Annotated in this window: 53 protein-coding genes (1 of these 53 cut by a window edge); 33 read left to right on the top strand and 20 right to left on the bottom strand. The window is 70.3% G+C overall.

The window, feature by feature from the left end:
• The 3 genes from DXK32_RS15070 to DXK32_RS15060 all read right to left on the bottom strand — a co-directional run.
• Positions 1-580, bottom strand: partial view of a GntR family transcriptional regulator gene (locus DXK32_RS15070; RefSeq protein ID WP_114859254.1) — the 5' portion only. Its footprint begins 98 nt before the window's first position; only the first 580 of its 678 coding nucleotides appear in the window; its start codon is at positions 578-580; its stop codon lies beyond the left edge, outside the window.
• A gap of 124 nt (positions 581-704) precedes the next feature.
• Positions 705-1,433, bottom strand: a complete 729-nt coding sequence (locus DXK32_RS15065) for an amino acid ABC transporter ATP-binding protein (protein ID WP_114859253.1) — start codon at positions 1,431-1,433, stop codon at positions 705-707.
• Positions 1,434-1,496: 63 nt separating this feature from the next.
• On the bottom strand, positions 1,497-4,451 hold the full coding sequence (locus tag DXK32_RS15060) for an FAD-dependent oxidoreductase (RefSeq protein ID WP_114859252.1): 2,955 nt from the start codon (positions 4,449-4,451) through the stop codon (positions 1,497-1,499).
• 139 nt (positions 4,452-4,590) lie between these two features.
• Here DXK32_RS15060 and dapA point away from each other — a divergent pair, with 139 nt between their 5' ends.
• From dapA to DXK32_RS15005, 11 genes are all read left to right on the top strand, one after another.
• On the top strand, positions 4,591-5,484 hold the full coding sequence (dapA, locus tag DXK32_RS15055) for a 4-hydroxy-tetrahydrodipicolinate synthase (protein WP_114859251.1): 894 nt from the start codon (positions 4,591-4,593) through the stop codon (positions 5,482-5,484).
• A gap of 34 nt (positions 5,485-5,518) precedes the next feature.
• Entirely contained in the window at positions 5,519-6,361 is an 843-nt protein-coding gene (locus DXK32_RS15050) for an ABC transporter substrate-binding protein (protein ID WP_114859250.1), read from the top strand.
• 72 nt (positions 6,362-6,433) lie between these two features.
• Entirely contained in the window at positions 6,434-7,129 is a 696-nt protein-coding gene (locus DXK32_RS15045; protein WP_114859249.1) for an amino acid ABC transporter permease, read from the top strand.
• A gap of 10 nt (positions 7,130-7,139) precedes the next feature.
• Entirely contained in the window at positions 7,140-7,823 is a 684-nt protein-coding gene (locus tag DXK32_RS15040) for a GntR family transcriptional regulator (protein WP_114859248.1), read from the top strand.
• Positions 7,824-7,968: 145 nt separating this feature from the next.
• Positions 7,969-9,393, top strand: a complete 1,425-nt coding sequence (hydA, locus tag DXK32_RS15035) for a dihydropyrimidinase (protein WP_094305874.1) — start codon at positions 7,969-7,971, stop codon at positions 9,391-9,393.
• Between the two features lie 116 nt (positions 9,394-9,509).
• Positions 9,510-9,926 carry a DUF3830 family protein gene (locus tag DXK32_RS15030; RefSeq protein ID WP_114859247.1) on the top strand — a complete coding sequence of 139 codons (417 nt, stop codon included), beginning with the start codon at positions 9,510-9,512 and terminating at the stop codon, positions 9,924-9,926.
• 217 nt (positions 9,927-10,143) lie between these two features.
• Positions 10,144-10,719, top strand: coding sequence for an RNA polymerase sigma factor (locus DXK32_RS15025; protein ID WP_114859246.1), 576 nt, complete (start codon positions 10,144-10,146; stop codon positions 10,717-10,719).
• Positions 10,716-11,753: a FecR family protein gene (locus DXK32_RS15020; RefSeq protein ID WP_247877167.1), complete on the top strand. Its 1,038-nt coding sequence runs from the start codon at positions 10,716-10,718 to the stop codon at positions 11,751-11,753. The genes DXK32_RS15025 and DXK32_RS15020 overlap by 4 nt, the downstream gene beginning before the upstream one ends.
• A gap of 202 nt (positions 11,754-11,955) precedes the next feature.
• Positions 11,956-14,433, top strand: coding sequence for a TonB-dependent siderophore receptor (locus DXK32_RS15015; RefSeq protein WP_247877166.1), 2,478 nt, complete (start codon positions 11,956-11,958; stop codon positions 14,431-14,433).
• The gene (locus tag DXK32_RS15010; RefSeq protein ID WP_114859243.1) at positions 14,430-14,720 is read left to right on the top strand and encodes a hypothetical protein; all 291 of its coding nucleotides are present in this window, start codon (positions 14,430-14,432) and stop codon (positions 14,718-14,720) included. The genes DXK32_RS15015 and DXK32_RS15010 overlap by 4 nt, the downstream gene beginning before the upstream one ends.
• The gene (locus DXK32_RS15005) at positions 14,717-16,261 is read left to right on the top strand and encodes a PepSY-associated TM helix domain-containing protein (protein WP_114859242.1); all 1,545 of its coding nucleotides are present in this window, start codon (positions 14,717-14,719) and stop codon (positions 16,259-16,261) included. The genes DXK32_RS15010 and DXK32_RS15005 overlap by 4 nt, the downstream gene beginning before the upstream one ends.
• 40 nt (positions 16,262-16,301) lie before the next feature.
• On the opposite strand, the gene DXK32_RS15000 is transcribed toward DXK32_RS15005, so the two are convergent.
• Complete coding sequence (locus DXK32_RS15000; RefSeq protein ID WP_114859241.1) at positions 16,302-16,508, bottom strand: hypothetical protein; 207 nt, start codon at positions 16,506-16,508, stop codon at positions 16,302-16,304.
• A gap of 315 nt (positions 16,509-16,823) precedes the next feature.
• Here DXK32_RS15000 and DXK32_RS14995 point away from each other — a divergent pair, with 315 nt between their 5' ends.
• Positions 16,824-17,180, top strand: coding sequence for a helix-turn-helix domain-containing protein (locus DXK32_RS14995; protein WP_162801185.1), 357 nt, complete (start codon positions 16,824-16,826; stop codon positions 17,178-17,180).
• A gap of 61 nt (positions 17,181-17,241) precedes the next feature.
• On the opposite strand, the gene DXK32_RS14990 is transcribed toward DXK32_RS14995, so the two are convergent.
• Positions 17,242-18,540: a plasmid replication protein gene (locus tag DXK32_RS14990; RefSeq protein WP_114859239.1), complete on the bottom strand. Its 1,299-nt coding sequence runs from the start codon at positions 18,538-18,540 to the stop codon at positions 17,242-17,244.
• 750 nt (positions 18,541-19,290) lie between these two features.
• On the opposite strand from DXK32_RS14990, the gene DXK32_RS14985 reads away from it, so the two are divergent.
• From DXK32_RS14985 to DXK32_RS14950, 8 genes are all read left to right on the top strand, one after another.
• Complete coding sequence (locus tag DXK32_RS14985) at positions 19,291-20,130, top strand: helix-turn-helix domain-containing protein (protein WP_114859238.1); 840 nt, start codon at positions 19,291-19,293, stop codon at positions 20,128-20,130.
• Positions 20,131-20,140: 10 nt separating this feature from the next.
• Positions 20,141-20,725 carry a hypothetical protein gene (locus DXK32_RS14980; protein ID WP_114859237.1) on the top strand — a complete coding sequence of 195 codons (585 nt, stop codon included), beginning with the start codon at positions 20,141-20,143 and terminating at the stop codon, positions 20,723-20,725.
• A 98-nt stretch (positions 20,726-20,823) separates the two neighbouring features.
• On the top strand, positions 20,824-21,843 hold the full coding sequence (locus DXK32_RS14975; protein ID WP_114859236.1) for an AAA family ATPase: 1,020 nt from the start codon (positions 20,824-20,826) through the stop codon (positions 21,841-21,843).
• Positions 21,833-22,705: a ParB/RepB/Spo0J family partition protein gene (locus DXK32_RS14970; protein WP_114859235.1), complete on the top strand. Its 873-nt coding sequence runs from the start codon at positions 21,833-21,835 to the stop codon at positions 22,703-22,705. Before DXK32_RS14975 ends, DXK32_RS14970 begins: the two co-directional genes overlap by 11 nt.
• A gap of 317 nt (positions 22,706-23,022) precedes the next feature.
• Complete coding sequence (locus tag DXK32_RS14965) at positions 23,023-23,475, top strand: c-type cytochrome (protein WP_114859234.1); 453 nt, start codon at positions 23,023-23,025, stop codon at positions 23,473-23,475.
• Positions 23,476-23,491: 16 nt separating this feature from the next.
• Positions 23,492-24,844 (top strand): cbb3-type cytochrome c oxidase subunit I, encoded by a 1,353-nt coding sequence (locus tag DXK32_RS14960; protein ID WP_114859233.1) that lies wholly within the window; start codon positions 23,492-23,494, stop codon positions 24,842-24,844.
• A 67-nt stretch (positions 24,845-24,911) separates the two neighbouring features.
• Positions 24,912-25,724: a CbbQ/NirQ/NorQ/GpvN family protein gene (locus DXK32_RS14955; RefSeq protein ID WP_114859232.1), complete on the top strand. Its 813-nt coding sequence runs from the start codon at positions 24,912-24,914 to the stop codon at positions 25,722-25,724.
• Between the two features lie 21 nt (positions 25,725-25,745).
• On the top strand, positions 25,746-27,656 hold the full coding sequence (locus tag DXK32_RS14950; RefSeq protein WP_114859231.1) for a nitric oxide reductase activation protein NorD: 1,911 nt from the start codon (positions 25,746-25,748) through the stop codon (positions 27,654-27,656).
• 48 nt (positions 27,657-27,704) lie between these two features.
• Here the strand turns inward: DXK32_RS14950 and DXK32_RS14945 are convergent, their stop codons facing one another.
• From DXK32_RS14945 to DXK32_RS14875, 15 genes are all read right to left on the bottom strand, one after another.
• Positions 27,705-28,376, bottom strand: a complete 672-nt coding sequence (locus DXK32_RS14945) for a DUF6064 family protein (RefSeq protein ID WP_114859230.1) — start codon at positions 28,374-28,376, stop codon at positions 27,705-27,707.
• Positions 28,376-29,290 (bottom strand): aldo/keto reductase, encoded by a 915-nt coding sequence (locus tag DXK32_RS14940; RefSeq protein WP_114859229.1) that lies wholly within the window; start codon positions 29,288-29,290, stop codon positions 28,376-28,378. The genes DXK32_RS14945 and DXK32_RS14940 overlap by 1 nt, the downstream gene beginning before the upstream one ends.
• A gap of 157 nt (positions 29,291-29,447) precedes the next feature.
• Positions 29,448-30,305, bottom strand: a complete 858-nt coding sequence (gene tauD, locus DXK32_RS14935) for a taurine dioxygenase (protein WP_114859228.1) — start codon at positions 30,303-30,305, stop codon at positions 29,448-29,450.
• Between the two features lie 36 nt (positions 30,306-30,341).
• Complete coding sequence (gene betC, locus DXK32_RS14930) at positions 30,342-31,886, bottom strand: choline-sulfatase (protein WP_114859227.1); 1,545 nt, start codon at positions 31,884-31,886, stop codon at positions 30,342-30,344.
• A gap of 28 nt (positions 31,887-31,914) precedes the next feature.
• Positions 31,915-32,769: an ABC transporter permease subunit gene (locus DXK32_RS14925; protein ID WP_114859226.1), complete on the bottom strand. Its 855-nt coding sequence runs from the start codon at positions 32,767-32,769 to the stop codon at positions 31,915-31,917.
• The gene (locus tag DXK32_RS14920; protein ID WP_114859225.1) at positions 32,766-33,569 is read right to left on the bottom strand and encodes a taurine ABC transporter ATP-binding protein; all 804 of its coding nucleotides are present in this window, start codon (positions 33,567-33,569) and stop codon (positions 32,766-32,768) included. The genes DXK32_RS14925 and DXK32_RS14920 overlap by 4 nt, the downstream gene beginning before the upstream one ends.
• A gap of 25 nt (positions 33,570-33,594) precedes the next feature.
• On the bottom strand, positions 33,595-34,596 hold the full coding sequence (gene tauA / locus DXK32_RS14915; RefSeq protein ID WP_114859224.1) for a taurine ABC transporter substrate-binding protein: 1,002 nt from the start codon (positions 34,594-34,596) through the stop codon (positions 33,595-33,597).
• A 214-nt stretch (positions 34,597-34,810) separates the two neighbouring features.
• The gene (locus DXK32_RS14910; RefSeq protein WP_114859223.1) at positions 34,811-36,313 is read right to left on the bottom strand and encodes a tripartite tricarboxylate transporter permease; all 1,503 of its coding nucleotides are present in this window, start codon (positions 36,311-36,313) and stop codon (positions 34,811-34,813) included.
• A 20-nt stretch (positions 36,314-36,333) separates the two neighbouring features.
• The gene (locus tag DXK32_RS14905) at positions 36,334-36,813 is read right to left on the bottom strand and encodes a tripartite tricarboxylate transporter TctB family protein (RefSeq protein WP_114859222.1); all 480 of its coding nucleotides are present in this window, start codon (positions 36,811-36,813) and stop codon (positions 36,334-36,336) included.
• Positions 36,788-37,738, bottom strand: a complete 951-nt coding sequence (locus DXK32_RS14900; protein ID WP_247877165.1) for an NAD(P)-dependent oxidoreductase — start codon at positions 37,736-37,738, stop codon at positions 36,788-36,790. Before DXK32_RS14900 ends, DXK32_RS14905 begins: the two co-directional genes overlap by 26 nt.
• Before the next feature lie 5 nt (positions 37,739-37,743).
• Positions 37,744-38,526, bottom strand: coding sequence for an RraA family protein (locus DXK32_RS14895; protein WP_114859221.1), 783 nt, complete (start codon positions 38,524-38,526; stop codon positions 37,744-37,746).
• A gap of 9 nt (positions 38,527-38,535) precedes the next feature.
• Complete coding sequence (locus DXK32_RS14890; protein ID WP_114859220.1) at positions 38,536-39,552, bottom strand: Bug family tripartite tricarboxylate transporter substrate binding protein; 1,017 nt, start codon at positions 39,550-39,552, stop codon at positions 38,536-38,538.
• A gap of 19 nt (positions 39,553-39,571) precedes the next feature.
• A complete protein-coding gene (locus DXK32_RS14885; protein WP_114859219.1) occupies positions 39,572-40,183 on the bottom strand; it encodes a peroxidase-related enzyme in 612 nt (203 codons plus the stop codon).
• Positions 40,184-40,200: 17 nt separating this feature from the next.
• Positions 40,201-40,875, bottom strand: a complete 675-nt coding sequence (locus DXK32_RS14880) for a 4-carboxy-4-hydroxy-2-oxoadipate aldolase/oxaloacetate decarboxylase (protein ID WP_114859218.1) — start codon at positions 40,873-40,875, stop codon at positions 40,201-40,203.
• A gap of 24 nt (positions 40,876-40,899) precedes the next feature.
• Positions 40,900-42,093 (bottom strand): mandelate racemase/muconate lactonizing enzyme family protein, encoded by a 1,194-nt coding sequence (locus tag DXK32_RS14875; protein ID WP_114859217.1) that lies wholly within the window; start codon positions 42,091-42,093, stop codon positions 40,900-40,902.
• A 272-nt stretch (positions 42,094-42,365) separates the two neighbouring features.
• On the opposite strand from DXK32_RS14875, the gene DXK32_RS14870 reads away from it, so the two are divergent.
• The 13 genes from DXK32_RS14870 to DXK32_RS14815 all read left to right on the top strand — a co-directional run.
• A complete protein-coding gene (locus DXK32_RS14870) occupies positions 42,366-43,343 on the top strand; it encodes an ABC transporter permease (protein ID WP_114859216.1) in 978 nt (325 codons plus the stop codon).
• Positions 43,340-44,170: an ABC transporter permease gene (locus tag DXK32_RS14865; RefSeq protein ID WP_247877164.1), complete on the top strand. Its 831-nt coding sequence runs from the start codon at positions 43,340-43,342 to the stop codon at positions 44,168-44,170. Before DXK32_RS14870 ends, DXK32_RS14865 begins: the two co-directional genes overlap by 4 nt.
• Positions 44,167-45,027: an ABC transporter ATP-binding protein gene (locus tag DXK32_RS32665; protein WP_205215720.1), complete on the top strand. Its 861-nt coding sequence runs from the start codon at positions 44,167-44,169 to the stop codon at positions 45,025-45,027. Before DXK32_RS14865 ends, DXK32_RS32665 begins: the two co-directional genes overlap by 4 nt.
• On the top strand, positions 45,021-46,037 hold the full coding sequence (locus tag DXK32_RS32660; RefSeq protein ID WP_247877163.1) for an ABC transporter ATP-binding protein: 1,017 nt from the start codon (positions 45,021-45,023) through the stop codon (positions 46,035-46,037). Before DXK32_RS32665 ends, DXK32_RS32660 begins: the two co-directional genes overlap by 7 nt.
• Complete coding sequence (locus DXK32_RS14855) at positions 46,034-47,638, top strand: ABC transporter substrate-binding protein (protein WP_114859214.1); 1,605 nt, start codon at positions 46,034-46,036, stop codon at positions 47,636-47,638. The genes DXK32_RS32660 and DXK32_RS14855 overlap by 4 nt, the downstream gene beginning before the upstream one ends.
• Positions 47,635-48,753, top strand: a complete 1,119-nt coding sequence (locus DXK32_RS14850; RefSeq protein ID WP_114859213.1) for a ketopantoate reductase family protein — start codon at positions 47,635-47,637, stop codon at positions 48,751-48,753. Before DXK32_RS14855 ends, DXK32_RS14850 begins: the two co-directional genes overlap by 4 nt.
• Positions 48,754-48,769: 16 nt before the next feature.
• Positions 48,770-49,495 carry an RraA family protein gene (locus DXK32_RS14845; protein ID WP_247877162.1) on the top strand — a complete coding sequence of 242 codons (726 nt, stop codon included), beginning with the start codon at positions 48,770-48,772 and terminating at the stop codon, positions 49,493-49,495.
• 247 nt (positions 49,496-49,742) lie between these two features.
• On the top strand, positions 49,743-51,350 hold the full coding sequence (locus DXK32_RS14840) for an ABC transporter substrate-binding protein (RefSeq protein WP_114859211.1): 1,608 nt from the start codon (positions 49,743-49,745) through the stop codon (positions 51,348-51,350).
• A gap of 11 nt (positions 51,351-51,361) precedes the next feature.
• Complete coding sequence (locus tag DXK32_RS14835) at positions 51,362-52,792, top strand: amidase (protein ID WP_114859210.1); 1,431 nt, start codon at positions 51,362-51,364, stop codon at positions 52,790-52,792.
• Positions 52,793-52,799: 7 nt separating this feature from the next.
• On the top strand, positions 52,800-53,795 hold the full coding sequence (locus DXK32_RS14830; protein WP_247877161.1) for an ABC transporter permease: 996 nt from the start codon (positions 52,800-52,802) through the stop codon (positions 53,793-53,795).
• The gene (locus tag DXK32_RS14825) at positions 53,792-54,748 is read left to right on the top strand and encodes an ABC transporter permease (RefSeq protein ID WP_114859208.1); all 957 of its coding nucleotides are present in this window, start codon (positions 53,792-53,794) and stop codon (positions 54,746-54,748) included. Before DXK32_RS14830 ends, DXK32_RS14825 begins: the two co-directional genes overlap by 4 nt.
• Positions 54,745-55,740, top strand: a complete 996-nt coding sequence (locus DXK32_RS14820) for an ABC transporter ATP-binding protein (RefSeq protein ID WP_114859207.1) — start codon at positions 54,745-54,747, stop codon at positions 55,738-55,740. Before DXK32_RS14825 ends, DXK32_RS14820 begins: the two co-directional genes overlap by 4 nt.
• A 115-nt stretch (positions 55,741-55,855) precedes the next feature.
• On the top strand, positions 55,856-56,707 hold an 852-nt coding region (locus tag DXK32_RS14815), incomplete at its 3' end, for an oligopeptide/dipeptide ABC transporter ATP-binding protein (RefSeq protein WP_247877160.1).

The raw sequence follows: 56,707 nt of genomic DNA, 5'->3' as shown, positions 1-56,707 counted from the left end.
CGGCGATGACGTCGAGATGCTCGTCGCAGTCCGGACGGATGCGCGACGGCAGGCCGGACAGTTCGAACAGGCGGGTGGTGACCCGCAGGTCGCGGATGATCTGCGCCAGCACCGCGTTGCCGGACGCCTCGGCGATCAGGGTGTGCAGCTCCTCGTCGGCCGCCCAATGGTCCTCGAAGCGGATCTTGGGCTCGTCGCGCAGCCGCAGCATCTCGGCCTTGATCGCCTGCAGGCGGGCCGGGTCGATCCGCGACGCGGCGGCGGCGATCGCCTCCCCCTCCAGGATCTCGCGCAGGCGCATGCTCTGGAAATACTCGCGGTTGGAGACCTCGCGCACCCGGTAGGGGCGGTTGAACTCCTTGCGGATCAGCCCCTCGCTGGCCAGCCGGACCAGCGCCTCGCGGATCGGCGTGCGCGAGATGCTGAGCGCGGTGGCCAGCCGGTCCTCGACGATCACCTCGCCGCTGGGGATGCGGCGGTCGAGGATCATTTCCAGGATCGTCCGGTAGGCCATGCTCGCCAGATTCACGCCGGCGGTTGCCGGGCTCGCGGTTTTCGGGCCGTCCATGTCCGTGCTCATACCAAGTCCTGCCACCTGACGCTGATTTCTCTCTAACAAAGCAGACGAATCGTTGTCCTGCAAAGCTTCTCGACGATCCGTCCGGATGGCGGGATGCGGCGCTGTGCCCTTCTCAGTGATGGTCTCAGTGCTGGAGGATCTTGGCGAGGAACTGGGTGGCGCGCTCCGAGCGCTGGGTTTCGAAGAACTCGGCCTTGGTGCAGTCCTCGATAATGCTGCCATGGTCCATGAAGATCACCCGGTGGGCGACCTTGCGGGCGAAGCCCATCTCGTGGGTGACGCAGATCATCGTCATGCCCTCGTTGGCCAGCTCGACCATGACGTCGAGCACCTCGTTGATCATCTCCGGGTCGAGCGCGGAGGTCGGCTCGTCGAACAGGATGGCGATCGGGTCCATCGCCAGCGCGCGGGCGATGGCAACGCGCTGCTGCTGTCCGCCGGAGAGCTGGCCGGGGAATTTGTGCGCCTGATTGCCCAGCCCGACCCGCGCCAGCAGCGCCTCGCCCTTGGCCTCGGCCTCCGCCGTCGCGCGGCCCAGCACCTTGCGCTGCGACAGGGTCAGGTTCTGCATGATGGTCAAATGGGGGAACAGCTCGAAATTCTGGAACACCATGCCGACGCGGGCGCGCAGCGCCGTCATGTTGGTGCCCCGCCCGCCGACGTCGATGCCGTCCACCTGGATGCGGCCGGACTGGAAGGGCTCCAGCCCGTTGACGCACTTGATCAGCGTCGACTTGCCCGAGCCGGAGGGGCCGCAGACCACCACGACCTCCCCCTTCCGCACGGTGGTCGTGCAGTTCTTCAGGACCTGGAAGGTGCCATAGTGCTTGCTGACGTTCTCGATGGCGATCATGCGGCTTCTCTTGCGGATGGGCGGCGCCGCTGCGGCGCCGGGCGTTGAATTGGGAAGGGGCGGTCAGCGGAACCGGTCGAGCAGGAAGGGCGTCGGGTCGATGTCGGTGCGGCCGTCCAGCAGCAGGTCGGCGGTCATGCGGGCGACGACCGGGGCCAGCGTGTAGCCGTTCGACGTCACCGTGTTGAAGAATCCGGGCAATCCCGGCACCGGGCCGATGATCGGCGCGCCGTCGATGTTGATGTTCATCGCCGCCCAGGCGCGCACCACATGCAGCCCGGCGATCTGCGGCAGGACATGGCGGGCGACCCACAGGTTGCCCTCGATGCTGGAGCGCGACACCGTGTTGAAGCGGCGCGCCGGGTCGAAGACGGCGGTCCAGGCGCCGCCGATGATCAGCCCGCCGGTGGCCGCCTGCTTCAGGCTGAGATGGCGGTCGGCGTGGGCGACGAGCTGGCTGACCAGCTTGGGCGCCGGCTCGGTGACGATCATCTGCAAGGGCGCGCTGTGCACCGGCACGTCGATGCCGACCAGCCGCCCGGTCTCGCGCGCCCAGGGGCCGCTGGCGTTGATGATCCGCTTGGCGCGGATGCGGCAGCGCGGAGTCTCCACCCGCCAGCCGCCGCCCTCGACCGCCGGAGCCGCGGCGATGCCGGTGACGTTGACCCCGCGCAGGAAGCGGGCGCCCTGGCGGCGCGCCTGCTCCAGCACGGCGTAGGTGGCGCGCAGCGGGTTGATCTTGCCCTCCTGCGGGGCGTATTCGGCGCCGACCAGATCGTGCGACAGGGCGGGGGCGAGACGGCGCAGTTCGGCGGCGTCGATGATGGCGTTCTCGACGCCGTAGCGCCGCTCCAGCGCCGCCTTGGCGCGCAGGAAGTCCATCCCGGCCGGGCTGTCGGCGACCATCAGGCCGCCGGTGACGGCCAGCTCGAAATCGACGCCGCAGGCGCGCTCCAGGTCGCGCCACAGCGCGATGGAGCGCGGGCCGAGCGCCAGAGTCGCCGCCGCCGGACCGCCGCCCGCCTCGGCCTTGGCGCCGAAGTCGAAGGACAGCAGCTGGACGTGCAGGCTGCCGGCGTTGGCCCCCGACGCCTGCAGGTTGGTGTCGCCGCGCTCGACCACCAGCACGTCGCGGCCGGCCTGGGTCAGGTAGTAGGCGAGGCAGGCGCCGACCACGCCGCCGCCGACGATCAGGATCTCGGCCTCCTGGTCGGGCAGCGGGCCGTCTTCCAGCGGGCGGGCGAGGTTGGGGGTGATGGCGCGCTGGTGACCGCCCCATTCCGGCTTCTCGAAGGCGAAGGCGCCGGCCGGGGTCGGCTTGGCCGGCAGGCGCGGCGCCAGATACTGCTCGGCGGCGCGCGGCCGGCCGGTGGCCTGCTCCAGCAGCAGGGCGGCGGTCGCGGCGCAGTAGCGGCCCTGGCAGCGGCCCATGCCGAGCCGGGTGTTGCGCTTCAGCGCGGCGAGGCTGTCATGGCCGGCGGCGATCTCGGCGCGGACCTGACCGAAGGTGACCTCCTCGCAGCGGCACAGCATCGCCTCGTCGGGCACGGCGTCGAGGCGCGGCGGCGGCGCCCGGTAGATCGACCACAGCGCGGCCTGGAAGGCCTCGGCCCGCCGCAGCTCGCTCCGCGCCCGCCGGCCCTGCTCCGGGTCGCTGTCGGGGAAGCCGAGCTGGGCGGCGACGGCGATCCCGGCGAGGGTTCCGCGCGCCTGCGCCACCTTCGACCCGCCGAGATCGACGCCGTCGCCGACCGCGAAGACGCCGGGCAGGCTGGTGGCGCCGTCCTCCGCCGTCTCGGTGGCGAGGTAGCCGAGATGGCGGTCGACCAGCCGATGGGCGCAGCCGAGCGCGCGGGCGATTTCGGTCGAGGGGATGAAGCCGTAGCCCAGGCACAGCGCGTCGGCGGGGACGGCGACCGCCTCGCCCAGCCGGGGGGCGCCGTCGGCACCGAGCGGGGCGTAGCGCACCTGCTCCAGACGCTCCCCACCCTCCGCCGCGACGACCCCGTGCGACCACAGCACCGGCACCCCGGCGCGGCGCAGCCGCAGCAGATAGCGGGCGCCGTCGCCGATCAGGCCGGGGGCCGAGCGCACCGCCGTCCACAGGGCGCGCCACTGGGCGGGCGACGGGCGCGGCGCGCTTTCCAGGACGGCGGCCACCGTGACGCCACCCTCCACCAGCTCGCAGGCCAGTTGCAGGTTCAGCGGACCGTTGCCGGCGATCACCACCCGCTTTCCGGGCGCCACCCGGTAGGCACGCGCCAGGGTCTGCCCGGCCCCGGTGGTCATCACGCCGGGCAGCGTCCAATCCGCGAAGGGCGCCGGCCGCTCATAGGCGCCGCTGGCGATCACCAGCCGGCGCGGCCGGTAGACGGTCTCGCGCCCGGCGACGACGGCGACCACCTCGTCGGGGGCGTGGGCGCCCCACACCGTCGCCTCCTGGACGATCGTCGCGCCGGCCAGCCGCGCCGCGTCGACCAGGGCGCGGCCGGCGCGGAACTGGCGGTCGGTCGGCCGGTCGGCGCGGTGCGACGGGGCGAGCGGCTTGAAATACTGGCCGCCGCTCTGCGGCCGCTCGTCGAGCACGACCACCTCGGCGCCGCGCCGCGCCGCCGCTTCCGCCGCCGCCAGACCGGCCGGGCCGGCGCCGAGCACCAGCAGGTCGGGCGTCCGTTCCTCCGGGGCAGCACCCTGCGGCGGCGGCACCAGCGGGGCCAGTGGATCGGCGGCGGTGCCGGCCGGCGGCTGCGAACGGACGACCTGCCCCTCGGCCACCTTGGTCAGGCAGGCGCGCTGGCTCGCCTTGCCGTCCACCGTCACCAGACATTCGAAGCAGGCGCCCATCCCGCAATAGAGGCCGCGCCGCCCGCCGTCGCGGGTGTGGCGGTAGGCGGCGATGCCGTGCGCCGCCAGGGCGGCCGCCACGGTCTCCCCGGCCAGCGCGGGAATCCGCTCGCCGTCATAGGTGATCTCGATGGGGGCGCCGTCGCGGCGGACGCTGGGATGGTCGAGGCGCATGGGCGGGCGGCTGTGTCCGGATTGCGGTGGAAAGCGGCATTTCGAGGGTGCGTCAAAATGCGCTGGATTCCTGTATACAGATAGTATACGAGTAGTATTTAGGCAAGTTCAAAAATTAGGCAGGAGCTTGGGGGAACCCATGACGGCATTGCGCGGCACCTACACGGTTCTCATCACCCCCTTCACCGCCGACGGTGGTGCTGTGGACGTTCCGGCCCTCAAGAAGCTGGTGAACTGGCAGATCGAGCAGGGCATCCACGGGCTGATCCCGCTCGGCAGCACCGGCGAGTTCCTGTCGATGACCCCCGAGGAGCGGGCCCAGGTCATCGAGATCTGCGTGCAGGAATCGGCGGGCCGCGTGCCCGTTCTGATCGGCACCGGCGCCGAATGGACCCGCGACGCCGTCGCCCACGCCAAGGAAGCCGAGCGGATGGGCGCCGACGGGATCATGGTGATCCCGCCCTATTACAGCTCCCCGACCCCCGACGAGCTGTTCGAGCATTACCGCCGCATCGGCGAGGCGATCTCGCTGCCGGTGATGATCTACAACAACCCGGCGACCGCCAACGTCGACCTCACCCCGCCGATCGTGGCGCGGCTGAGCGAGATCGACAACGTGCTCTACATCAAGGAATCGACGCTGGAGGTGACGCGGGTCCGCGACATCATCGAGCTGTGCGGCGACCGCATGACGGTGTTCGCCGGCATCCTCGGCTACGAATCCTTCTGGCTCGGCGCCCAGGGCTGGGTCGCCGTCTGCTCCAACCTGATCCCGCGGGATTCGGCCCGGCTGTTCGAGCTGGTCGCCGACCACAACGACAAGGATCAGGCGCTGGCGCTCTACAAGAAGATGCTGCCGATCGTCCGCTGGGTCGGCGGCCACCGCTACGTCGCCGCGTCGAAGACCGGGCTGGGCATGATGGGCCTTCCCGTCGGCGACCCGCGCGCGCCGCGCCTGCCGCTGCCGGCGGGCGACGCCGAGGCCCTGCGCGCCGATCTGGCGGCTTACGGGCTGATCAACTCCCTCGCCTGATCACTTCGCCTGAACACGAGAGAAGGTGACCACGATGACCATTCGTACGCTGCTGATCGCCGCCGGCCTGACCCTGCTCGCGCTGCCGGCCGCCGCCCAAACCGCCGCCCAAACAGCCGGCTGCAAGCCGGCGGTCGCCGATTCCGAGCTGGTCAAGCCCGGCACGCTGGTGATGTCGACCAACCCGACCCTGCCGCCGATGCAGTTCGTCGATTCCAACGGCCAGCTGAAGGGCATGCGCATCACGCTCGGCAACGAGATCGCCAAGCGGCTCTGCCTGACCCCGGAATATGTCCGCATCGAGTTCTCGGCGATGATCCCCGGTCTCCAGGCCGGCCGCTGGGACCTCATCAACACCGGCATCTTCTGGACCGAGGAGCGGGCCAAGATGATGCCGATGATCAACTATGAATCCCAGGCGATCAGCGTCTCGGTGTCCAAGGGCAACCCGCTGAAGATCACCAAGCCGGAGGATCTGTCGGGCCGCCCGGTCGGCGTCGAGCTGGGCGGCTTCGAGGAGCGCAAGCTGCGCGAGCTCGACAAGACGATTGTCGCCAAGGGTCTGAAGCCGATCGAGATCAAGACCTTCGACAACTTCGCCACGGCCTATCAGGCGCTGCGCGCCGGCCAGACCGAGGCGTCGGTGGCCATCGACCCGACGGCGGCCGAATACAGCAAGCGCGGCGACTTCGACCGCGCCCTGCACGGCCTGTTCCCCACCCCGGTCGCCCTGGCGATGAAGAGCAAGGCGCTGAGCGAGGCGGTGGTCGCCGTCCTCAACGACATGCAGAAGGACGGCTCCTACAAGGCCCTGATGGAGGAGTACGGCCTGCTGCCCAACGACGGCGCCTTCAAGGTCAACGGCCCCGGCATGTGAGTGGGTGCGGGCGGCGGCGGGGCGCGTCCCGGCCGCCGTCCGCGCGGCGGATAAGAACGAGAGGTTGATGGAATGACCAGCGGCTGGAACTGGGACGGCTTCTTCGACTACCTGTTCAACGGGTATCTGCTCAGCGGAGCGATCACGACCCTGTGGCTGACGCTGGCGGGCATCGCCGGCGGTCTGGTGGTCGGCTGCCTGCTGGCGCTGCTGCGGCTGTCGCCCTACCGCTGGGTGTCGGCGGCGGCGCAGGCCTACATCTGGGTGTTCCGCGGCACGCCGCTGCTGGTCCAGCTCATCATCATCTACACCGGCCTGCCGCAGATCGGCATCAAGCTGTCGGTGACGGAATCCGCGCTGATCGGCCTGATCCTCAACGAGGCCGCCTATCTGGCCGAGATCATCCGCGGCGGCATCCTCGGCGTCGCCGCCGGGCAGAGCAACGCCGGCCGTGCGCTCGGCCTGAACTCGGCCCAGGTGATGGTCTACATCGTGCTGCCGCAGGCCGTTCGCATCATCATCCCGGCGCTCGGCAACAGCGTGAACGGGCTGTTGAAGACGACCTCGGTCACCTCCGTCATCTCGATGGAGGAGCTGCTGCGCAGCACCCAGCTTCTCATCCAGGAACGCTTCATGGTGCTGGAGCTGTTCACGGTGGCCGCCCTCTACTACCTGCTGATGACCTCGCTGTGGGACATCGTCCAGCGCCGCATCGAGCGCCATTTCGGCCGCGCCTACCGCAACGTCGCCATCGTCGACGGCCAGTGAGGCCCCGCTCATGACCCCTCCCCCGGCCGACCCGCTGTTCCCCAGGCCCGCCAACCTCGGCGACCAGACCTACGGGCATCTGCGCGAGCTGATCCTCAGCCGCCAGATCCCCGGCGGCGCCGAGGTCCCGGAGGGGCGGCTGGCCGAGCGGCTGAGCGTGTCGCGCACGCCGATGCGCGAGGCGCTGGTCCGGCTGGTCGGCGAGGGGCTGCTGGAGCGCACCAGCGAGCGCAGCTACCGCGTCCGCGTCGTCTCGGCCCGCGAGTTCTTCGAGTGCATGCAGATGCGCGAGCTGCTGGAGTGCCACGCCATCGCGACGGCGGTGCCGCTGGTCGGCGACGCCGACCTCGCCGAGCTGCGGCGCGGGCTCGAATCGCTGGACGGCAGCGAGGACGACATGCAGCACTGGCTCTACGACAACCACTTCCATAGCTTCTTCGCCCGCGTCAGCGGCAACGCGACGCTGGCCGAGACCATCACGCGGATGCGCGTCGTCGCCCGCCTGTTCCGCATCTCCAGCGCCTTCCACCGCAAGGGCGAGATCGACACGGAGCACCGCGCGGTGCTGGAGGCGGTCGAGCGGCGCGACGCCGATGCCGCCAAGGCCGCCATGCTGGCGCATCTGCGCAACCTCCAGGACGACGCCCGCCACGCCATCGCCGCCGAGGCCAATCCGGGCGGCTATTTTTTGTAGCACCGACACGCCAATGAATTGGCGTGTCGTAGTGCGTTCAAACGCCACGCAGGCTTTTCCGCGCCCATGTGGGCGCGCCGCCGCAGTCGCGACGGTATAAACCAGCAACCGCAAAACCCGTCCTTCGGGACCGAGGGAGAGTTCCATGCCGCAGTTCGACACCGTGATCCGCCATGGCACGCTGGCCACCGCGTCCGACGTGTTCGCCGCCGACCTCGGCGTGATCGGCGGCCGCATCGCCGCCATCGGCACCGGGCTCGGGCCGGGCGCCCGCGAAATCGACGCGACCGGCAAGCTGGTGATGCCCGGCGGCGTCGACGGCCATTGCCACCTCGACCAGCCGACCAGCGACGGCTCGCAGTCGGCCGACGATTTCGAGACGGGCACGCGCTCGGCGGCCTGCGGCGGCACCACGACGGTCATCCCCTTCGCCTGCCAGTTCAAGGGCCAGTCGCTGCGCGACGCGGTGACCGACTACCACCGGCGGGCCGACGGCAAGGCGGTGATCGACTACGCCTTCCACCTCATCGTCAGCGACCCGACCGACCAGCTCCTCGGCCAGGACCTGCCGGCGCTGATCCATGACGGCTACACGTCGTTCAAGATCTACATGACCTACGACGACATGAAGCTGAACGACCGGCAGGTGCTGGAGCTGCTGAGCGTCGCCCGGCGCGACGGCGCCATGGCGATGATTCACGCCGAGAACGCCGACTTCATCGGCTGGCTGACCGACAAGCTGCTCGCCGCCGGCCACACCGCGCCGCGCTACCACGCCGATTCCCGGCCGATGCTGGTGGAGCGCGAGGCGACCCACCGCGCCATCGCCATGGCCGAGCTGGCCGACGTGCCGATTCTGATCGTCCATGTCTCGGGCCGCGAGGCGATCGAGCAGATCCACTGGGCGCAGGGCCGCGGCATGCGCATCTACGCCGAGACCTGCCCACAATACATGGTGCTGACCGAGCACGACCTGCACGGCCACGGCATGGAAGGGGCCAAGTGCATCTGCAGCCCGCCGCCGCGCGACAAGGCCAACCAGGCGGCGGTCTGGGACGCGCTGGCCGGCGGCACCTTCCACATCGTGTCGTCCGACCACGCGCCGTTCCGCTACCAGGACCCCAAGGGCAAGATGCTGCACGGCGCCAACACGCCCTTCAACTGGATCCCCAACGGCGTGCCGGGAATCGAGACGCGGCTGCCCATCCTGTTCTCGGAAGGCGTCAAGAAGGGCCGCATCAGCCTCCAGCGCTTCGTCGAGCTGTCCTCGACCAACCCGGCCAAGATGTACGGCCTGCACCCGCGCAAGGGCAGCCTCGCCATCGGCGCCGACGCCGACATCGTGATCTACGACCCGGACCGCAAGGTCACCATCACCAACGCCATGCTGCACCACAACGTCGACTACACCCCCTACGAGGGGCTGGAGGTGACCGGCTGGCCGGAGACTGTGCTGTCGCGCGGCGAGGTCGTGGTGGAGGGCGGCGCCTGCGTGGCGCAGCCCGGCCGCGGCGCCTTCCTGCGCTGCGACACGCCGGATCTGGCGCGCCCGAAGGTGGCGGCGGTCTGAGAAAGCACATTCTCCCCACGAAGCACTTTTCCCCCACCCTGAACCCTCCCCCGCCGGGCCGGAGAGGGTTAGGGTGGGGCCTTATAAGAACCCAGGACAACGAGGACCGCCACACCATGGACGCCCTGACCATCACCGCCGGCCCCTTCACCTTCGGCGCCCGCTTCGAGTCGGCGGCGGCGCCGAAGACCTGCGCCAAGTTCCGCAGCCTGCTCCCCTACGAGGGCCAGATCGTTCATGTCCGCTGGAGCGGCGAAGGCGTGTGGATTCCGCTGGGCGACACCGATTTCGGCCTCGGCTACGAGAACCACACCAGCCACCCGGCGCCGGGCCAGATCATCCTCTATCCGGGCGGCATCAGCGAGACCGAGATCCTGCTGGCCTACGGCGGCGTGCAGTTCTCCAGCAAGATGGGCCAGCTCGCCGGCAACCACTTCATCACCATCACCGACGGGCTGGAGAATCTGGCCGAACTCGGCAAGCGCACCCTGTGGCAGGGCGCGCAGCCCATCCGCTTCGAGCTGGCCCGCTGACCTACAGGGAACCGCCGTGCCCCGGTGCGCGGCGGTTCCACAGGCGGAACATATCATTGCGAATGATACGCATTCTAAGTATATTGCCGCCGCCATGAGCCGGTCATGGCGCGGCCACGCCGCTTTTCCGTGGAGCAACGGGGCGACGCCATGCCCGATCCGCATCGCAGGCCCGATCCGCACCGCGTGAAGGCGCCGGTTCCCCGTCCGGTGGTGCATGGCTGACACCGTCAAGCCGTCGCTCGACACGGTTTTCATGGGGCACCGGGGCACGCTGGTCCGTCTGCTCTCCCGCATGGTCGGCAGCGCCGCCACCGCCGAGGATCTGGCCCACGAGGCCTATCTCAAGGTGAGGGCGGCGGAACGCGACCGGCCGGTGGACCATCCCCTGCCCTTCCTGTTCCAGACGGCGCGCAATCTGGCCTTCGACCATCTGCGGCGGGAGCGCCGGCTCGCCGGGGTGGTGGTGCAGGACGTGACCGCCGAGGGGATGGAGGAGATCGCCGCCCCCCTGCCCTCTCCGGAAACCCAGGCCGGCGACCGCCAGCGGCTGGCCCGGATGAACGCCGCGCTGGCGTCCCTGTCGGAGCGGCAGCGCCGCATTCTTCTGCTGAACCGGATGGAGGGGCTGTCCCACGCGCAGATCGCCGAGCGGCTCGACGTCTCGGTCAGCACCGTGCAGAAGGACCTGAAGGCCGCCCTGCTGGCCTGCCTGGAGGTGTTCGCCCGGCTCGACCGGGAAGGATTGAGGGTTTCCGCCGGCCCGAACGTCTTACAAAGAGACAAACCGTGACGGCACCACCCGCGACGCCCATGCCTCCCTCCACGCCTGACGGCACCGACCCCTCCTTACCGCTGGAACAGGCGCTCGACTGGTTCCTCCGTCTGCAGGCGGAGGACGCGGGAGAGGAATGCCGGCGGGCCTGCGCCGACTGGTGCGCCGCCGACCCCCGCAACGCCCGCGCCTGGGCCCTGGCGCAGGACATGTGGGCCTCGCCCCTCCTCAGCGAAGCGCTGGCGGTCACGGCGGCTTCGGCCACCGCCGTTCCGGACAGCCCGCCCCGCCGCCACGCGCCCGCCGTTCCGCTCCGGCAACCACCCCGTTCCCGGCCGCTGGCGCGCCGGGCGATGGCGTGGGCGGCGGGCCTCCTGGTGGCGGTCGGCCTCGGTCTGGCCGCCGACCTGCCGCTGCGCCTGCAGGCCGACCACCGCACCGCGACCGGCGTGCAGGAGCGTCTGCAACTGGCCGACGGATCGCGGGTGCTGATGGACACCGGGACGGCGCTCGCCACCGACGTCGAGGGGGGCGAGCGGCGGACCCGGCTGCTGCGCGGGGCCGCCTTCTTCGAGGTGACGCCCGACCCCGCCCGTCCTTTCCGGGTCGCGGCCGGTCCCGCCGTGGTGACCGTGGTCGGCACCGCCTTCGCCGTCCGTTACCTCGACGACCGGGTGACGGTGACGGTGCGCCACGGCACCGTGGATGTGGCGCGGTCCGGCGGCCCCGCCGTGCGGCTGCGCGCGGGCGACGAGGTGGTGGTCACGGCGTCGGGAGTCGGCGCGGAGCACCCCGCCGACCTTTCCGCGGCGCTCGGCTGGGTCGATGGCCGGCTGGTCTTCGAGGATCGCCCCCTGGGCGAGGTTCTGGGCGAGCTGGACCGCTATTATCCGGGGCTGATCCTGGTTCCCGACGCCCTCGCCGACCGCCGGATCACCGGCAATTACCGGCTGGACGATCCGGTGCGGACGGCGACCGCCCTGGCCGGGCTGGTGCGGGCCGAGACGCTGCGGGTGTCCGACGCCCTGCTGATCCTGCGCCCGCGCCCCTGAGGCCACACCCCTGAGGCCACACCCCTGAGGCCACCGGCTTTTCCGGCCCGCGAAACCTCTCCAAAAAAAATTTCCGCTTTTCACGATGCCCGAACGTCAGGTCGGCACGGCTATTAGGAATGCGTCGCAATTGCAACAAGCGGCGCGCTCCGGCCGGTCGATACGTCGCGATCATGGGGAAAGCGTTACGATGGGTGCGGGGATGATGGATCGGGGTGCGCGGGGGCGTCGGGGGACGGCCCTGCTGCGGGCGGCGCTGCTGTCGTCGGCGGTGGCCGGTTTGGGTGTGGCGGCGGGAAGCACCGCCCTGGCGGCGCCGGCGACGACCGGCGGGCAGGTGGCCCAAGCGTCTGGACAAGCGGCGGGGCAGCGCTTCGACATCGCCCCGCAGGGGCTGGTGACGGCCCTAAACGCCTTCAGCACGGCCAGCGGCTGGGAGGTCGGCTTCCCGGCCGAGGTGGCGCGCGGCCTGACCTCGCCCGGCGTGTCGGGAACCATGAGCGCCGACGAGGCGCTGCGCCGCCTGCTGTCCGGCACCGGCGTGTCGTACCAGATGACCGGCCCCGGCCGCGCCGTGCTGTCGCGGCAGCAAGCCGGCGAGACGGTGCTGGACCCGGTGACCGTCGAGGGCACGCGCGAGCGGGCGACCGGCCCGGTCATGGGCTACGCCGCCCGCCAGAGCGCCACCGCCACCAAGACCGACACGCCGATCCTTGAAACGCCGCAGTCGATCTCCGTCGTCACCCGCGACCAGATGGACGCCCAGGCGGCGCGCAGTCTGGCCGACGTCCTGAACTACACCTCCGGCGTCACCACCGCCCGCAACGGCGGTTCCTCCTCCTTCGGCGGCGACGGCATCTCGGTGCGCGGCTTCGGCGGCAACGGCACCACCGGCGTGTCCTTCAACGAGTATCTCGACGGGCTGCGGATGAAGGGCAGCGGCTTCCTGACCTCCGGCATCGACCCCTACCTGTTCGAGCGGGTCGAGGTGCTGAAGGGCCCGGCCTCGGTGCTGTTCGGGCAGACCAGCCCCGGCGGTCTGGTCAACATGGTGACCAAGCAGCCCTCCCCCGACGCCCGGCATGAAATCCTGCTGCAAACCGGCAACCAGGGCCGCAAGCAGGCCGCGCTGGACATCGGCGGCGACGCGACCGGCGACGGCCGGCTCTCCTACCGCTTCGCCGGCGTCGCGCTGGACAGCGACACCCAGACCGACATCGCGGAGCGCCGCCGGCTGGCCGCCGCCCCGACCGTGACCTTCCGGCCGACCGACGACACCAGCCTGACCCTGATCGGCCTCTACCAGCGCGACAATTACGACGATTCGCCGCTGAACTACCTGCCGGCCCAGGGCACGGTGCTGCCCAACCCCAACGGCAAACTGCCGACCAAGCTCTTCACGGGCGATCCCAACTTCAACGACTGGGACCGCAAGACCATGAGCATCGGCTACCGCTTCGAACACCGGTTCGACGAGCGCTGGACGGTGCGCCAGAACGCCCGCTACCTGCACAACGACCTCGACCTCAAGCAGGTCTACGCGTCCGGCCTGCTGCCCGACCAGCGCACCACGCGGCGCACCACCTTCTCGGCCCGCGAGCGCGCCTACGACCTGACCGTCGACAACCAGGTCCAGGTGAAGGTCGACACCGGGCCGCTGCGCCACACCGTGCTGGCCGGCATTGATCACCAGCGGCTGCGCAGCGACACGCTGCGCGGGCAGGCGGCGGCGCCGAACCTCGACCTGTTCAACCCGGTCTACGGGCTGCCGATCGCCACCCCGCCGATCTACCAGAGCACCGCCACCCGCATCACCCAGACCGGCGTCTACGCCCAGGACCAGATCAAGTGGGGCGGGCTGGCCGTCCTGCTGGGCGGGCGCAAGGACTGGGCACAGACGCAGCAGCGCAACCGGCTGAACCAGGCGCGGACGTCGCAGCAGGACGACGCCTTCACCGGCCGTGTCGGCGCGCTCTACCTGTTCGACAACGGCTTGGCGCCCTACGCCAGCTATTCGGAATCCTTCGAACCGACCTCCGGCAGCGATTTCCACGGCAACCCGTTCGAGCCGACCACCGGCCAGCAGTACGAGGCCGGGCTGAAATACGAGCCGCCGGGCTCCCGCAGCCTGTTCACCCTGTCGGCCTTCACCATCACCCAGCAGAACGTCACCACCGCCGACCCGCTGCACACCAACTACAACATCCAGACCGGCGAGGTCCGTTCGCGCGGCTTCGAGGCGGAGGCGCGCGTCAGCCTCGCCGACGGGCTGAACGCGGTGGCCAGCTACACCTTCCTCGACGCCGAGGTGACCAAGAGCAACGGCGCCGACCGCGGCAAGCGGCCGGTCGCCGTGCCGACCCATTCGGCCTCGGCCTGGGGCGACTACACGGTGCAGGACGGCCCGCTGGCCGGCCTGGGCGGCGGCGTCGGTCTGCGCTACGTCGGCTTCACCTACGGCGATCCGGCCAACAGCTTCAAGGTGCCGGCCCACACGCTGGTCGACGCCGCCCTGCGCTACGACCTGTCCTATCTGAACCCGCAGCTTCAGGGCATTCAGGCGGCGATCAACGCCAGCAACCTCTTCGACAAGGAGTATGTCGCGGCCTGCTCGCGGGCGACCAACTGCTATTACGGCCTGCGCCGCACCGTGATCGGCTCGCTGAAGTATTCCTGGTGAGGCGAAAGACCGAGATCGCGCTGCGGGTCGTGACCGCCGTCGGCGGCGGCTACGCCCTGGCGGCGGGAACGGCGGCGGCGCTGTCGCTGGCGCTGCCGGCCGTGCAGGACCGGGCGGAGGCGGTGCTGACCGCCACCATGACGGCGCTGCTGCCCTGCGTCCTGACCGTGGTGATGGTCTTCGCCGCGGCCAGCGCCCGGCGCGCCCTGGCCTGGACCGCCGGCCTGACGGCGGCAATTTGGGCGGCGGTCTCACTGTTGAAAAGCATGACGGGAACCGGGGTATGAACGGCAGTTTCCGCCTGTCGATGACGTGGCTGCACAATTGGGGCGGGCTGGTGGTCGGCTGGCTGCTGTTCTGCGTCTTCCTGACCGGCACCACCGCCTACGCCCGCTTCGAGATCACCCGCTGGATGCAGCCAGAGCGGGTCGAGGCGACCAACAGCCCCGACGCGGCGGCGGCGGCGATCGCCAGCCTGTGGCGCGAGGCGCCGCAGGCGCGGCGCTGGCTGATCACCATGCCCGACGAGCGGCGGACCGCCACCCAGGTCTACGTCTACAACCCGCCGGGGATACAGCCCGCCTTCCGCAAATTGGCGCTGGAGCCGGACGGGCGCCCCTTGCAGGCGCGGGCGACCTTCGGCGGCGATTTCCTCTATTACTTCCACTTCGACCTGCGCGTTCCCGGCCTGGTGGGACGCTATCTGATCGGCGCCGCCGGGGTGGCCCTGCTGGTGGCGCTGATCACCGGCTTCGTCATCCACCGGCGGGTCTTCTGGGACTTCTTCGCCTTCCGCCCCGGACGGTCGCGCACGCGGCTGTGGATGGACGTCCACAACGCCCTGGGCATCATCGTGCTGCCCTACCACGCGCTGATCACCGTGACCGGGATGGTGCCGCTGATGCTGCTCTACATGCCCTGGGGCCTGCAGGCGGCCTTCGGCGACCGGCCGGCGGCCTTCAACACCGCCGTTTACGCCGAGCCACCGCCGACGGCCGCCGCGGGACGGGCCGCCCCGCTCACCGCCATCGAACCGCTGCTGGCGGAGGCGGCGCGGCGGTGGGACGGCGGACGGCCGGGATGGATCGTCATCGACAACCCGGGCGACGCCGCCGCCACCATCCTTCTCAAGCGCACCGATTCCGACCGGGTGGTGATCACGCCGGAAGCCATCCTGTTCGACGGCACGACCGGCGCAGTGCGCACGGTCTGGGAGGGGACGGGCGGAGCGGCGGCGACGCGGGCCGGCGCCTACGGCCTGCACATGATGCGCTTCGCCGACACGCCGCTGCGGCTGGCGATGATCCTGTGCGGGCTGGCCGGCACCGCGATGATCGGCACCGGGCAGGTCTATTGGATCATCAAGCGGCGCAAGCGGGAGGCGACCCCGTCCTTCGGGCTGCGTCTGGCCGATGGCGCCAATCTGGCGGTGATGGTCGGGCTGCCCATCGCCATCGCCGCCTATTTCTGGGCCAACCGGCTGCTGCCCGCCGGGCTGGCCGGCCGGGAGACCTTCGAGGCCCTCGCCTTCTTCGCCGCGTGGTTTCTCACGGCCTTGCACCCGGCGCTGCGCGGCGTCCAGCGCGCCTGGGGCGAGCAGCTGGCGGTGGCGGCTCTGCTGTGGGCCGCCCTGCCGCTGATGAACGCCCTGACCAGCAACGCCCATCTCGGGGTGACGCTGGCGCGCGGGCTGTGGGGTGTGGCCGGCATCGACCTGACCGCCCTGGCGACGGGCGGCCTGTTCGCGCTGCTGGCCCGGCGCCGCTTCCGCGGGGCGCGCCGGCGCAGCGACCGGCCGCTGCCCTCGGCATCGGCGCCCGCGTCGTGACCGGAAAAGGGGCGCGGCCCGACCGTCGCGCCCTGCCGGCTCACTCATACAGGCCGGCACCGAAGATGGCGATCTGCTGCGCCATGTGCCCCAGGCTGACGCCGGTCTCGTCGGCGCCATCCAGGGCCGATCCGATGTCGAACGGGTGGTCCGGAGCGATCACTCCGGCGGCGATCAGGTGCAGGCGAACGGCCTCGACAATGACGGTCGGGAGGGTGGCTGAAGCGGATTCGAGGTTCACAGTCATAATTTTCAGCCTCTCTATGAACAAGCGTCTCATACAAGGAATACAAACCTATCATAGAGCGGCCGACGTTGCACCCTTTAATGGTGCGAAAATTTTGCCTCCTCCCGCCGGGTCTGCTCGCAGACGGCGTTTCCCGATATCCACACGTCGTCCCGGCGGCGCCAACGATACGCGGCGGGGACGGTGCGGCTCCCGCCGATTTGTGCGCCAACGTCCCCTGACGACCGCTTTTTGATGTTGAAAGCGCCTCTCATGAGCGCATACTTAGTTACGAAGCGCTCACTGAGGCGCACTCCAACCCTGAGAGCAGAAATCATGGCCGACTTGAGGCATCTCACCCATCCGGGCGATATCGTTCGCGAACGCCGTGAGGAACTGGGGCTTTCGCAAGTTCAACTCGCCGGCCTCATTGGTTACAAGAATTCCAACTTCATCACGATGATCGAAAAGAAGCGCTCGCGCGTGCCGCTCTACACCGCGCCGAAACTCGCGCAGGTGCTGCGGATCGACCAGATGTGGTTCATCGAGCGCGTGATGTCCTTCTTCGACGAGGACGGCATGAATGAGAAGGAGACCTTCCGCGAGGCCGCCAAGGTCATCTTCGATCCGGAAAACATGCGGCGTTATGCGGACAGGAAGGACCAGGGCGCCATCGATCCCCGCCTCCCCTGACCCCGTGCCGGATCGGAGCCGGGACGACGCCACACCGACCCGGTCTTACTTGACCCCGGTCTTACTTGACGATGTCGAGCAGAGGCATCTGCCCGTCGCTTCCCTTCGGCAGCGCGGCCCGGCGGCGGCGGCGGCTCTGGCTGGCGGTTTCCGGGGAGACGGGAACGAAGCGCTTGGGACGACCGGCTTCATCGAGGTCGTCGTTGTTGACCACCAGGGTGAGTTCGCGCTCGTTGACCGAGCGCTCGGCGACCGCGCGACGGATCTGGTCGAGGAAGGACTGCGAGGGGTAGAGGTTGTACTCGACGTCGACGTACTTCCGCCCTTCCTTGATCTCTTCGATCTCGATGCGGTCGAGCGCCCCGATCTGGGTATCGGCGAGCGCCTTGACGACATCATGAATCCGCAGCCGCATGTCGCGGAACCGCGACCATTCCGCCATACCGGAATCACGGATGATGTCGCGGGCGGTGATCGGCACGACCGACTGCGAGGGGTCCTGCCGCAACGTCTCGGCGATGCGCTTGAACAGCCAGCGCGAGAACGGGTTGCGGATCTTCATCAGGGCTTCGTAGGAGATCGAATGCCAGTCGACGCGGCGGATCGCCTCGCGCAGCATCATGTTGAACTGCACGAAGGTTTCCGCATCGCCGCTCTCGTCATCGAGAATCGACGCGTCATCGGCGTCGTCCGTCTCGTTGGGACGCTGCCGCAGCCCGAGGCCGGCGAAAATGCCGGAGTCCATCATCACCTTGCGGCGACCGCGGCGCTCGATCTGGATCGTGCAGCGCCGCATGACCATCAGCGCTTCCTTGATCTCGGGAATGCTGAGGGTGTGCCGGACGGAGCGCAGTTCCTGCCAGATCTCGTAGAGGGAGAAGCGCAGGATCGCCTCTCCGTTGTCCACCGACAGGCGCGCCGGGTCCGAGGCCAGCTTGCGGATCACGTCCTCGATGATCTGTTCGCGCTCGCCCGGATAGGCGTCGATCTCCTCCACCACGTGGGCTCCGCTGGAATCGCGGACGAAACGGCCATCCCTGCCCTTCACCCGGCGCTGGATGCGCGCCGGCACGACCGTGAGGTGGTAGATCTGGTCGGCGAAGGAGAACTGGCGGTGGATCATCGGCAGGCGGTCGTCCTGGGCCGCGGGGTCCCTGGGCTCCAGATTGTGCGCCGCCTGTCCGTTGGCCTTCGATTCGGGGCTGTCGAACACGTATTTCGGGGCCAGATCGTACAGGGAGACCATGTTGACGCTGTGCCGCCGGCCCGTGGTGGCGTCGATGTGCTCGAACAGCGTGCCCTGGAGAGTCTGCCCCTGCGTCTCCGTACGGCGCTGCTTGACGACGATCTGCCCCGACATCTGGTGCCTCTCCGCAATCCTGAACACCAAGCCTATGCCGCTTCCGCCGTCCAACGCAACGACGTCGCGCACGGTTCCATAGGTGTCAGGCGCGCATCCGGTAGGTGTCAGGCGCGCTTCCATGAGGCGACAGGCGCGCAAGCAGTAGGTGCCAGGCGCGTTTGTCGGATGGCGGCCCGGCTTGGCTGCGAATCGGGCATCCGTCCCTCGGCAAGGCCGGGTGGTGGCCGACCGGTCATCGGCTGCGAAGCACAACCGTGGCCGACCGGAGTCCCGCTCCGGCTGCAACCGGGGCATCGGGTACGAGCGCGCCTGACACCTACTGGCAGGCCGCAATCGCGAAACGCGCCTGCCACCTAGAGAATCCGGCGATTCGAAACGCGCCTGACGCCTTCATAGCCCCCGGCGATTCGAACGCGCCTGCGTCCTACTGCAACACGCCGTCAAAGGCGCCTGTGACCTACAGGAACGGGCGCGCTCGGCGCCGGTGCGGTGACTCGGTAGGTGGCAGGCGCGTTTCAGTCCGTCCCGATTCGCGCCGTCAAACGCGCCTGCGACCTTCATGTCCGCGCCTGCCGCCTGCACGAGACGCGCCTGCGACCTCCGCAAGCGCGCCTGACACCTACCACAAACGCGCCCGCCACCTGCCGATAGGAGACGGGCGCGCTTTGGAGACTCCGGTGCCGTCGGGGAATCCTGCCCGCAAGACCGCCGGCCCATGCCGGTTTCACGCTTTTGCCGGAGCCCCGGATGACCAGCACGACCGACACCGCCAGCCGTTGGGGAAAGATCCCCGCCTGGTGGCTCGACCATCCCGATCTCGACGCCGACGGATTCGCGGTCCTGGCGGCGCTCGCCACCTTCGCCGACGAGAATGGCGTCTGCTGGCCGTCGCAGTCGACGCTTGCCGCAAAGCTGAAACGCTCGCGCCCGACCATCAACCGCATCCTCCAGCGTCTCGACGACATGGGACTGGTCGGCATCGAGCACCGCCGCGGCCGCGACGGCTCCCGGCTGTCCTGCCTGTACCGGCTGCGCATCGCCCAGGACGGGGCCACGCCCCGATCACAGTCGCAGCCCCAACTCCGCCCTGTCCGGGACCATGACAGGGATGACTCGCCGGCGAACGCCCCCTGTCCAACACCGAGTCAGGAACAGCTCCATCCCGAACAGATTCCGGACTCGCTCGCTTCGGGCGGGCGCGGGCCGGTGCGCGATGTCCCTGAGGACTGGATGCCCACCGCCGGGGATTTCACCTGGGCCCGAAGCCGCTTCGGCACCGTCGACCTCGGTCGGCACGTCGAGGGGTTCGTCCTGCGCTGTCAGGCGCACGGCTATCGCTACCGCGACATATCGGCCGCCTGGAGGGCTTGGCTGTCCCAGGACGTGGCGGCCGGCAAGGCCCCTGCGGACAAAACCGCCCCACCCGCTTCAGGCGCCATCTCCGGCCCCATCCCCGGTGTCGGCCAGGCCCGCCAAAGCGCGGCCGAACAGCGCGTCAACGCCTGGATGGCCGTGGCTGATCGTCTGAAGGACACCCGCCTGAAGGACGTCCGCAACACCCCGCCCGATACCCGCCCCCGTTTCTGAGGAGGTCCCGATGTCCGTCGCTGTGATGCCCCTGCCCGAACGGTCCCCGTTGCCCTTCGATCCGACGATGGCGCCGGCCGAGCGTTCGCGGCTCCTCGTCGCCGCCTTCCCGGAGGCGTTGCGGGAGGTCCTGACCACCGGTCACCTGGAACACCGCCCGCGCTTCGGCGACAACGGTTTCGAAGGGCTTCAGGAAACCTGGTTTCCACCGGCGACCCTTTCGGCCCGGCAAGCCGCCATGGCGCGGCGGATGCTGAACGAGCTGGAGGATTCCATCCTGGCTCCGGCCGAGCCCGACCGTCTGCTCGGCCGTGTGCTGGCTTTGCTGTCGCATTTCCCGGCCAAGGGCTTGACGCCTGACGTCGAGCAGCTGGTGGCCATGGACTGGGTCGAGGATCTCGGCGAATTTCCGGTCTGGGCCATCGACGCGGCGGCGCGGGCGTGGCGCCGGACGAAGAAGTGGCGGCCGAGCATCGCCGAGATGCGGGCCCTGTGCGAGGAGGCCTGCGCGCGGGAGCGTGTCCTGGCGCAGCGGCTGCGAGCGGTCGCCGGGGCCTGCCAGGGCGAGGTGATCCCCGTCCGCCGGATGGAATGACCGGGCGTGGCGGGCACGTTCGGTTCCGGCAACTGGATGGGCGTCCATTGACAAAGTTCCGGCAACTTGCGCAGAATCCCCGAAACCGAACGAAAGGGATGACGATGCCGCCGCTTGGTGGGGACGACATGCGCCAACTGCGCGAGCGCCGTGGGGAAAACCAGACGCAATTTGCCGATTGGCTCAACGATCAGCTCGGCCGCAGCTACACGAAGGCGAAGATCAGCCGCTGGGAAGGCGGGGCGGAGCGCATCCCCCAACAGGTGCAGGATTTCCTGGCGGACCAGACCACGGACGACCGCCCGCGCTCGGCGACCTTCCTGGCAATCGCCAACCAGAAGGGGGGCGTGGGAAAGACCGCCACGGCGGTGAATCTCGCCTACGCCCTGACGGAGGGAGGCGCGCGGGTCCTGCTGATCGACTGCGACTCCCAGAGCAACGCGACGGTCCATGTCGGCGTCGGCAACGCCGCCATCGTCGATCTGGAGCAGCGGCGCAAGACGCTCTATTTCGTGCTCCGCTCCGACGAGCCGATCTCGTCGGTGATCGTTCCGACCGGGGAACGCGGACTCGATCTCGTTCCGGCGGGGCTTTCGCTGGCCGATGCCGACGTCGAGCTGGCCGCCGACTCCACCGGTGGGCTGGTGCTGCGCGAGAAGCTCGACGAGGTCCGCGCCTCCTACGACTTCGTGGTGATGGACTGCGCACCCAATCTGGGGCTGGTCACGGCCAACGCCTTGTCGGCGGCCGAGCTGGTCCTGGTGCCGGTCCAGACCGAGGCGCTGTCCCTGCTGGGCGTGAAGCGGCTGGTCGACACCATCACCCGCATCCGCCGCCGCGTGAATCCCCGGCTGAAGATCGCCGGCATCATCCCCACCATGTACAACGAGCGCCTGACCCAGGACCGCGCGACGCTGCAGGAGCTGCGTGAATCCTACGCCGAGCAGGTTCCGGTGTTCCCCCCGATCCCGCGCGCCACGGTCTACAGCAAGGCCGCCGCCGCCGGCATGATCACGCTGGCCGGCGATCCGGGCGCCCCGGGAGCGGAGACCTTCCGCGAGGTGGCCCGTCAGATCCGCGCCTACGCCACGCAGCGGGAGACGAGCCATGTCGCGTAAGTTCGAGCGCAAGACGAAGGAGCTGCTGGGCGGCACCTCCACCCTGTCGATCGGCACCGACAAGCTGTTCGGCACGTCGTCCGGCTTCCCGCATGTGGTGGAGCTGGACATCGACCGGGTGCACCGCAACCCCGACCAGCCGCGCCGCCACTTCGACGAGGCGGAGCTGCGCAGCTTGGCCGCGTCCATCGACCGTTACGGCTTGCAGAACCCGATCCTCGTCCGGCCGCTGCCGCAGGGCGACTATCTGCTCATCGGCGGCGAGCGCCGGGTGCGTGCCCATGAGATCCTCGGCCGCAAGACGGTCTTCGCCATTCTCACCTCCGGCGACCCGGACGAGATCGGGCTGATCGACAACGTCCAGCGCGTCGATCTCAACGCGGTGGAGTATGCGGCCGCCCTCGCCCGTCTGGTGGAGAAGCACGGCTACACCCACGACGAACTGGCCGCGGTGGTCGGCAAGGACCGCACCGACATCACCAAGCTGCTGGCCATCCTGACCCTGCCGGCCGACATGCTGGAGGAATACGCGGCGTCCTGCACGCGGGTGTCCCGGTCGGTGCTGATCGAGATCGCCGCCGCTCCGGCCGACCTGCGTCCTGCGCTGTGGGAACAGGCGAAGGAGGGAGCCTCCGTCAAGGCCGTCCGGCAGGCCAAGCGCGACCACGCGCAAGGGCAATCCCCTTCCGTCCGCGAAGCCGGGCCGCACGATCCGGAACGCACACTCCAAGCGAGCGTCAAGCGCATCATCCGCGACGTGGCCGTCGTGCGCGAACAGCGCCACCTGCTCGACACCGCTCACCGCGAACGCCTGCTTCAGCTGCGCGCGGAAATCGACGCCATTCTCCAGGGCGCCGACTGAGGGGGCTGTTCCCCGATGTGGGACGTCCCACATCGGCGAGGCGCCTCTCGTGTTTTCAAAGACCGGGCATCAGGGGCCGGGCATCAGGGGCCGGGCATGTGGGACGTCCCACATCCCGGCCCTTCCCCGGCACCGATCGCCACAAAAGACCGTGGTTTCCCTCGCGTTCGGAAGGCGGCCGTCCGCTTGACCGCCGTCAAGGATAGCCACACCAAATCAGTCAACTTTCTCCGGCATGGCGCACGGCCAACGCTGCGCAGGGCCCCTCCGTTCAACGACGGTCTGACCTGGGGGCCTGACCCAGGAGAAACGAACGCATGACGGAACGCTTCACCAAAGCGGCCGCCCGGAACATCTTCTACGGCGGATCGCTCTTCTTCTTCGCCGCCTTCGTCTCGCTGACGGCGGCAAGCCACATTTACGTCGTCAACACCGGCACCGACAGCAAGGGGCTGACCGACAGCGTCGCCCGCGGCAAGCATGTGTGGGAGAAAAACTCCTGCATCAACTGCCACACGCTGCTGGGCGAGGGCGCCTATTTCGCGCCGGAGCTGGGCAATGTCTGGATCCGCTACGGCGGCGACAAGGACGCGGAGGGCGCGCGCGCCGCCCTGGCCGGCTGGATGGCCGCCCAGCCCAGCGGCATCGAGGGCCGCCGCCAGATGCCGCAGTTCAATCTGACGGAGCAGGAGGTCAACGACCTCGCCGCCTTCCTGGAATGGACCAGCCGCATCAACACCCAGAACTGGCCGCCCAAGATTTCCGGCTGACGAAGGACGAAAGGCCATGAAATACGAATCCCAAAAGGTCGCGCTGCCCTATTTCTACGGCGCGCTGGCCCTGTTCGGCGTGCAACTCCTGGTCGGCCTGCTGGCCGGCATCGTCTATGTGCTGCCCAACGTCCTGTCGGAACTGCTGCCCTTCAACATCCTGCGGATGATCCACACCAACGCGCTGATCGTCTGGCTGCTGATGGGCTTCTTCGGCGCCGCCTACTATCTGATCCCCGAGGAGGCGGAGCGCGAGCTGCATTGCCCGAAGCTGGCCTACATCCAGTTCGGCCTGTTCATGTTCGCCGCGCTGGCCGCCGTCGTCGGCTACGTCTTCCGCATCCACGAGGGGCGCGAGTTCCTGGAACAGCCGACCTGGATCAAGGTCGCCATCGTCGTCGTCGCGCTGATGTTCCTCTACAACATCTCCATGACGGTGCTGAAGGGCCGGCGCACGGTCATCACCAACATCCTGGTGATGGGGCTGTGGGGCATCGCGCTGTTCTTCCTGTTCTCCTTCTACAACCCGACCAACCTCGCGCTGGACAAGATGTACTGGTGGTACGTCGTCCATCTCTGGGTCGAGGGCGTGTGGGAGCTGGTGATGGCCTCGATCCTCGCCTTCCTGATGATCAAGATGACCGGCGTCGACCGCGAGATCGTCGAGAAGTGGCTGTACGCCATCGTCGGCCTCGCCCTCTTCTCCGGCCTGCTGGGCACCGGGCACCATTACTACTGGATCGGCACGCCGGGCTACTGGCAGTGGATCGGCTCGCTGTTCTCGACGCTGGAGGTCGCCCCCTTCTTCTTCATGGTGGTCTTCGCGGTGAAGATGGTGCTGAAGGGCGGGCGCGATCACCCGAACAAGGCCGCCCTGCTGTGGTCGGTGGGCTGCGCGGTGACGGCCTTCTTCGGCGCCGGCGTCTGGGGCTTCCTACACACGCTGTCCTGGGTCAACTACTACACCCACGGCACGCAGGTGACGGCGGCGCACGGGCATCTCGCCTTCTTCGGCGCCTATGTGATGATCAACCTCGCCATCTTCAGCTACGCCATGCCGCATCTGCGCGGCGTCGCGCCCTACCACCAGACCCTCAACAAGGCCAGCTTCTGGCTGATGACCGGCGGTATGTCCGTAATGACCTTTGCCCTGACCTTCGCCGGGGTCGTGCAGGTCCACCTGCAGCGTGTGATGGGCATGGATTACATGACCGTCCAGGCGGAGATCGCCCCCTTCTACTGGGTGCGTCTGGCCGCCGGTGCCGCGGTGTTCATCGGCGCCGTCCTCTATCTCTACGCCCTGCTCGGGCCGGTGCCCGCGTCCCGCAGGACCACCGGGATCGGCGCCGCCGTCCAGCCCGCCGAGTGACCTGGGCCTTCCCCTCCTCCGCGCGTCGGGGGAGGGGCCTTCCCTTTTCGTTTCCGAGGAGACAGCCATGACCCGCAGCGCCCTGAAGGCCGTCGCGGACGACCTCGACGTCCCCTATTACAAGGCCGTCGGCGACGAGTGCGAGCTGTTCGAGCACGCCTTCCGCCACCGCCTGCCGCTGCTGCTGAAGGGGCCGACGGGCTGCGGTAAGACCCGCTTCGTCTCGCACATGGCGGCCCGGCTGGGTCGTCCCCTCCACACCGTGTCCTGCCACGACGACCTGACCGCCGCCGACCTGACCGGGCGTTACCTGCTGAAGGGCGGCGACACGGTGTGGGCGGACGGCCCGCTGACCCGTGCCGTGCGCGAGGGCGCCGTCTGCTACCTCGACGAGGTGGTGGAGGCGCGCAAGGACGTGACCGTCGTGCTCCACCCGCTGACCGACGACCGCCGCCTGCTGCCGCTCGACCGCACCGGCGAACTGCTGGAGGCGCCGGACGACTTCATGCTGGTCGTCTCCTACAACCCCGGTTACCAGAACGTCCTGAAGACCCTGAAGCCCAGCACCCGCCAGCGGCTTCTCGCCATCGAATTCGACTTCCCGGCGCCGGAGGACGAGGCCGTCATCGTCGCCCGCGAGAGCGGCCTGCCGGAGGGGCGCGTCGCCCCGCTGGTCCGTCTGGCCGGCGCGCTGCGCGCCCTGAAAGGCCAGGATCTTGAAGAGGGCGTCTCCACCCGCCTGCTCGTCTACTGCGCCACGCTGATCCGCTCCGGCGTCAAGCCCGAGCGGGCGATCCGCACCGCGCTGATCGAACCGCTGACCGACGACGCCGACGTCCGGCAGGCGCTCCTGCGCGTCGCCGACATCGCCCTCGGGTAAGCGAAACAAGGAAATCGGACCATGCTGTCGCTGCTCGAGCCCGAGGAGTTCATCGGCCGCCACTGGCACCGTCTGGTCGGTGGCCGGTCGAGCCTGCCCCACCATCCGGACGCCGCGGTGACGCTGGAGGCGATCCGGCCCCGGCTGTCGGTGTTCTTCCGCGGGCTGGGCGGCGACCGGGGCGTGCGGATGGCCGCCGTGGCGCGGGCGTCCTCCGGCCATCGGCTGTCGGTGCTGGAGCGCATCGGCCTCGGCACCGAACGGCTGGAGCGGCCGGCGCTGGACGGCGATGTTCTTCAACTGCCCGCCCAACTGGACGTGTTCCCCGACGCGGCGCTGAACGAGCGGCTTTACGAATGGCTGGCCGCCTACTTCGCCCACGCCGAGGCCGACGGCGAGGCTATCGCCGATCCGCTGCGGGATGATGTGCGGGCGCTGCGGCAAGCCCGGACGACCACCGCGCGGGTTCTCATGCGCTGGCCGGGTTTGGCCCGCCTGCACGGTGAACTGTGCGCGGCGCTGCTCGCCGTCCGGCCCAAGCGCTCCCTGCCGAAGGACGAGGCGATGGTGGAGGAGGCGGTGCTGGCCCTGCTGGGCGCCGGCGACGGCGGCGCGGTTCTCGACGGGACGGTTCCGCTGGAGCGTTTCGCCGCCCCGGCTGGCTACAAGCCGTTCCTGCCGGTGCCGCTGTGGGGCGAGGTTTCGGGTCCCGTGTCAACCGGCGCGCCACCCGTTCCCGATGCCGCAGCGGAGGACGAAGCCGCGGCCCCCTCCTCCGAGAGCGACGGCCAGCGCCGCAAGGCGACGCGGCGCGACAGCGATCAGGTGCAGCGCGAGGACCCGCTGATCCTGAACCGCTTCGAGAAGATCTTCGGTCTGGCGGAGATGATGAACATCCCCCGCCCGGTCGATGACGACGACGAGGACGCCGCCCGTCAGGCCGCCGACGACATGGAGGAGATCGCGCTCGCCCAGCATCAGCGCAAGCCCTCGACCCGGCTGAAGCTCGATCTCGATCTGGCGCCCGCCGCCGTGGAGGCGGCGCCGCTGACGGCGGTGCTGACCTACCCGGAATGGGACCATCGCCGCCGCGCCTACCACCCCGCCCATTGCCGCGTCGTCGCCGAACCGGCGCCGGAGGACGGCGAGGACTGGGCGCCCGACGAGGCTGCCCTGCGCCGCATCCGGCAGGTCCGCCGCCAGTTCGAGGCGCTGCGTCCCAAGCGCATGGTCTTCACCGGCCAGCCGGACGGCGACGACCTCGACCTCACCGCCCTGGTGCGCCGCTGCGCCGACCAGCGCGCGGGCGGGGCGGGCAGCGACCGCGTCTATCAGGCGGCGCGCAACGCGGCGCGCGATCTGGCGGTGGCGGTGCTGGTCGACACCTCGCTGTCCACCGACGGCTGGGTGGACGGGCACCGCGTTCTGGACGTCGAGAAGGAGGCCCTGCTGGCCCTGTCCAACGGGCTGAACGCCTGCGGCGACCCGCACGCCATCTTCGCCTTCACCTCGAAGAAGCGCGACTGGGTGCGGGTGCAGACGGTCAAGGCGTTCGACGAACCTTTGAACGCCCGGGTGCAGCGGCGTGTCCAGGCGCTGAAGCCCGGCCATTACACCCGCATGGGCGCGGCTCTGCGCCACACCGCCGCGCGTCTGGCGGAGCGGCCCAACCGCCACCGCCTGCTGATTCTGCTGTCGGACGGCAAGCCCAACGACGTGGACCATTACGAGGGACGTTACGGCATCGAGGACACCCGCGTGGCGATCCAGGAGGCCCGCCGCCAGGGAATCGCCCTGTTCGGCATCACCGTGGACGCCGAGGCCCGCGACTATTTCCCCTATCTGTTCGGCCGTGGCGGCTACGCGATCTTCCCGCAGGTCACGCATCTGACGAAGGCGCTGCCGGCGCTGTACCGGCAGGTGGTCGGATAGGCGGAACCGCGGGCCTGGACGATCCGCGTTGGGCGTCAAGACCCGGCATCACGGCCCGGCATCGCGGACGCTCCGCCAACGCAGGACGGGAAGAAGGGCCACCAACGCCGCGCCGAGAAGCGCCCATTGTTCCGGCGCCTCCATGCTGTGCAAGGTCGCCCAGCTGGCGAGGCACCACGCCATCGGCACGGCGAGCAGCGACCATGCCCATCGCCCGTTCGCCATCATGACCAGGCCGATGGTGGCGATCGCGGTCGGGTCCGGGGTGATGCCGAAGACCTCGGCGCCGCGCAGGGGACGTCCGGCGAGGAGCGCCGCGAGGGGGTGCAGGGCAAGCGCGTAGAGGAACAGCGCGAGCCCCGCGAGCGCCTGCCCGGTCCAGGAGAGCGACCAGCGAAGCCGGCCGCCGACCAGGACCAGCAGGATGGCCTGAAGCGCGAAGAACGGTGCCACATAGGGCGCGGCCCAGTTGATGGTGGCGTAGCGCTCCCAGAGGAAGCTCCAGGCCGACCACGCCCACAGAACGGCCAGGGTCCCCGCGATCACCCGATGCGACCATGGGCGGGGCCGGACGAGCCACAGCAGAATGGCTGCGCCGAGCAGCAGCGTCAGGGCATGCGCCGGCCAGAGCGCCTCGTTGTGCCGTTCGATCAGCCGCCAGTAGGTGCGGGGGCTGAAGAGCAGAAAGTCCTCGGTCGAATAGGTCCACCATTCCGGCATCAGAGGCCCCTGACATGGTCGGCCATGCGCCGCCGCATCGCGGCGTCGGGCATCGGCCCGGCCATCGCGGCCATGTTCTCGCGCACATGCGCGACCTGGCTGGTCGCCGGGATGGCCACGGTGACGGCGGGATGGGAGATGATGAATTTCAGGACGAACTGCGCCCAGCTGGACGCGCCGATGCCGGCCGCCCAGGAGGGCAGGGGGCGGCCCGACAGCCGGCGGAGCAGCACGCCCTGCTGAAACGGGCGGTTGACGATCACACCGATTCCGCGGTCCGCCGCCAGGGGCAGGATGCGCTCCTCCGCCTCGCGGTCGACGATGTTGTAGGTGAGCTGCACGAAGTCGAGAGGCTGCCGGCGCATGATCTCCTCGAACAGGTCGTGGCGCCGCCCTTCCGACGTCGTGATGCCGACGTAGCGGAGCTGACCCGCCGCCTTCATGGCGAACAGCGTCTCAAGATGCTCTTCCCAGGACAGCAGGTTGTGCACCTGAAGCAGGTCGAAGCGCGGCACGTCCCACAGGCGGCGCGACTCCGCGATCTGCGACGGCCCGCGCGTGCCCGAGGAAATCCAGACCTTGTCCGCGGCGAACAGGGTGGAGGGCTGCCCCAGCGTCCGGAGTCCATCCCCGATCACCGCCTGGGAGGAGCCATACATGGGCGAGGAGTCGATCATCCGGCCCCCCATCTCGAAGAAGGCCCGCATGACCGCCGCGCATTCCGCGCGCAGTTCGGCATCGTCGCCGACGTTGAAGGTGATCCAGGTGCCCAGGCCCACGGGAGGAATGGCCTCCCCCGAGGATGGAATGCGTCGAACCGGCGCTTCTCCGCTCTGCGCCTGGACGTGCAGCGGCATCATCAGCGCGGCCCCGGCCAGAACGCCGTGCAGAACGGCGCGTCGTGTCGCTCTCATGCTTCCTCCCTGTCGTCTCCGTGCCGCCGCGCAAAGCCTTGCCTTCGGTGAAATCCATCCTCCCTTCCCCGATAGCAACCTGCCAACACAGAGAGTTGATCCAACTTAAGATTTTTCTTATATTCAAAAGATTGCCCTGATGTGTGAGACGGTGCGCTCAGGGACCGACCGGGCGGTCGCCCAGCACGGTGGCGCGGTGCATCAGGCGGCTGTGCGGCAGATAGTCGTTCACCGCGTAATGCTGGGTGGAGCGGTTGTCCCACAGCACGAGGTCGTCGGCCTTCCACCGCCAGCGCACGGTGAATTCCGGGCGGCTGACGTGGTCGAACAGCAGGTCGAGGATGGCCGCGCTCTCGCGGTCGCTCAGCCCGACGATGCGCGCGGTGAAGTTCTCGTTCACGAACAGCGCCTTGGCGCCGCTCACCGGATGGACGCGGACCACCGGGTGGGTCACCGGCGGGTGGCGGTCGCGGGCCGCGCGCCAGCGGGCGTGAGTCTCCGGATCGCCGCTGTGCCGCCATTCGGGGAAGGATTTGGTGAAGTCGTGCAGCGCGGTCAGCGGGTCGAGCAGGCGGCGCAGCGGTTCCGACAGGCCGTTGTAGGCGGCGATGTTGCTGGCCCACACGGTGTCGCCGCCGTTGGGCGGGATGCGCTTGCCCGACAGCGCCACGATGGCCGGCGGCGTCTCGATGCAGGTCACATCGGTGTGCCAGACGTCGTTGTCCGTCACGTTGTGCGGCCCGGTGTCGAGCACCATGATCTCCGGCTGCTCGGGCACGTTGGGGTAGACGGGGTGGACGTGCAGGCTGCCGAAGCGGGCGGCGAAGGCGCGCTGGGCCGCGGGCGTCAGGGGCTGGTTCTCGAAGAACAGCACCTGATGGGTGACCAGAGCGCGCTCCAGCGCGGCGGCCTCCGCGTCGCTCAGCGGACGGGCGAGGTCCAGCCCCTCCACCCGCGCGCCGATGGCCGGGCTGACGGGGGTGATGGACAGGCTGGGCAGAGAGATGTCGGGCATGGCGGTTCCCCGGATGGCGGAAATGGGAGAGGAAGATCAGGCGTCGGGTGGCACCGGCTCGACCGCCGGCAGGCGGGCCAGCGCCTTCAGCGTGTCCTCGGCGACCCCGAAATTGCGGACGTAGGAGGTGGCGGCGTTGCGATGGGGCTGGAAATCCCAGGGGGTGTGACGCCCGGTCAGCAGCACCTTGTGGACGAACAGCCGTCGGTTCTGGCTCTCGATCACCGCCCGGCGCAGGGCCGGCGCGTTCCAGCGCCGGGCGACGGACGCGGACAGATCGGCCTCGATGGCGGCGAGATCGCGCGCGCCGGCGCGGTTGACCAGCTCCTTGGGGTCGGCCTCCAGATCGTAGAGCTGCGGTGGGTCGCCGTCGCAGGCGATGTATTTGTAGCGGCCGCGCCGCACCATGAAGGCGGGGTTCAGCGTTCCTTCCCCCAGATACTCCGCGAAGATGGTGCGGCCGGCGCCGCGCGCCGAACCGGCGAGCAGGGGCAGCAGGCTTTCGCCGTCGAACGGGTCGACCGGCAGCGGCGCCCGGCCGTCGAGCAGGTCGAGGATGGTGGGGAACAGATCGACGTGCGACACCGGCGCCGACACCCGGCGCGCCGCCCAGCGTCCCGGAGCGTGCACCAGCAGCGGCACGCGGGACGACCATTCGAAGAAGGTCATCTTGTACCACATGCCCCGCTCGCCCAGCATCTCGCCATGGTCGCCGGTGAAGACGATGATGGTGTCTTCGGCCAGCCCGGCCCGCTCCAGCGCGGTCAGCAGGCGCCCGACCAGCTCGTCCACATAGCTGATGGAGCCGTAATAGGCGTGGCGGGCGGTGCGCACCCGCTCCTCCGTCAGGTCGTAGCGGTGCAGCCCGTCCATGTAATGGAGCCGCCGGCTGTGCGGATCGAGCCGCTCCGGCGGGATGGCCGGCACCGAGGGCAGGTCGATCGCTGCGTGGTCGTAGAGGTCCCAATGCTCCGGCAGGCAGTTGAAGGGGTCGTGCGGGTGGGTGAAGGACACCGCCAGGAGGAAGGGGGCCTCGTCTGCTGTGCGGCCGTAATCGTAGATCTTCTGCACCGCCTGATGGGCGGTCTCCTCGTCGAAGTCGATCTGCAGGCTGCGGTGGCAGGGACCGGCCTCGACCACGCTCGCCATGTGATGCGACCAGTCGTAGGCCAGCGCCCCGTTCCCCCAATCGGGCGTCCAGCCGAAATCGGCGGGATAGACGTCGGTGGTCAGCCGCTCCTCGAAGCCGTGGAGCTGGTCGGCGCCGACGAAATGCATCTTGCCCGACAGGCAGGTGCGGTAGCCGGCGGCGCGGGCGTAATGCACGAAGGTCGGCACGGAGGAGGCGAACTCCGCCGCGTTGTCGAAGGCGCCGATGGCCGAGGGCAGCCGCCCCGACAGCAGCGCGAAGCGCGACGGCGCGCAGAGCGGGTAGTTGCAGTAGGCGTTGTCGAACACGACGCCTTCCGCGGCCAGCCGCGACAGGTTCGGCGTCTTGACGACCGGATGACCGTGGAAGGGCAGGGCGGGGGCCGCCATCTGGTCGGCCATGATGAACAGGATGTTGGGGGGCCGCGACACGGTTGAGGCACTCCGGTTCGGGAAAGCGTCAGGTCTTGCCCTTCCAGGGCACCAGCCAGGATTCCAGCAGGCGCATCCCGTAGGAGAAGGCGAAGGCCCAGGCGGCGATGATGCCGATGCCGACGAACACCACGTCGGTGGCCAGGAAATGCGAGGCGGACATGATCATGAAGCCGATGCCGCGCGTCGCCGCGATCAGCTCCGCGGCGACCAGCGTGCTCCAGCCGACGCCGATGGCGATGCGCAGGCCGGTCAGGATCTCCGGCAGGGCGCTGGGCAGCACGATGGCGCGGAAGAGCTGCCAGCGCGTGGCCCCCAGCGACAGGGCGGCGTTCACCCGCTCGATGGGCAGCGACCGCAAGCCAGCCTGCGCCGACAGGCAGATCGGGGCGAACATCGCCAGGGTGAGCAGGGCGATCTTCGACACCTCCCCGATGCCCAGCCAGATGATCATCAGCGGCAGATAGGCCAGCGGCGGCAGCGGCCAGTAGAATTCGATGGGCGTGTCGAGAACGCCCTTTGCCCAGCGGTTCAGCCCCATCGCCAACCCCAGCGGGATGCCCAGCGACGCCGCGATCAGCGCCGCGGCGAGGATGCGCAGCAGGCTGGCCGACACATGCTCGCCAAGCGTGGCGCCGGCGTAGCCGTCCTCCAGGATGGCGATGAACTGGGCGGCCACCTCCCCTGGTGCTGGCAGGAACAGCGGCGTCACCAGCCGGTAGTGCGACACCAGGAACCAGACGGCGATGAGCAGAAACCCGGTGACCGCGCTGATCGGACCGGTCCGCGCGCCGTCCAGCCCGAAAGGCCGCAGGGCGACGGTCCGGGGTCGGGCGGTGGGTTCGGCCAGAGGGGCCGTGGTGGTGCGGGCGGCGTCGGTCATTGCAGCGTCTCCCCGCGGTGGACCGTCGCGTGATGCGGACGGTGGACGAGATCGCGGATGCGGTTGTGCAGGTCCCCGAACGCCGGGTCGGACAGAATGGCGCGCACGTCCCGCTCGGCGGCGAAGCGCCGGACGAAGTCGAGGTCGAAGCGGGCGACGATCCGGCCGGGGCGCGGCGACATCACCACCACCGTCGTGCCGAGGAACAGCGCCTCCTCGATGGAATGGGTGATGAAGAAGATGCGCTTGCCGGTGCGCGCCCAGACGTCGATCAGAAGTTCCTGCATCTGTTCCCGCGTCAGGCTGTCGAGCGCGCCGAACGGCTCGTCCATCAGCAGGATCTTCGGGTCGGTGGCCAGCGCGCGGGCGATGCCGACGCGCTGGCGCATGCCGCCGGACAGCTCGTGCGGGGCGGATTTGGCGAAGCCCTCCAGCCCGACGAGGCGCAGCAGCTCCGCGGCGCGGTCCCGCCGTTCCCGCAGGGGGAGGCCGGCGAAATCCAGGCCGAGCGCCACATTGTCCAGCACGCTCTTCCAGGGCAGCAGCGTGTCCTTCTGGAACACCACGCCGCGGTCGGCGCCGGGGCGCTCCACCGGCTGCCCGTCCAGCGTGATGCGGCCGTCCGACAGGGGAAGGAAGCCGGCGATGGCGTTCAGCAGCGTGGACTTGCCGCAGCCCGACGCGCCCAGCGCGACGACGACGCTGTTGGCGTCGATGTCCAGCGACGCGCGGTCCAGCGCGTGGATCACCCCGCCGTCACGGCCTGGGAAGAACACGCTGGCGTTCTGCACCCGGAGCATGGCGCGCCTCCCGTCCGGCCGCGCGTCAGGGCAGGGCCTTGACGTAATCCGCCGTGACGAAGCCACCGTAGCTGGGCAGCACGGTGCTGACCTTCTTCTGCTCCTTCAGGAATTCGGCGGTTTCCTTCAGGATTCGTGCGGTGCCGCTGTTCTCGCCGCCGTCCAGCCAGTCCTTGCTGGCCTGCTGCCTGGCCGGGATCAGCGACAGGTTGTTCAGCGCCGCCGCCTGATCGGACGGCGTGCCGCCGAGAAGCCCGGCCAGCGTCTTGGCGTTCGGCGAGTCCGGCCCCCAGGCGGCCTTGTCGTCGCGGAAGGAGACGCTGTAGCGCTCCACCACCCCGGCGAAGCTCTTCAGGAAGGCCGGGTTCTCCTTGGCAAAGGCGGCGGTGGCGACCCAGGCGGTGAAGGTCGGGGCGCCGCGGTCGGCCACCTGCCGGGAGGTCAGCAGAACCTTGCCGGTCTTCTTCAGCTCGGTCAGCGCCGGGTCCCAGACGAAGGCGCCGTCCAGGTCGCCGCGGTTCCAGGCCGCGACGATGTCGGGCTGCGGGATGGCGAACACCTGGGCGTCGCGCTCGCTCAGCGTCTCCTGCTTCAGCACGGCGAGGAGCTGGTAATGGTCGGTCGAGACCGGGGCGGCGGCCAGCTTCTTGCCCTTCAGGTCGGTGGGCGTCTCGATTCCGGAGCCGTTGCGGACCACCAGCGCCTCGTCCGTGCCGGAGGCGCTGGCGAGGTAGAAGGCCTTCACGTCCAGCCCACGGCTGACCGCGGCGGCGAAGGGGCTGGAGCCGACATAGCCGACCTGGACGTCGCCCGACGCGATGGCGGCGAAGATGTCGGCGCCCGAATTGAACTTGCGGAAATCGATCTCGGTGCCGGTCGCCTTGGCGAAGTCTCCGTTGGCGATGGCCACCGACGAGGGCAGCGCGTCGGTCTGGTAGGCCACGACGACCTTGCCGGCGGCCTCGGCGGAGAAGGGCGCCAGTGTGGCCAGCGCGAACAGGGCGATGGAAGGCAGGAACTGTTTCATGGTCGCGTATCTCCCCCGTCTTCACCCGGCGGCATGGTTGTCCGCCGGTGAGAAAACTCTACATTTTAAGAAGGGAAATAGGCAACAGATAAGCTCGTATAAATGTACTATTTTCCCAATTCATACAAAATTTATTAGCTAAATAAGGCCGAAGCGAGGGTCTCCCCCTCCCGAAGTGGGAGAGGGGAGGCCGGACGCTCCCGCCGCCCGCCTGTCATTCCGCGAACACGCGCTCGCGGTTCCGGCGGACGGTGGGGAGAATGATGGCGGCCAGCAGCAGGCCGGTCAGGACCAGCAGCGCGAGGCTGATCGGCTCACGCAGGAAGACGGTCGGATCGCCGCGCGACAGGATCATGGCGCGCCGCAAATTCTCCTCCATCATCGGCCCCAGCACGAATCCCAGGAGCAGCGGCGCCGGCTCGAAGCGCAGGGACTGCAGGACCCAGCCGAGAAGCCCGAAGACGGCCGTCGTCACGAGGTCGAAGGCGCTGTTCGACACGCCGTAGACGCCGATGCAGCTGACCAGCACGATGGTCGGGTAGAGGAAGCGGTAGGGCACGCGCAGCAGCCGCACCCACAGCCCGACCAGCGGCAGGTTCAGCACGATCAGCATGGCGTTGCCGATCCACATGCTGGCGACCACGCCCCAGAACAGGTCCGGCTCGGCCTGCATGATGCGCGGGCCGGGGGTGATGCCATGCAGCATCAGCGCGCCGATCATCAGCGCCATGACCGCGTTGGACGGCAGCCCGAGCGTGAGCAGCGGAATGAAGGAGGTCTGCGCCGCCGCGTTGTTGGCCGATTCCGGCCCCGCCACCCCCTCGATGGCGCCGCGCCCGAAGCGCGAGGGGTCGCGCGCCAGCTTCTTTTCCACGGTGTAGGAGGCGAAGGCGGCCAGCGCCGCGCCGCCGCCGGGCAGCAGCCCCAGCGCCGAGCCGATGACCGATCCCCGCGCGATGGCGCCGGAGGAAGCGCGCAACTCCTGCCGGCTCGGCATCAGGGAGCCGTGCGGGATGACCCGCCCGCCGTCGCGCTCCTGCCCGATCAGGATGCGGATGATCTCGCCGATGCCGAAGACGCCCAGCGCCACCGGGACGAAGCCGATGCCGTCCGCCAAAGCCTGGATGCCGAAGGTCAGGCGCTGCTCCCCGCTGTTGACGTCGGTGCCGACGAGGCCGAAGAGAAGCCCGAGGACGATCATCGCCAGCGCCTTGACGAAGGACCCCTGCGCCAGAACGATGGCCCCGACCAGCCCGAGGACCATCAGCGAGAAATAGTCGGCCGGACCGAAGCGGATGGCGACGCCGGCCAGGACCGGCGCGAAGAAGGCGACGATCCCGGTCGACAGCGTGCCCGCGACGAAGGAGCCGATGGCGGCCACCGCCAGGGCCGGGCCGCCGCGCCCCTGGCGCGCCATGGCGTGCCCGTCGATGCAGGTCACCACCGACGAGGTCTCGCCCGGCATGTTGAGCAGGATCGACGTGGTCGATCCGCCATACTGGGCGCCGTAATAGATGCCGGCCAGCATGATCAGCGCGCCGGTCGGCTCCAGCGAGAAGGTGAAGGGCAGCAGGAGCGCGATGGTCAGCAGCGGCCCCACGCCGGGCAGGACGCCCACGAAGGTGCCGAGCAGCGCCCCGGCCAAGCAATAGAGCAGGTTGGCGGGAGAGGCCGCGATCGACAGCCCGTGCGCGATCCCCCCGAGCGAATCCATCATGACGCCGGTCGATCCTCTCTTTAATGCAGCGTCGGCCAGATCCTCAGCGGCATGCCGAGAATCCCGACGAACAGGGCCGGCACCGCGACGGCGAGAACCGCCGCCAGCGCGGCGATCTCCCGCTTGCGCGTCCGCCGGCTGGCCAGCGCCGAGCCGATCACCGCGATGGCGCTGGCCGGAACCACGCCCAGCCAATCCACCAGCCCGCCGAACAGCAGGATGGCCCCCAGGATCAGCCCGGCGGGCCGCAGCGCGGCGCGCAGGTCGAGCCCTGCGCCATCCCCTGCGCCGTGGCCCTGTTCCCACAGACCCCGGACGGCGATGACGCCGCCCAATACGACCAGGATCAACGCCACCAGGGCGGGCATCGCCCCGGGACCGAGCTGGCGCGCCGTGCCCAGAGGGTAGCTGGCGACGATGAAGGCGCCCGCCGCCGCACCCAGGGCGGCCAGGGCGAGGCCGGAGGCCAGATCCTCAGTTCTGCGGATGTTCGATGCCATGTCGCTGCTCCGTGGGATGCCGGCGCCCGAGCGCCTCGTCGAACAGGGTCACCGCGTCGGACAGGGTTGCGGGCGGCACCCCGCCCAGCCGTTCCTTGAGGCCGAGGCCGGCGAGCTGCGACAGGCGGGCCGCCACCGCGCGGCTCATCGCCGGCTCCAGCCCGACCGCGGCGACGGTATCCGCCGACTGCGCGGCCTCCAGCGCGCGGCGCCCGGAATGGACCGTGTCGGAGCGCACCAGGAATTCGACGAAATCCAGCGCGGGGCGCCGCTCGAACAGCTCCAGGAAGCCGCCCAGAACCTCCGCCTCCACATCGTGGCGCCGCGCCGCGGTCAGCGCCTCGACCAGCAGGGTTTCCAGCCCTTTGGTGAGGATGCTCCTCAGGATCTTCACCGCCGCCGCCCGGCCCGGCTCCGGCCCGACGACGCGGATGCCGGTCCCGAAGGGGGCCAGCCGCGCCGCAAGCTCCTCCGCCCGCCGGCCCGCCGCCAGAAGCGGCACGCGGTGCAGGTCGGATGCCGGCGCGCCCATGATCGCGACGTCCACGAAGCGTCCGGGAACGCCGTCCAGCCGCTTGCCGACCGCGGCCTTCACCTCCGGCGACAGTGAATTCACGTCGGCGTAGATCGCGTCCGCCGCCACGTGCGGAGCCACCGTGGCGGCGGCGTTGTCCGCCGCGTCCTGCGTCACGCTGGAGAACAGGATCTCCCGGTCGCCGAGCGCCGCCGGATCGAAGGCGAGGGCGAGCCCCAACTCGTCCGCCCGGCGCAGGGCGAGGCGGCGCTCGGTCGGGCCGGGCGGCGCGTCGTAGGCGACGATGTCGCCCGCCCCGGCGGCGATCAGCCCGCGCGCGAAGCTCGATCCCACCTCGCCGAAGCCGATGATCCCGATGCGGGGGATAGGGGTGCCGGAGGTGTTGACCATGCCGCTCACCATTTGCTGGGGTGCAGGATCGCCGCGGCCTCGCGCGCCGATCCGCCGGAGGACAGGGCGCCGAGCAGCGCGCTTTCCTGGCCGGCCGCCGCCTCCGCCCGTTCGATGACCTCCAGGATCAGCGCGGCGGGCACGAAGATCAGCCCGTCGTCGTCGCCCAGCACCAGATCGCCGGGATGAACCTGGACGCCGGCGATGGTGACCGGCCCGTTGAACTCCGCCAGCTCCAGCCGGTGCTTGCCGGTGCGCGGCGTGACGCCCGCCGACCAGACGGCGAGGCCACCCGCCTTGATGCTGGCGCTGTCGCGCATCGCCCCGTCGACGACGACGCCGGCCAGACCGGCGGCGATCGACGCCGTGGCCAGGATGCCGCCGAAGCTCGACGCCTCGGCCACCCCGCCGGCGTCGATGACGAAGACGTCGCCGCGCCGGGTCAGGGTGATCTGGTCGATGCCGCCGCCCCTCGGCCGGTGGCCGGAGGCGATGGAGAATCCCGGCGCGCGCGCCGCCGGAATCTGCCGCGCGGTGACGGCGGGACCCGCCACGCGCCGTCCCCCCTCCAGCGGCGGCAGGCGCCGCCGGGGAACCGCGCTGTCGTAGCCCAGCCCGTCGAGGATGTCGGCGACCTGGGAGGTCAGGTCGGGCAAGGCGAGATAACGCTCGACGACCGCGGCGTCGGGCCGGTCGATGGCGACGCGGCGGACGATGGCGGGGTCGAGCAGGCCGAGCAGCCGGTCGGAATAGGCGGCCAGCTCCCCGGCGATTGTCGGATCGGTCATCGCTCCCCCTCAGCTCGGCTTGATGCCGGCGGTCTGGATCACCCGCTTCCACTGCGCGTAGCCGGCGGCGATCTCCGCGTCGAAGGCCGCGGGCCCTTCGTTGACCAGGGCCATCCCCGCCTTTTCGGTGATGGCGACGTAGTCCTTGTCCTTGGCGAAGCCCACGATGTCGCCGTGCAGCCGGTCCACGACCGCCACCGGAGTCGCCGCCGGCGCCAGCAGGCCGAGCCAGGAGCGGGCGGCGAAGTCCTTCAGCCCGGCCTCGCCGAAGGTCGGGATCTCCGGCGCGAACGGGCTGCGCTCCGGCAGCGCCACGGCCAGGGGCCGGATCTGGCCGGACCGGAAGTAGGGCAGGGCGGTGGACAGCACCAGGAAACCCGCCTGGATGCGCTTGCCCAGCAGTTCCGAGATGATCTCGCCCTGGCCCTTCAGCGGCACATGGACGATGTCGATTCCGGTGAGCTGCTGGAGGAAGGCGGTGCTGAGATGCTGGCCCGACCCGATGCCCGCCGTGCCGTAATTGTATTTGCCGGGGTTGGCCTTGATGTGGGCGAGGACCTCCGCGGCGTCCTTGCCGGGCAGCTCCGGATCGACGGCGAGCACGCTGGCCTGATCGGCGACCAGGACCACCGATTTGAAGTCCTTGAAGATGTCGTAGCGCACCGCCGTGGACAGCGCCGGCACCGTCACGTGGTTCGACGACGTGAACAGGAAGGTGTGGCCGTCGGTGGACTTGGCGACGTAGTCGGTGCCGACCGCCGCACCGGCGCCGGGCCGGTTCTCGACCACGAAGGGCTGCGGATGCAGCTTCGACAGCCGGTCGGCCAGCGCGCGGGCCAGCAGGTCGGTGCCACCGCCGGGCGGGAAGGGAACGACCAGCCGCACCGGCTGCGTCGGCCAGGAGGCCGGGGACGCGGCCCGCGCCGCCGGGGCGGCGACCCCGGACAGGGTGGCCGCGGCCGTCGCGGTCAGGGCGGCGGTCAGGAAGGAGCGCCGGTCGAGCGTGGGAAACCGAATTCGGGCCATGACGGTCCTTCGTCTTTCGTCAGCGGTTGGCGTCGAAGGGTTCGGGATTGGGATGGACGCCCAGCGCGCTGTTCACCCGGTTGGAGAAGTTGAAATAGGCGGCGATGGCCGCGGCCTCCAAAATCTCCCGCTCCGACAGGCCCGCCGCGCGCAGCCCGTCGAGGTCCGCCGGTTCGATGGTCCAGGGACGCTCGGTGATCAGCACCGCGTAATCGACGATGGCCCGTTCGCGCGGCGTCAGATCGGCGCGGCGGTAGTTCACCTCGACCAGCCCGACGAAGCGGGGATCGCCGGTGATCTCGCGCAGCTTGCCGGCGTGCCCCCAGACGCAGGGCTCGCAACGGTTCTGGACGCTGACGGCGAGCGCGATCAGCTCGCGTTCGCGGCCCGTCAGCCCGTCCGTGAAATCGACGGTCACCGACCGGCTGAGCGCTTCCTGCGCCAGCACCAGCGCCGGGATGTGCGCCAGCACCGACTGGGTGTTGCGGATGTAGCTGCGGACGGACACCGAATGCTCGAACAGGGCGTCGGTGCGGTCGTCCCGGGGCGGTGCCGGCAGGCGCAGCCAGGACACGCTCTCGGCGGCAGGGGCGGCGGCGGGGGCGGAAGCCGTCGTCGTCTTCACAGGCATCGTTCGGATCCTCCCGTTCAGGCTTGCAGGCTCTGGCCGGTCTGGGCCAGGAGCGCGTCGTAGTTGCCGATGTCCCAGGTGGTCTTGCCGGACTGGAGGTCGGCGCGCAGCCGCTCCTCCTTCTCCAGCCGGGCGCGGGACGCGGCCAGGACGGCCTCGACCTCGTCCAGCGGAACGACGACGAGGCCGTCGTCGTCGCCGACGATCAGGTCGCCCGGATGGACCGTGACGCCGCCCACGACGATGGGCTGGGCGATCGGCCCCAGCGTCGCCTTCACCGTCCCCTTGATGGAGATGGCGCGGGAGAAGATCGGGAAGCCGATGTCGCGGATCGCCGCCGCGTCGCGGACGCCGCCGTTGGTCACCAGACCGGCGAGCCCCAGCGACTGGGCGGAGGTCGCCATCACGTCGCCGAACGAGCCCTGCTCGGGGTAGTCGCCGGCGTCCACCACGAGGACGTCGCCCGGACGGGCCAGCTTCATCGCGGCGTGGAGGGTCAGGTTGTCGCCCGGCTGTGTCTTCAGCGGGAAGGCGGCCCCGACGATGCGCAGGCCGGGCCAGATCGGCTTGATCGCCGAATCCACGGCGCCGCGGCGGCCCAGCGCCTCATGGACGGTGGCGGCGCCGATCGTCGCGAAGGCCGCGACCTGTTCGGGGGTCGGGCGGGGGAAATCGGTGCGGATGCTGGTCATGTCGGATTGGCTCCCAAGCCCGCGTCACGCGGTCGCGGCGGTTTTGAAGGTGGAGGGGGGACCGCGGCGGGGGAACTCGTCGCGGTGATCGCGCAGCCCCTTGCCCGACAGCGGTTGATAGGGGTGCCGACGCAGCACCTCGACGTCGAGATCGACGCCGAGGCCCGGAGTCTCGGGGATGTCGACGTAGCCGTCGGCGATGGTCAGCCCCTGCGAGGCCAGCTCCCGCGTCGGCTCGACGAGGTTCACGAACAGCTCGGCGATGGTGAAGTTGGTGACCAGCGCCGACAGGTGGACCGTCGCGGCCAGGCCGACGATGGGGCTGTTGAAGTTGTGCGGGCTGACCGCGATGGAATGCGGCTGCGCCAGTGCGGCGATGTCGAGCATGGCGAGGATGCCGCCGACCGCGCTGATGTCCGGATTGATGATGTCGGCGGCGCGCTTCTCGAACAGCGGCAGATACTGCTCCTTGGTGTAGAGCGCCTCGCCCGACACGATGGGGACGTTGGTCGTGCGCCGCACCTCCGCCGTCAGATCGAGGTTTTCCGGCGGGCAGGGCTCCTCGTACCAGGCGATGCCGAAGTCGCGCAGGCGCTCGATCAGGCGGATCGCGTGGTTCGGCGACAGGCGGCGGTGGCCGTCGATGAGCAGTTCCACGTTCGGGCCGACCGCCTCGCGCACCGCCCGGACATTCTCCACGGCGTGGTCGAGGTCCTTCGGATCGACGTAGTTGCGCCACGGGCCGGGGATCGGGTCCCATTTCAGCGCGTCGTAGCCCTGCGCCACCACCGCGGCGGCGCGGTTCGCGGTGTCGTCGATGGAGGACGCGCCGAACCACCAGCCGTTGGCGTAGACCCGGATCTTCTCGCGGACGGCGCCGCCCAGCAGCTTGTGCACCGGCAGGCCGGCGCGCTTGCCGACGATGTCCCAGGACGCGATCTCGACCGCGCTCAGCGCGCACAGGAAGTCGACGGAGGTCCGGCGGATCGAGAAATCGTCGAGTAGCGTCTGGGCGAGCTGGCGGATGTTCCAGATCTCGCGCCCGATCAGAAGCGGCGCGATGGCGTCCACATAGGCGGCGACCACCTTCTCCTTCCCCGCGGTGACGTAGCCCTCGCCCCAGCCGTAAATTCCGCTTTCCGTTTCGATACGAACGAAAAGAAGATTCTTGGCGCGGCCGGGATTGAAGAAAAAGCTCTCAACCCTCGCGATCTTCATGAGAACTCCCAGGATATGAAGCGCCGCCGCTGAAGGAGCGGCCACGCGCAGTCAATGAGATGACTTCGACCGGCAGCGAGTGCCGCCGGACTTTTCAGAAAAGACGGTGGTTTTTCTTCGGGCGATGAAACAACAAGCCCGCCCTGCATCTGCGAGAGACTATTGCCTATAGACACAGTAGGAATCAAGAGGTAAATTACAAATCAAGAGGCGGCCCAGCCGCCCAATTCCCAAATCCTGAAATGTGCAAAAGCACCCCCAGAGCTGCAACCATGACGTTATTCGCTTTCATGCTGCGGCGGACGCTCGCGGCCGCGCCGATGGTCGTCCTCATGATCGTCGTGAACTTCCTGCTGCTGAAGGCGGTCCCCGGCGATCTGGTCGATGTGATGGCCGGCGAGAGCGGGATCGCCACGGTGGAACAGATGGCCGATCTGCGCGCGCGGTTCGGGCTGGACCGCTCGGCGCTCGACCAGTTCCAGGCCTATCTGTCCCAGCTCCTGCGGTTCGACCTGGGCTTCTCCTTCCGCTACAGCCGGCCCATCGCCGACCTCGTGCTGGAGCGGCTGCCGGCGACGGCGCTGCTCGTCACCGTGGCGGTTCTGGCGGCGGTGGCTGTCGGCGTGGCGGCGGGGGTCCTGGCCGGGCGCCGTCCGGGGGGCCGCTTCGACCGGACGGTGTCCGTCCTGTCCTCCCTGATCTTCGCCATGCCGTCCTTCTGGATCGGGCTGGTCGGCATCGTGCTGTTCGCCGTGCACCTGCGCTGGCTGCCCATCGGCGGCTACGCCACGGTGGGCGCGCCGGGCGCCGGCTGGCCGCACGCGGTGGACGTCGCGGCCCATCTCGTGCTTCCCGCCGCCACGCTGGGGCTGGGCTACGCCGCCCTCTACGCGCGGGTGACGCGGGCCGCGGTGATCGAGACGAGCCGGCTGGACTTCGTGCGCACCGCGCGGGCCAAGGGCATTTCCGAAACGCGGGTGACCCTGCGGCACATCCTGCGCAACGCGCTGCTCCCCGTGGTGACGCTGAGCGGCCTGAAGCTCGGCTCGATGCTGGGCGGGGCGGTGGTGGTGGAGACGGTGTTCTCCTGGCCCGGCCTCGGCCGCCTCGCCTTCGAGGCGGTGGCCGACCGCGACGTGAACCTGCTGCTCAGCCTCTTCCTCTGCAATTCGCTTCTGGTGATCGTCATGGGCATCCTCGTCGACGTCTCCTACGCCGCGCTCGACCTGCGGATCGAGGTGACGTCGTGAGCGCACGGTTCTCCTTTTCCACGCCTTCCACGCTGCGGCTGGGGGTGCTGTGCGTGGCGCTGCTCGCCCTGCTGGCGGCGGCGGCCGGCCTGCTGCGGCCGGGCGATCCCATGGCGATGGTCGGGCCGCGCGGCCTGTGGCCGCTGACCGACGGCGCCTTCCCGCTCGGCACCGACCAGCTCGGGCGGGACGTGGCGGCGCAGCTCCTGTTCGGGGCGCGGGTGTCGCTGGCGGTCGGCGTCGGGGCCGCCGCGGTGGCGACGCTGATCGGTGTCGGGCTGGGCGCCGTGGCGGGCTATTTCGGCGGGGTGGCGGACCATCTGCTGTCGCGGCTGTGCGACTATGTCCAGACGCTGCCGTCCTTCCTGCTGTCGATGGTGCTGGTCGCCGTGCTGGCGCCGTCCATCGGCAGCGTGATGCTCGCCATCGGCTTGACCTCCTGGCCGGAGATCGCCCGGCTGACGCGGGCGGAGGTGCTGCGGATACGCAACGCCGACTGGGTGCTGGCGGCGCGGACGATGGGGCTGGGCCACGGCCACATCCTGCTGAACCATGTGCTGCCCAACGGCATCGCCCCCGTGGTGGCGATGATCGCCGCAGTGGTCGCCCACGCCGTGCTGGTCGAGGCGGCGCTGGCCTTCCTCGGCCTCGGCGATCCGAACCTCGTGTCCTGGGGGGCGATGATCGGCAACGCGCGGCCCCTGCTGCGCACGCTGTGGTACCTGATGGCGCTGCCCGGCCTTGCCATCTTCGCCACGGTGATGGCCTTCACCCTGCTGGGCAACGGCCTGTCGGAGCGGCTCGACCCGCGGGGGGCGGCGCGATGAAGGCGAACAATCCATTGATCGTGGTGCGCGACCTGTCGATCGCCTTCGCGGGCGCCAAGGCGGTGGACGGCCTCTCCTTCACCGTGGCGGCGGGCGAGGTGACGGCGCTGGTCGGGGAAAGCGGCAGCGGCAAGACGGTCAGCGGCTTGTCCATCGCCGGGCTGGCCCCGCCGGAGGCGCGGATCACCGGCCGCGTGACTCTGGCCGGCGCGGACATCCTCGGCCGGACGCCCCGCGAGCGGCGGCTGGCCGGGCATCCCGCGGTGTCGATGGTCTTTCAGGACCCGCAGGCGGCGCTCAACCCCGTCCTGACCATCGGCGAGCAGATCGTCGAGGCGGTGCGCGCCGACGGGCGGACCGGCGCCCGCGCCGCCGCCGCCCGCGCGCTGGAGCTGCTCGATCTGGTGCGCATCCCCGAACCGGGGCGCCGCTTCTCCGAGTACCCGCACCGCCTGTCCGGCGGGATGCGCCAGCGGGTGGTGATCGCCCTGGCGCTCGCCGCGTCGCCGGTCGCGCTGGTCGCCGACGAGCCGACGACGGCGCTCGACGTCACCATCCAGGCGCAGATCCTCCAGCTTCTCATCCGCCTGAAGGACGAGCTTGGCATGGCGCTTCTGCTCATCACCCACGACCTGGGCGTGGTGGCCGAGGCGGCGGACCGCGTCCTGCTGATGCGCGACGGGCGTCTGCTGGAGGACCGCGGCGTCCGCGATTTCTTCGATGGTCCCCGCCATCCCTACGGCCGAGCCCTGCTGGCCGCGCGGCCGGGACGCCGGACGCGCAGGGGACCACGGCCGCGCCTCGCCGACACCTCGGCACCTTGCCTGATTGGCGGAGAAGGGAGCGGCGCGTGCTGACCATCGAAAAGCTCCGCGTCACCCACCGGACGCGAAACGGCACCGTCCTCGCGGTGGACGGGGTGGACCTCACCCTGCGGCGCGGCGAGACGCTGGGGCTGGTCGGGGAGTCCGGCTGCGGGAAATCCACGCTGGCGCGGGCGGTGATGCGCCTGACCCCTCCGGCGTCGGGCCGCATCCTCCTCGACGGGACCGACGTGACGCGGCTGAGGGGGAGGGCGGCGGCGCCCTTCACCGCCAGGGTCCAGATGGTCTTCCAGGACCCCGCCGCCTCGCTCGACCCGCGCTACACGGTGGCGCGGGCCATCGCCGAGCCGCTGCTGCCCACCGTCCGCGATGCGGCGGAGCGGGCGCGGCGGGTGGCGGCGCTGATGGACGACGTCGGGCTGGCCCGCGCGCTGGCCGACCGCCTCCCGCACCAGCTCTCCGGGGGGCAGAGGCAGCGCGTGGCCATCGCCCGCGCCATAGCACCCAGGCCCGACGTCGTCGTCCTCGACGAGCCGGTCTCGGCGCTCGACGTGTCGTTGCAGGCCCAGGTGCTGAACCTGCTGGTCGATCTCCAGGAGCGGCACGGGCTGGCCTACCTGTTCATCGGCCACGACATCGGCGTCGTCCGCCACATGGCCGACCGGGTGGCCGTGATGTATCTCGGCCGGATCGTCGAGATCGGCGACTGGTCCGACGTGGTGGACGAGCCCGCCCATCCCTACACCCGCGCGCTGATGGCCGCGGCCCCCGCCGCCAACCCGGACGCGGGCCGTGCCGCGACCAGGACCGTCCTGGCCGGCGAACTGCCCAGCCCCTTCGCCCCGCCGCCGGGCTGCGCCTTCCACACCCGCTGTCCGCTCGCCGTCGAGCGCTGCCGGCGCGAGGCGCCCGCCCTGCGCGACGCCGCCGACGGCCGCCGCGTCGCCTGCCATCTGGCCCCGGCGCCATCGGCCGAAACGAATCCGGCCCAGACGAATCCGACCGAAGCCAACAATTTCCGTCCCCTGAGGAGACTTCCGTGATCCCTATCGAACGCCGCTCCTTCCTCGCCCTGACCCTCGGAGCTTCCGTCCTCGCCGCCGGGGCGGGACGCGCCTTGGCCGCGGCGGGGCCGGTGAAGGGGGGGACGCTGATCGCGGTCATCAACCCGGAACCGCCGATCCTCACCAACACCGTCAACAACCACTTCAGCGTCAACGTGGTGTCGCCCAACATCTACGACGGGCTGTTGAGCTACGATCAGCAGATGAACCCGATCCCCGCCCTGGCGGAGCGGTTCGAGCTGTCGCCCGACAAGCTGTCGATCACCTTCCACCTGCGCAAGGGCGTCACCTGGCACGACGGCACGCCCTTCACCTCCCGGGACGTGGCCTACAGCGTTCTGGAGCTGTGGAAGAAGCACCACCCGCGTGGGCGCACCACCTTCGGCGACGTGACGGCGGTGGAGACGCCGGACGCTTCGACGGCGGTTTTGCGCCTGTCCCGCCCCTCGGCGATCATCCTGAACGCGCTGGCCGCCGCGGAGTCGCAGGTGCTTCCGGCCCACCTCTACGAGAACACCGACCCCCGCACCAACCCGCGCAACATCAACCCGGTCGGCACCGGCCCCTTCCGCTTCGTGGAGTGGAAGCGCGGCGAATACATCGCCTTCGAGCGCAATCCCACCTACTGGGACGCCGGCAAGCCCCATGTGGACCGCCTGATCTTCCGCATCATCCCCGACGCCGCGTCACGCGCCGCGGCCTTCGAGACCGGGGAGGTGGTCTACGGCCCCTTCGACCCGATCCCGCTGGCCGACGCGGCCCGCCTGCGCGCCAACCCCGAGCTGGCGCTGACCACCGCCGGCTATCAATGGCTGTCGCCCTTCTTCACCTTCGAATTCAACGTCAAATCCAAGATCGCCGGCGATGTGCGGGTCCGCCGGGCCATCGCCCACGCCATCGACCGCAAGGGGCTGATCGAGGCCGCCTGGTACGGCTTCGGCACCCCGGCGACCGGCCCGATCCCGCATTACCAGAAAGCCTACACCAAGGACGTGGCCGGCTATCCCTTCGACCCCGCGGCGGCGGAGCGGCTGCTCGACGAGGCGGGCTACAAGCGCGGCGCCGACGGCGTCCGCTTCGCGCTCTGGCACGACTATTCCAACGACACCGAGTCCCAGCAGAACACCGCGGAGTTCCTGCGCCAGAACCTGAAGGCGGTGGGCATCGACCTGAAGCTGCGCGCCGCCGACCTGCCGACCTATTACAAGCGGGTCTACACCAACTACGACTACGACACCCGCTCCGGCCAGTTCTCGGCGATGATCGACCCGTCGCTGGGGCTCTACCGGCTCTACGCCACCAGCTCCATCGCGCCGGGCGTGCCGAACACCAACGGCGCCCAGTATTCCAACCCCGAGCTGGACGCGGTGATCGAGACGGCGCTGCGCGAATCCGATCCGGCCAAGCGGACGGAGGCGTTCCACGCCTGGCAGCGCATCGCCATGACCGACCTGCCGAACATCCCGCTGTTCGAGCTGGAGCGCGTCACCCTGCACAGCCGCCGGGTCAAGGGGCTGGAGGACCGGCCCGACGCCGCCTTCTCCTCGCTGAAGAACCTGTGGCTGGAGGGCGGGGCGTGACGGACCTTCCGGCAAGATCGGGGGCCGCCGCTCCGCACCGCCCGCGCATCGCCGTGCTGGGGGCCGGCGCCGTCGGCGGCTACATCGGCGCTCGCCTGTTCGCGGAGGGGGAGGACGTGACCCTGGTCGACGGCTGGGCGGAGCATGTGGCGGCGGTCGCCCGCTCCGGCCTCGCCATCACCGGCGCCCGGCCGGAGGAGGACGAGACCGTGCGCGTCCCGATCCTGCCGGAGGACCGGCTGGCCGACCTCGGCCCCATCGACGTCGCCATCGTCGCCGTCAAATCCTGGGACACCCGGCGGGTGGCGGAGCTGCTGCGCCCCCGGCTGGCCCCTGGCGGCTTCGTCGTCTCGGCCCAGAACGGCCTGAACGAGCCGGTGATCGCCGAGGTCGTCGGCGGGGGCCGCGTCGTCGGGCTGATCGCCGCGCGCATCGGGGTCGAACTCGACGGCGCCGGACGCATCCTGCGGCGGGTGTCGCGCGGCAGTTCGGGCATCCCCGTCTTCCGGATCGGCGAGCCCGACGGGCGGACGACGCCGCGCATCGGGGCGCTGCGCGACCTCATCGCCAAGGTGGATTCCGTGACGGTGACCGGCAACCTGAACGGCGAACGCTGGTCGAAGCTGGCGGCCAACGCCATGCGCAACGGCCTGTCGGCGGCGACCGGCCTGCCGATCGACGCGATGGACCGCGACCCGCTGCTGCGCCGCTTCGGCATCCGGCTGGCCGGGGAGGCCGTCCTGATCGGCGAGCGGCTGGGCCTGCGGCTGGAGGGGATCGGCGGCACGCCCGCCGCCCTGTTCGCCCGCGCGGCGGAGGGCGACCGCGCGGCGCTGGCCCGGGTGGAGGAAGCGCTCCTGACCTCCGCCGTCTCCGGCAAGGCCGCCGGCCAGCGTCCCTCCATGGGGCAGGACATCCTCAAGGGCCGGCGGACCGAGGTCGAGGAGATCTACGGACCGGTCCTCGCCCGCGCCGGGGACACCGGCGTCGACGCCTGGGCCAACCGGCGGGTGCGCGACGCCGTGCGCCGCATCGAGAGCGGGGGGGCGCGTCCGGACCCCGCCTTTTTCCAACTGGACCCCTTCGGCGATACCGCGCCCGAAGGCCGTGACTGAGAAGGACCGACCGAGCATGACCAGCCGACCCGACACCAATCGACCCGACTTCGACTTTCCCCGTCCGACCCCCGCCCAGATCGCGGCCTTCAAAGGCGTGACCGCCGCCACCGCGCACGAGGCGCAAGGCCGCCGCGGCGCGCTCGATTCCGCCATCAAGCCGTTGCGGTCCGGCTTCCGCATCCTGGGTCCGGCCTTTCCCGCCCAGGGGCAGCCGGGCGACAACCTGACCGCCCATGCGGCCATCTCCTTCGCCCGTCCCGGCGACGTGATCGTCTATTCCGCGGGCGGCTTCGTCGACGGCGCCTCCTTCGGCGACACCATGGCCACGGCGGCGCTCGCCCGCGGTCTGGGCGGCGTGGTGATCGACGGTGCCGTCCGCGACGCCGCGGAGCTGCGCAAGCTGGACCTTCCGGTCTTCGCGCGCGGGATCAGCCTGCGGTCGCGCGGCGACAAGGCGCGGCTCGGCCCGCTCGCCCAGGCCGTCGAGGTGGGAGGAATCCGGGTCGAGCCCGGCGACCTGATCATCGGCGACGATGACGGCGTGGTGGTGATCCCGCTGGCCGATCTCGACGAGGTGGCCCGCGTCTCGCGCGAGAAGGAGGCGAAGGAGGAGGAGTTCCGCAGCCGGTTCCGTGCCGGCGGCGCCACCACCTGGGACCTGTTCGGCGCCGGGATTCTAGCGAAGAGCGGCTACCGGCTCGCCTTCACCGAACGCGGGGCCGACATCGTTCCGGTCTGAGGAGGACAGGGACGGCGACCGGAAAGGACGCCGCGCGCCGGAACAGGGCCTGTCCGCCCTGTCCGGCGCGCCGCGATTCCTGCTCCTGACGCCTGCATGCGCATGTTCATCCGAGCACAAACGCTGTTCAATTTTGGACGATTGCGCGAACTCAACAAGCAAATAGGATGAATAAAAATGATTTAGCGAAATAAATTGGTGATTGGACGCCGCCGGTGGTCCCGTCACCCCTGCCGTGGAGAGACTCATGGATCGCCGTACCTTCCTGGGTGCGATGGCCGGGCTGGTGCCCGCCGCCGCCTTCACCCGCACCGCCGCCTTCGCCCAGAGCAGCCCCGCGGCCTCCTCCGGCTCCCGCCCGCTCTCCATCGGGGCGATCTCGGCCCCGAACTCGCTGGACCCCCATTTCTACCAGTCGCCGACCAACAACCAGACCCTGCGGCAGATCTTCGACCCGCTGGTGACGGAGGATGCGACGGGAGCGCTGCGCCCCCTGCTGGCCGAATCCTGGCGGGCGCTGGACGAAACGACCTGGGAGTTCAAGCTGCGCCCGGGAATCCGCTTCCACGACGGCACGCCGCTGACGCCGGACGACATCGCCTTCACCATCGAGCGGGTGCCCAACGTCCCGAACAGCCCCGGCTCCTTCGTGCCTTACGTGCGCAACGTCGCGGCGGTGGAGGTGGTCGACGACCGGACCTTCCGCATCCGCAGCAAGACGCCGAACCCCTTCCTCGACCGCGACTTCACGAACCTCTACATCCTGTCGCGCAAGATCCACGCGGGCGCCGAGACGGCGGATTTCACCTCCGGCAAGCTGGCCGTCGGCACCGGGGCCTTCCGCTACGCCGGCTTCACCGTCGGCCAGCAGATCGAGCTGGAGCCCAACCCCGCCTATTGGGGCCGGACGCCGGGCTGGAGCCGCATCCGCACCCGCTTCATCCCCGACGCCGGGGCGCGCGTCGCCGGGCTGCTGTCGGGCGACCTCGACCTGATCGACGGCGTGCCGGTGCAGGACGTGGCCCATCTGACCGCCGACAGGACGGTGGACATCTTCAGCGTCGCCAGCGCCACCAGCGCCTATCTGTTCCCCGACACCAGCCGCGACCAGGCGCCCTTCGTCACCGACCGCGCCGGCCGGCCGCTGGACCGCAACCCGTTGAAGGACGTGCGGGTGCGCCAAGCCCTGTCGCTGGCCATCGACCGCAAGGGCATCGTGGAGCGGCTGCTGCTCGGCCAGGGCACGCCCGCCGACCAGTTCGCCCCGCCGCCCGCCCCGGACCGGCTGCCCAACCGCGCGCCCATCGCCGTGGACGTCGCCCGCGCCAAGCGGCTGCTGGCGGAGGCCGGCTATCCCGAGGGCTTCGGGCTGACCATCCACGGGCCGAGCGGCTTCTTCACCGGCGACGTCGCGGTGCTCCAGGCCATCGCCCAGGGCTTCTCGCGCATCGGTGTGGAGACCAAGGTGGAGACGCTGCCCATCGCCACCTTCTTCTCCCGCGCCACCAACCGGGAATTCGCCCTGTTCCTGACCACCTACGCCACCACCAACAGCGCGGAGCTGCTGCGGCAGGTGGTGCTGACCAAGAACCAGGACACCGGGGCCGGCCCCTTCAACCGTCAGCGTTATTCGAACCCCAAGCTGGACGCGCCGCTGTTGGCAGCACTCGGCGACTTCGACGCCGAGCGGCGGGTTGCCCGCATCCGCGACGCGCTGGCCGCGCTGGAGGAGGACGTGGGCGTCATCCCGGTCTTCTACCCGCGCTTCAACTGGGCGGGGCGCAAGGGCTACGTGCGCTTCGTTCCCGGCAACGCCTTCGGCCACACCAACGCCGTCTTCGCCGAGCCGGTCTGAGGAATCCCGCCATGTCCCTGTTTTCCGACTATCAGGCCCACGACGCGGTGGGCCTCGCCGCCCTCGTCCGGCGCCGCGACGTGTCCCCGGTCGAGTTGCTGGAGTCCGCCCTGGCCCGGCTGGAGGCGGTCAACCCGCTGATCAACGCCGTCGTCGACCGCTTCGCCGAGGAGGCCTTCGCCCAGGCCCGGAGCCTGACGGGGGAGGAGCCGCTGGCCGGCGTGCCCTTCCTGCTGAAGGATCTGAACATCCAGGTGCTCGGGCGGCGCACCAGCAACGGCAGCCGCCTGTGGCGCGACCACCGGGCGGTCAAGGATTCCACCGTCACGGCGCGCTACCGCGCCGCCGGTCTGCTGCTGTTCGGCTTCACCAACACCGCCGAACTCGGGCTGGCCTGCGAGACGGCGCCGGCCCTGTTCGGCCCCACCCGCAACCCGTGGAACCGGGAGCGCAGCGTCGGCGGCTCCTCCGGCGGGGCGGCGGCGGCGGTGGCGGCGGGCATCGTTCCGGCGGCCCACGCCACCGACGGGGGCGGCTCCATCCGCATCCCCTCCTCCAACACCGGCACCTTCGGGCTGAAGCCGACGCGCGGGCGCAACCCCTTCGGCCCCGACCTGGGGGAGGGCTGGAACGGCCTGTCGGTGCACCACGCCATCACCCGGTCGGTGCGCGACAGCGCCGCCCTGCTCGACGCCACCCACGGGCCGGAGCCGGGCGACCCCTACGCCGCGCCGCGCTTCGACGGGCGCTACCTCGACCTCGTGGAGCGCGATCCGGCACCGCTGCGCATCGCCTTCCAGACCGTGGACCATGAGGGGCGCGCCGTCGATCCCTCCGCCGCCAAGGCGGTCACCGACGCGGCGGCGCTGCTCGAATCGCTCGGCCACCGGGTGGAGGAGGCCAACCCCGGCGTGGACGGCGCCGCTCTGAAACGGGCGACGCGCATCATCGTCGCCTCCAACATTGCCAACGTCCTGCGCGCCCGCGAAGAGGCGCTGGGGCGGCCCGTCGAGCCGGACGAGCTGGAACCGATCACCCGCCTGTGGGCCGGGGAATCCGCGAAATACAGCGGCGCCGACCTCGCCCGGTCCATCTGGACGATCCACGGCCTGTCGCGCCTGTTCGGGCGCTTCTTCCAGAGTTACGACGCGCTGCTGACCCCGACCTTCGCCGCCCCGCCGCTGCCCATCGGGACGGTGGACATGCAGAGCGCGGATCTCGACGGCTATTACGAGACGCTGCGCCGCTACAGCGCCTTCACCTCCGTCTACAACAGCGCCGGCATCCCGGCGGCCAGCGTTCCCTTCGCGCTCGCGGACGGGCTTCCGGTTGGCGTGCAGATCGCCGCCCCGCTGGGCGAGGACGGGCGGGTGCTCCAGCTCGCCGCGCAGATCGAGCGCGCCCGGCCCTGGGCCGGCCTGTACCCGCCGCTTCCGGTGTAGGCGCCTTATGACGGGTTCGATGGCCGGTTGGCTGGTGCGGCGGTCGGCGCAGGCCGCCCTGGTGGTTCTGGCGATGACGGTGATCGTCTTCGTCGGCCTTCATGTCGCGGGCAACCCGGTGGACATCCTGGTCCCGCCCGAGGCCGACGCGGCGGAGCGGGCGCGCATCGCCGCGTCCTTCGGCTTGGACCAGCCGCTGTGGCGGCAATACCTGCTGTTCGTGGCGCGCGCGCTCCAGGGCGATCTGGGGCGCAGCTTCATCTACAACCAGCCGGCCCTGGCGCTGGTCGTCGAGCGGCTGCCGGCGACGCTGGAGCTGTCGCTGGCCGCCCTGGTCCTGGCCGCCGGGCTGGGGATCGGCCTCGGCCTCTACGCCGGGCTGCGCCCGCGCGCGGCGGCGGCGCGTCTCATCATGGCGGGCAGCGTGGTCGGGCTGAGCCTGCCCGGATTCTGGGTCGGGCTGATGCTGGTGATCGGCTTCTCGGTGCGGCTCGGCTGGCTGCCCAGCTCGGGGCGGGGGGAGACGGTGGCGGTGCTGGGGGTGGGCTGGTCCTTCCTGACCGCCGACGGTCTGGCCCATCTGATCCTGCCCGCCGCCAACCTCGCCTTGTTCAAGCTGGCGCTCATCCTTCGGCTGACCCGCGCCGGGGTGCGGGAGGTGGTTCATCTCGATTACGTCCGCTTCGCCCGCGCGCGGGGGCTGGCCCCGTCGCGGGTGGTCGGGGTGCACATCCTGCGCGCCATCCTGATTCCCATCGTCACGGTGATCGGGCTGGAGTTCTGCTCCACCGTCGCCTTCTCCATGGTGACGGAGAGCATCTTCGCCTGGCCCGGCATGGGGCGGCTGATGGTGGAGAGCATCCATGTGCTCGACCGTCCGGTGATCGTCGCCTATCTGGTCGCCGTGGTCCTGCTGTTCGTCGCGGTGAACCTGCTGGCCGACATCCTCTACCGTCTGCTCGACCCGCGCGTTGGCACCGCCGGAGCGGGGAGGGGAGCATGAGCAGCCTCGCCGAAGAGGGGCCGCCGCCCGCCCCGGCGCTTGCCGTGTCCGAACCCTCCCCGTCGCCGTCCTTATCACCCATGCGCGTCCTGTGGCGGGATTTCGCCGCCTCGCGGGTGGCGCTGGGCAGCCTCGCCGTCGTCCTGCTGCTGGTGGCCGCCGCCGTGCTGGCCCCCTGGATCGCGCCGCAGAACCCCTTCGACCTGACCCAGCTCGACCTGCTCGACGGGCGGCTGCCGCCGGGAGCGGAGGGAGCGCTGGTCGGCACCTACTGGCTGGGCACCGACGACCAGGGGCGCGACATGCTGTCGGCCATCCTGTTCGGTCTGCGGCTGAGCCTGCTGGTCGGCATCGGCTCGGCGGTGGTCGCCGGCGCGCTCGGCACGCTGGTCGGGCTGGCCGCCGCCCAGTCCAGAGCCCAGGCGGGCGGGCGCGCCGACGCGGCGCTGATGCGGCTGGCCGACCTGCAACTGTCCTGCCCGTCCATCCTGATCGCGCTGATGGTGATCGCCTTCCTCGGGCGCGGCACCGGCAACGTGCTGCTGGCGCTGGTGCTGGTCGAATGGGCCTATTACGCCCGCGCCGCCCGCTCGGCGGCGCTGGTGGAGCTGAAGGCGGAGTATGTGGAGGCGGCGCGCGGACTCGTCCTGTCCAGCTGGTGGATTCTGCTGCGCCACGTCCTGCCGAACGGCCTGCTGTCGCTGGTGGTGATCGCCACGACCCAGGTCGCCCGCGCCATCGCGCTGGAGGCGACGTTGAGCTTCCTCGGCCTCGGCGTGCCGGTGACCGAGCCGTCGCTCGGCCTGCTGATCGCCAACGGGCGGCAGTATGTGCTGTCCGGGGAGACCTGGATCAGCCTCTACCCCGGCGTGGCGCTCCTTCTGCTGATGGCGGCGATCAACCTGGCCGGCGACCGTTTCCGCGACGTCCTCAATCCAAGGCTCGGCCAATGACCGCCACCCTTCCGTTGCTGGAGGTGCGCGGCCTGCGCACCGAGCTTCCCGCGCGCCACGGCGCGTTGAACGTGCCCCTGAACGTACTGGACGGGGTGAGCTTCTCCCTCGGGCGCGGGCGCATCCTGGGGCTGGTCGGCGAGTCCGGGTCGGGCAAGTCGGCCACCGCCTTCTCCATCATGGGGCTGCTCGACCCGCCGGCGCGGGTGGCGGGCGGCTCGATCCGCTTCGCCGGGCGGGAGCTGGCCGGGCTTCCGGAGCGGGAGCTGCGCCGCCTGCGCGGCAACCGCATCGCCATGATCTTCCAGGACCCGATGATGACGCTGAATCCCGTGCTGACCATCGGCGCCCAGATCGTCGAGACCGTTCTGGCCCACGCCCGCGTCGGCCGGGCCGAGGCGCGGCGGCGGGCGCGCGACGCGCTGGGCCGGGTCGGCGTGCCGGGGCCGGAGGAACGGCTGGACGCCCACCCCCACGAGCTGTCCGGCGGCCTGCGCCAGAGGGTGGCGATCGCCATCGCGCTGCTGCACGAGCCGGACCTGATCATCGCCGACGAGCCGACCACCGCGCTCGACGCCACCATCCAGGCGCAGATCCTCCGGGAGATCCGCGGGCTTGTGGAAGGAGGACGGACGGCGGTGCTGTGGATCACCCACGACCTCTCGGTGGCCGAGCAGCTTTCTGACGAGATCGCCGTGATGTACGCGGGCCGCATCGTCGAGCAGGCCCCGGCGGGAGAGCTGCTGTCCCGCCCGGCCCACCCCTACACCGCCGGGCTGCTCGCCAGTCTGCCGCGCGGGCCGAGGGGCAGCCGGCTGACGCCGATTCCCGGCCTGCCGCCGACCCTGTCCGGACGCCCGGCGGGCTGCGCCTTCCGCCCGCGCTGCGCCGCCGCCGCGCCAGCCTGCGCCGCCGACCCGCCCTGGCGGGGGCGGATGGACGGGCGGGGCGGCGTGCGCTGCCTGACACCCGGTCCGGAGGGATCGCGATGACCGCCCCCCTGGCCGAGCTGCGCGGCGTCTCGCGGCTGTTCCCCATTCCGGGGCGGCGGGGCGCCGTCCTGCGCGCCGTGGCCAGATCCACCCCGTCCACGGCGCGCAGGACGGGGTGGATCTGGCGGTGCGGCGGGGGGAACTCGTCGGGCTGGTCGGGGAGTCGGGCTGCGGGAAATCGACCGTGGCGCGGATCGCCGCCGGGCTCCTGCCGCCCAGCGCCGGCCGCGTGCTGATCGACGGGCAGGATGTTGGCGAACGGTCCGCCGCCGAGGCGCGGGCCGCACGGCTGCGCGTGCAGATGGTCTTCCAGAACCCCCACGCCAGCCTGAACCCGCGCTTCACCGTCGAGGAGATCGTCGGGGAGGCGGTGCGTTACCATCGGCTGGTGCCGCGCGCCGCGCTGGCCGGGCATGTGGCGGCGCAGCTTCTGCGCGTCGGCCTCGACCCGGCGCTGCGCCGCCACCATCCCCACCGCTTCAGCGGCGGGCAGCGCCAGCGCATCGGCATCGCCCGCGCGCTCGCCGTGCGGCCCGACCTGCTGGTCTGCGACGAGCCGGTGACCGCGCTCGACGTCTCGGTGCGCGCCGGCATCCTCAACCTGTTCCTCGACCTGCGCGACCGGGACGGTCTGGCAATCCTGTTCATCAGCCACGACCTGTCGGTGGTCGGCCACATTTGCGACCGGGTGGTGGTCATGTATCTCGGCCGCGTGGTCGAGGAGGGGCCGGTGGACGCCCTGTTCGAGCGCCCGCGCCACCCCTACACCCAGGCCCTGCTGGCCGACTCCCGAAGCGCCCTGCCGGAGGGAACCGTGCCGGTGCGCGGCGAGGCGCCGTCCCTGGCGGAGCGGCCCGCCGGCTGCCCCTTCCACCCGCGTTGTCCCATGGCGCGGCCCGATTGCATGCGGGAGGTTCCGGCGTTGCGCGGGGAGGGGGAGGGGCATCGGGTGGCCTGTCCGCTGGCG

This window comes from Azospirillum brasilense (assembly GCF_003349955.1).
Taxonomy (GTDB): Bacteria; Pseudomonadota; Alphaproteobacteria; order Azospirillales; family Azospirillaceae; genus Azospirillum; species Azospirillum brasilense_B.
The sequence above is the reverse complement of the archived record's forward strand: the minus strand, read 5'-3'. Positions and strand labels throughout refer to the sequence as shown.

Coding starts and splice junctions, on each gene's coding strand:
- DXK32_RS14825 (WP_114859208.1), top strand. CDS start 53,792: ATGAGCAGCCTCGCCGAAGAGGGGCCGCCGCCCGCCCCGGCGCTTGCC.
- dapA (WP_114859251.1), top strand. CDS start 4,591: ATGACGGCATTGCGCGGCACCTACACGGTTCTCATCACCCCCTTCACC.
- DXK32_RS14830 (WP_247877161.1), top strand. CDS start 52,800: ATGACGGGTTCGATGGCCGGTTGGCTGGTGCGGCGGTCGGCGCAGGCC.
- DXK32_RS14920 (WP_114859225.1), bottom strand. CDS start 33,569: ATGCTCCGGGTGCAGAACGCCAGCGTGTTCTTCCCAGGCCGTGACGGC.
- DXK32_RS14875 (WP_114859217.1), bottom strand. CDS start 42,093: ATGAAGATCGCGAGGGTTGAGAGCTTTTTCTTCAATCCCGGCCGCGCC.
- DXK32_RS15030 (WP_114859247.1), top strand. CDS start 9,510: ATGGACGCCCTGACCATCACCGCCGGCCCCTTCACCTTCGGCGCCCGC.
- DXK32_RS14945 (WP_114859230.1), bottom strand. CDS start 28,376: ATGCCGGAATGGTGGACCTATTCGACCGAGGACTTTCTGCTCTTCAGC.
- DXK32_RS14950 (WP_114859231.1), top strand. CDS start 25,746: ATGCTGTCGCTGCTCGAGCCCGAGGAGTTCATCGGCCGCCACTGGCAC.
- DXK32_RS14960 (WP_114859233.1), top strand. CDS start 23,492: ATGAAATACGAATCCCAAAAGGTCGCGCTGCCCTATTTCTACGGCGCG.
- DXK32_RS14890 (WP_114859220.1), bottom strand. CDS start 39,552: ATGGCCCGAATTCGGTTTCCCACGCTCGACCGGCGCTCCTTCCTGACC.
- DXK32_RS14970 (WP_114859235.1), top strand. CDS start 21,833: ATGTCGCGTAAGTTCGAGCGCAAGACGAAGGAGCTGCTGGGCGGCACC.
- DXK32_RS15040 (WP_114859248.1), top strand. CDS start 7,140: ATGACCCCTCCCCCGGCCGACCCGCTGTTCCCCAGGCCCGCCAACCTC.
- DXK32_RS14840 (WP_114859211.1), top strand. CDS start 49,743: ATGGATCGCCGTACCTTCCTGGGTGCGATGGCCGGGCTGGTGCCCGCC.
- DXK32_RS15050 (WP_114859250.1), top strand. CDS start 5,519: ATGACCATTCGTACGCTGCTGATCGCCGCCGGCCTGACCCTGCTCGCG.
- DXK32_RS15065 (WP_114859253.1), bottom strand. CDS start 1,433: ATGATCGCCATCGAGAACGTCAGCAAGCACTATGGCACCTTCCAGGTC.
- DXK32_RS14835 (WP_114859210.1), top strand. CDS start 51,362: ATGTCCCTGTTTTCCGACTATCAGGCCCACGACGCGGTGGGCCTCGCC.
- DXK32_RS15025 (WP_114859246.1), top strand. CDS start 10,144: ATGGCTGACACCGTCAAGCCGTCGCTCGACACGGTTTTCATGGGGCAC.
- DXK32_RS14975 (WP_114859236.1), top strand. CDS start 20,824: ATGACGATGCCGCCGCTTGGTGGGGACGACATGCGCCAACTGCGCGAG.
- DXK32_RS14980 (WP_114859237.1), top strand. CDS start 20,141: ATGTCCGTCGCTGTGATGCCCCTGCCCGAACGGTCCCCGTTGCCCTTC.
- DXK32_RS14845 (WP_247877162.1), top strand. CDS start 48,770: ATGACCAGCCGACCCGACACCAATCGACCCGACTTCGACTTTCCCCGT.
- DXK32_RS15045 (WP_114859249.1), top strand. CDS start 6,434: ATGACCAGCGGCTGGAACTGGGACGGCTTCTTCGACTACCTGTTCAAC.
- DXK32_RS32665 (WP_205215720.1), top strand. CDS start 44,167: ATGAAGGCGAACAATCCATTGATCGTGGTGCGCGACCTGTCGATCGCC.
- hydA (WP_094305874.1), top strand. CDS start 7,969: ATGCCGCAGTTCGACACCGTGATCCGCCATGGCACGCTGGCCACCGCG.
- DXK32_RS14940 (WP_114859229.1), bottom strand. CDS start 29,290: ATGAGAGCGACACGACGCGCCGTTCTGCACGGCGTTCTGGCCGGGGCC.
- DXK32_RS14985 (WP_114859238.1), top strand. CDS start 19,291: ATGACCAGCACGACCGACACCGCCAGCCGTTGGGGAAAGATCCCCGCC.
- DXK32_RS14895 (WP_114859221.1), bottom strand. CDS start 38,526: ATGACCGATCCGACAATCGCCGGGGAGCTGGCCGCCTATTCCGACCGG.
- DXK32_RS14820 (WP_114859207.1), top strand. CDS start 54,745: ATGACCGCCACCCTTCCGTTGCTGGAGGTGCGCGGCCTGCGCACCGAG.
- DXK32_RS14990 (WP_114859239.1), bottom strand. CDS start 18,540: ATGTCGGGGCAGATCGTCGTCAAGCAGCGCCGTACGGAGACGCAGGGG.
- DXK32_RS15060 (WP_114859252.1), bottom strand. CDS start 4,451: ATGCGCCTCGACCATCCCAGCGTCCGCCGCGACGGCGCCCCCATCGAG.
- tauA (WP_114859224.1), bottom strand. CDS start 34,596: ATGAAACAGTTCCTGCCTTCCATCGCCCTGTTCGCGCTGGCCACACTG.
- DXK32_RS14880 (WP_114859218.1), bottom strand. CDS start 40,875: ATGACCAGCATCCGCACCGATTTCCCCCGCCCGACCCCCGAACAGGTC.
- DXK32_RS14995 (WP_162801185.1), top strand. CDS start 16,824: ATGGCCGACTTGAGGCATCTCACCCATCCGGGCGATATCGTTCGCGAA.
- DXK32_RS14905 (WP_114859222.1), bottom strand. CDS start 36,813: ATGGCATCGAACATCCGCAGAACTGAGGATCTGGCCTCCGGCCTCGCC.
- tauD (WP_114859228.1), bottom strand. CDS start 30,305: ATGCCCGACATCTCTCTGCCCAGCCTGTCCATCACCCCCGTCAGCCCG.
- DXK32_RS14955 (WP_114859232.1), top strand. CDS start 24,912: ATGACCCGCAGCGCCCTGAAGGCCGTCGCGGACGACCTCGACGTCCCC.
- DXK32_RS14885 (WP_114859219.1), bottom strand. CDS start 40,183: ATGCCTGTGAAGACGACGACGGCTTCCGCCCCCGCCGCCGCCCCTGCC.
- DXK32_RS14965 (WP_114859234.1), top strand. CDS start 23,023: ATGACGGAACGCTTCACCAAAGCGGCCGCCCGGAACATCTTCTACGGC.
- DXK32_RS15000 (WP_114859241.1), bottom strand. CDS start 16,508: ATGACTGTGAACCTCGAATCCGCTTCAGCCACCCTCCCGACCGTCATT.
- DXK32_RS15005 (WP_114859242.1), top strand. CDS start 14,717: ATGAACGGCAGTTTCCGCCTGTCGATGACGTGGCTGCACAATTGGGGC.
- DXK32_RS15015 (WP_247877166.1), top strand. CDS start 11,956: ATGATGGATCGGGGTGCGCGGGGGCGTCGGGGGACGGCCCTGCTGCGG.
- DXK32_RS14870 (WP_114859216.1), top strand. CDS start 42,366: ATGACGTTATTCGCTTTCATGCTGCGGCGGACGCTCGCGGCCGCGCCG.
- DXK32_RS14910 (WP_114859223.1), bottom strand. CDS start 36,313: ATGATGGATTCGCTCGGGGGGATCGCGCACGGGCTGTCGATCGCGGCC.
- DXK32_RS14900 (WP_247877165.1), bottom strand. CDS start 37,738: ATGGTCAACACCTCCGGCACCCCTATCCCCCGCATCGGGATCATCGGC.
- DXK32_RS14925 (WP_114859226.1), bottom strand. CDS start 32,769: ATGACCGACGCCGCCCGCACCACCACGGCCCCTCTGGCCGAACCCACC.